Here is a 56,995-nt window from a genome sequence, read left to right as displayed (position 1 = left end):
TTGGCGGCAGCAAAGCGCGGCGAAAGCGACTTGGCGCCGATCCATCTGCTCGACGAGGCGAGCGGGACATACAACACACACTATCTCACTGATGGGCTGGAACTGGTGCCCGGCTGGCGGCGCATGCAGGGCATCGTCTTTCGCCGCGGCGATGCGCGCTTCGAGGGAAAGTCTATCGAAGATGCGGTTGCGGCGGCGCTGGCCGATCCCGCCTGCCTGATGGTCAACCGCAATCAGGGCGCCGGCACGCGCATCCTGATCGACCGGCTGCTGGCCGGCGCGCGGCCGGACGGCTACTGGAACCAGCCGCGTTCGCACAATGCGGTGGCGGCGGCCGTGGCGCAAAAGCGCGCCGACTGGGGCGTCACCATCGCGCCGGTGGCGCATGCCGCAGGGCTGGGTTTCATTCCACTTGCCGAGGAGCACTACGATTTCGCGTTGGTCTCGGTGCGCAAGGACAGGCCGGCCGTGCAGGCATTTTTGAGGGCGCTGCAATCCGCCGAGAGCCGCGCCGCACTGGAAAAGGCGGGTTTCCGACCGGCCTAACCAGCGATCTTGGCCAGGCCTTCGGCTTCCGACAGATCCTCGACCGTATTGGCGTTGAAGAACGGATCGACCGGCACGGCGGGCCATTCCACCGTGGCCAGCGGATAACGGGCCGTCCAGCGGTCGATCTTGCGCATGTCCTCATCGACCAGCGCATGTCTGAGATCGCTACGCAGCGCCACTTTCCACAACCCGATAACCGGATGCGTGCGCCCGCCGGATGCCGCAACGGCAAGCGCGGCATTTTCGCGCATACGCGCCTCATGCAGCCGGGCGACGAGATCGCGCGGCAGGAACGGGCAATCGCCGGCGACGCTGACCACCCATTTGATCTCGGGCCGGTTCTCGGCCGCCCAGTCGAGCGCCGCCAGCACGCCGGCCAGCGGGCCGGGATTGTCGGCCACAGTGTCGGCCACCACGGGCAGATCGAAGGCGGCAAAGCGGCCCGGATCGCCATTGGCGTTCAGGACCAGGGCATCGCATTGCGGGGAAAACCGTTCCACCACATGATCGAGAATGGTGCGCCCGCCGATTTGCCGCATCGGCTTGTCGCCACCGCCCATGCGGCGCGCCAGTCCGCCGGCCAGGATCACGCCAAGTGTCGGCTCAGTCGTCATGGCCGGCTCCCTTGCGCGCATGCCGCGACGGTTCGTCCTCCACGGCGGAAATATCCTGATCGAAGACGATCCGCTGTTCGCCCGAAAGCGCGGTGAAGCGCTTGCCGCGCGCCCGGCCGACCAGCGTCAGCCCCACCTGTCTTGCCAGCGACACGCCCCAGGCGGTGAAGCCGGAGCGCGAAACCAGGATCGGGATGCCCATGCGCACGGTCTTGATGGTCATTTCCGAGGTCAGCCGGCCGGTCGTATAGAGGATCTTGTCGGCGGCATCGACGCCGTGGCGGTACATCCAGCCGGCGATCTTGTCCACGGCGTTGTGGCGGCCGACATCTTCCATATAGCAGACCACCTCGCCCTGCCGGCACAAGACACAACCGTGGATCGCGCCGGCTTCGAGATAGAGCGAAGGAACGGTGTTGATGGTGCGCGTCATCCGGTAGAGCCAGGAGGTGCGCAGTTCGGCCTGCGGCAGTTCGATGCCCTCCAGCGCCTCCATCAGGTCGCCGAAAGCGGTGCCCTGCGCGCAGCCCGAAGTCAGCGTGCGCTTCTTCAGCTTGTGCTCGTAATTGGTGTTGCGCTCGGTGCGCACCACCGCGACCTGAAGGTCGTCGTCATAATCGACGCCGGTCACCACGTCGTCAGGCTTGAGCATGTTCTGGTTGAGCAGATAGCCCAGCGCCAGATATTCCGGATAGTCGTTGATCGTCATCATGGTGACGATCTCCTGCGCGTTGAGATAGAGCGTCAGTGCGCGCTCGACCGGCACCGTGGTCTCGACGGGCGCGCCCGTCTGGTCGATGCCCATCACGCGCTCGGTCAGCCGTGCATCCCCCGGATCGGGCATGACGATCGGAGGGCCGGATGGTTCGTGGGGTTGGTCCATGGCGGTTTCGTCCATATGTAGGTTGCTGAAGCGGCACCCGGGAGTCGTTTTCAAAAGGGTGGCACGAAACGGCTCGCGCGTCAGCATCATGTAGTGATAGGTCGGCCAAATGTCGCGGTCGCGAACGATCGGGTGAAACGGTAGGAGAGCATGGCGCAACTGTCTGACGACTGCTTTGCCTTTGGCGGCCCGCTGCTGCCGGTCGATGAAGCCTTGGCGATGCTGGCCGAGCGCATCGGCCCGGTGGATGGCTGTGATTGCGTGCCGCTGGCCGAAGCCGATGGGCGCGTGCTGGCGCGCGATCTGGTCGCGCCCCTGCCGCTGCCGCCCTTCACCAATTCGGCGGTGGACGGCTACGCGCTGGACGGCGCCGACATTCCAACCGCCGGAAGCCTTGCCTTTGCGGTCGCGGGCCGCATCCAGGCGGGCGCGCCGGCAGATGTGGCGGCATCCTCCGGCGAGGCCGTGCGCGTGTTCACCGGCGCGCCGATGCCGGCCGGCATGGACACAGTGTATATGCAGGAGGATGTGCAGGTGGATGCCGATGGCCGCGTCATCCTGCCGCCGGGCCTCAAGCGCGGCGCCAATGTCCGCCCGGCGGGCGAGGATGTTCGCGCCGGCGAGGCGGCGCTCAAGGCCGGGCATCTGATGCGGCCACAGGATGTGGCGCTGGCGGCGGCGTTCGGCCTCACCCATGTCGAGGTGCGCCGCCGCATCCGCGTCGCGGTCCTGTCGACCGGCAACGAGATCGTTGCGCCCGGCGCGGCGCGCGGGCCGGCGCAACTGTTCGATTCCAACCGCTTCATGCTAGCCGCCATGCTGACACGCCTCGGCTGCGCGGTCGAGAATCTCGGCATCCTCGGCGACGATCAAAGCGCGATTGCCGCGACGCTCACCAAGGCCGCCGAAAACAACGACCTGATCCTTGCCTCGGGCGGCGTTTCGACCGGCGAGGCCGATCACGTCAAGGCGGCGGTGGAAAGCGTCGGAAAGCTGGTGTTCTGGCGCCTCGGCATCAAGCCCGGTCGCCCGGTCGCCATGGGCGTGATCGACGGTGCGCCGTTCATCGGCCTGCCGGGCAACCCGGTGGCCAGCTTCGTCACCTTCACCCATATTGCGCGCCCGGCAATCATGGCGCTGTCCGGCACGTCGTTTGCGGCCCCCGTCGCCGTGCCGCTGCGCGCTGCTTTCACCTACAAGAAGAAAGCCGGCCGCCGCGAATATGTGCGCACCCATCTGCGCCGCGCCGAGGATGGCGTGCTGGAAGCGGTCAAGTTTCCGCGAGAAGGCGCCGGCCTTCTGTCTTCGCTGGTGGATACGGACGGGCTGGTCGAGCTTCACGAAACCGAGACCGAAGTCGGCCCCGGTCAGGAGGTAGCGTTTTTGCCCTATTCGAGCCTGCTTTGAGTTCTTGATAGCAGGCTGTTCGGGGTTGTCAGGCTGTTCGGGCTTGCCTTCCCAAAAGAAGGAGATAGGTTCCGCCTATGGCAACGACAAAACTTGACCTGGTGGGATTGAAATGTCCCCTGCCGGCGCTGAAGACGCGCAAGGCACTGGGTGGAATCCAGCCTGGCGATCGGCTCGAAGTCCACTGCACCGATCCTCTGGCGGCAATCGACATTCCCAATCTCATTGGCGAAACCGGAGATCGCATTGAGAACACCGCTCGCGACGGCGACCGGATAATCTTCCTGATCGAAAGGCGGGCCGCCGCAATGGCAAACGGCGCCCCGGCAGGATGATGGACAGTTTTTAAACACACTGGATAAGGTGGCTGCATATATACGCAAAATTTGCAGATTTGCTGAAAGACCTATATCCATAGGAATAAGTTTTGCCTTATAGTCAAATTCCGACCACTTCTCGAAGCGTGTCGTAAAGGCAATGTCGAAAGGGTGGAAAGCATGACATTTCATGACAGACGTCAACGGGATCGCGGACCGAAGGGGCGCGCGCTGGATGATCGCGCGCTTGCCGAGGTCCAGGGCCTGCTGACCAACAGAGAGCGCCGGCGCGATCTCCTGATCGAGTTCCTGCATCTGATCCAGGACAAATATGGCTGCCTGTCCGCCGCGCATATGCGCGCGCTGGCGCATGAGATGAAGCTGGCCCAGGCCGAAATCTACGAAGTGGCGACCTTTTACGACCATTTCGATGTGATAAAGGAAGGCGAGACGCCGCCGCCGCCGCTGACGATCCGGGTTTGCGATTCGGTAAGCTGCATGCTGGCCGGAGCAGAGGCGCTGGTGACCGCATTGCAGAAGGGCACCGACCCGTCTGCCGTGCGTGTCGTGCGCGCACCCTGCATGGGCCGCTGCGCCGGGGCGCCGGCTGCCCGCATCGGCGACCGCGAGGTCGATCACGCCACAGTGGAAGGCCTGCTGAGCATGGCCGAGACCGGCGACACCAAGGTGGTGGTGCCGAAATATACCGACCTTGCCGCCTATCGCGCAGAGGGCGGCTACCAATTGCTCGAAAAGGTGCGCAAGGGCGAAGTGACCGCCGACGCGCTGATGGAAACCATGCAGAACGCCGGCCTGCGCGGCCTTGGCGGCGCTGGCTTCCCCGCCGGCAAGAAATGGCAGTTCGTGCGCTCCTATGCCGGGCCGCGGCTGATGTCGATCAATGGCGACGAGGGTGAGCCGGGCACGTTCAAGGACCGCGTCTATCTGGAGCGCGACCCGCACCGCACGCTGGAAGGCGCGCTGATCGCCGCGCACGCCGTCGAGGCCGAGCGCATCTATTTCTACATGCGCGACGAATATCCGGCAGTGCTGCAAATCCTGCGCACCGAGATCACCGCGCTTGAGATGGCCGGTATTGCCGAGCCGGGCTTTATCGAGCTTCGCCGTGGCGCGGGCGCCTATATCTGCGGCGAGGAAAGCGCGATGCTGGAGAGCATCGAAGGCAAGCGCGGCCTGCCGCGCAATCGCCCGCCCTACATCGCCGAGGTCGGCCTTTGGGGCCGCCCGACGCTCAACCACAATGTCGAAACGCTGTGGTGGATTCGCGACATCGTCGAAAAGGGCGCGGAATGGTTCGCCGCTCTCGGCAAGCCTGGCCATCCGGGCATCCGCTCGTGGTCGGTTTCGGGCCGCGTGAAGAACCCCGGCGTAAAGATGGCGCCGGCCGGCGTCACCGTGCGCGAACTGATCGAGGACCATTGCGGCGGCATGGCCGACGGCCACACCTTCAAGGCTTATCTGCCGGGCGGCGCTTCAGGCGGCATATTGCCGGCCTCGATGGGCGACATTCCGCTCGATTTCGGCGGTGAACTCGCCAAGCACGGCGCATTCGTCGGCTCGCATGCCATTGTCGTCTTTTCCGATCAGGACAGCGCCAAGGCGGCGACGGTCAATCTGTTGAAATTCTTCAAGCATGAAAGCTGCGGCCAGTGCACGCCGTGCCGCGAGGGCACCGGCAAGATGGTGGCCCTGCTGCAAAAGGACGGCACACTTGACGAGACCGCCCTGCGCGACCTCGAATCGGTGATGCGCGATGCGTCCATATGCGGTCTGGGGCAGGCCGCGCCGAACCCGGTCAACCACTTGTTGACGCACTTCCGTGAGGAGCTCTGAGATGGCGGGCACAATCCAATTCACCCTTGACGGCAAACCGGTCACGGCTGCCGAAGGCGAAACAATCTGGGACGTAGCCAATCGCGAAGGCAACGAAATCCCGCATCTTTGCCACGTCAACATGCCGGGCTACCGCACCGACGGCAATTGCCGCGCCTGCATGGTGGACATCGAAGGCGAGCGTGTTCTGGCCGCCTCCTGCATCCGCAAGCCCACTGAAGGCATGGTGGTCAAGACCGACACCGAGCGCGCCGAAAAGTCGCGCGAAATGGTGTTCGAACTGCTGGCCAGCAACATGCGCCCCGCCAATGACGGCCCCGACAACCAGTCGGCATTCTGGCAATGGGCCTCGTCGATGGGCATTTCGGGCAGCTCCCGCTATCCCTCCAAGTTCGAGACCGCCGACGCGGCCGAGTTCGACATTTCCAACCCGGCGATCGCCGTCAATCTCGACGCCTGTATTGCCTGCGGCGCCTGCGTGCGCGCCTGCCGCGAGGTTCAGGTCAATGACGTGATCGGCATGGCCGATCGCGGCGGCCACACCATCCCCGTCTTCGACATGCACGACCCGATGGGGCTTTCCACCTGCGTCACCTGCGGCGAATGCGTGCAGGCCTGCCCGACCGGCGCGCTCTATGAAAAGACGCTGATGGACCCGGCGGCCAAGACCCGCGCCATCCAGGAGTTCGACCGGGTGGTGGATTCGGTGTGCCCCTTCTGCGGCGTCGGCTGCCAGACCAAGGTCGCCGTCAAGGACAACAAGATCGTCCAGGTCGACGGTCGCAACGGCCCGGCCAATGAGAACCGCCTGTGCGTCAAGGGCCGCTTCGGCTTCGACTACGCCATGTCGCCCGAACGCCTGACCAAGCCGCTGATCCGCCGCGACGACGCGCCCAAGGCCGGCGATATCGACCTGCGCAATGTCGACCCGCTGACCGTGTTCCGCGAGGCGACATGGGAGGAGGCGCTGGAACGCGCCACCAGCGGGTTGAAAAAGATCCTCAAGGAAGATGGCGGCCAGGCGCTCGCCGGTTTCGGCTCGGCCAAGGGCTCGAACGAGGAAGCCTATCTGTTCCAGAAGTTCGTCCGCCAGGGCTTCGGCACCAACAATATCGACCATTGCACGCGGCTGTGCCATGCCTCGTCGGTCGCGGCTCTCATGGAAGGCGTCGGCTCGGGTGCCGTCTCCGCGCCGTTCATGGATGCCATGAAGGCGGAGTGCGTCATCATCATCGGCTCGCGCCCCACCACCAATCATCCGGTAGCGGCCACCTATTTCAAGCAGGCGGTCAAGAAGGGCCTGAAACTGGTCATCATGGACCCGCGCAAGCAGGACCTGATGCGCCACGCCACCCATTCGCTGCAGTTCAAGCCGGGCAGCGACGTCGCCATGCTGAATGCGCTTCTGCATGTGATCGTGGAAGAAAAGCTCTATGACGAGCAATATATCCAGGCCAATGTCAGCGGCTTCGAGGCGCTGAAGAAGAAGGTCAAGGACTTCTCGCCCGAGGCCATGGCGCCGGTCTGCGGCATCGATGCCTCGGTGCTGCGCGAGGTGGCACGTCTCTATGCCAAATCCGAGCGCTCTATGATCTTCTGGGGCATGGGCCTTTCCCAGCACACGCACGGCACCGACAATTCGCGTTGCCTGATCGCGCTGGCGCTGATCACCGGCCATGTCGGCCGTCCGGGCACCGGCCTGCATCCGCTGCGCGGCCAGAACAACGTGCAGGGCGCGTCCGACGCCGGCCTCATCCCGATGTACTATCCCGACTACAAATCGGTGGAGAACGTCGATATCCGTAGCCAGTACGAGAACTTCTGGGGCCAGACGCTCGACCCCAAGAAGGGGCTCACCGTGGTCGAGATCATCGATGCCATCCACGCGGACGAGATCAAGGGCATGTACATCATGGGCGAGAATCCGGCCATGTCGGATCCCGACCAGATTCACGCCCGCGCCGCCCTTGCCAAGCTCGATCATCTGGTGGTGCAGGACATTTTCATGACCGAAACCGCATGGCATGCCGACGTGATCCTGCCGGCCTCGGCACATGCCGAAAAGCTCGGCACCTACACCAACACCAACCGGCAGGTGCAGATCGGCCGCCCGGCGCTCGATCTGCCGGGCGAAGCGCGTCAGGATCTCGACCTCATCATCGAACTTGCGCGCCGCATGGGCCTCGACTGGAACTACAAGCATGTTTCGGAAGTCTATACCGAGATGGCCGAGGTCATGCCCTCGCTCAACCACATCTCGTGGGAGCGCATCGAGCGCGAGGAATCGGTCATCTATCCGGCCGACGGCCCGGACGTTCCAGGCAACGAGATCGTCTTCACCTCCGGCTTCCCGACCTCCGATGGCCGCGGCCGCATCGTGCCGGCCGACCTCACACCGCCCGCCGAAGTGCCGGACGAGCAATATCCGCTGGTGCTGACCACAGGGCGCATGCTCGAACATTGGCACACCGGCGCCATGACGCGCCGGGCCGGCGTGCTCAACGCCATCGAGCCGCAGGGCATCGCCGCCATGAACCCCTACGAGATCGAGCGGCAGGGCCTGCATATCGGAGACATGATCGAGGTCGAGACGCGACGCGGCACGGTCGAGGCGATCCTGCGCGCCGACCGCGAGGTGGCCGACGGCATGGTGTTCATGCCGTTCTGCTTCAACGAAAGCCCGGCCAACCGGTTGACCAATCCGATGCTCGACCCCTACGGCAAGATCCCGGAGTTCAAATACTGCGCCGCCAGGGTCCAGCCGCTGACCAAGCATGTCGAGGCCGCGGAATAACGCGGCCACAGTGGATGGATTTGAACCGGCCGGGGTAACTCCCGGCCGGTTTTTTATGGCGGTTCGTCGAGGGGTGAAAGCCAGATCCGGCCACGAAAAAGCCCCGCTCGATGAACGGGGCTTTCAACAATAGGATTCTGTCCGGGCGATGCTAGCCGGATTGGCGCGACCGCCTACTGAACGGCGCTGACGTGCCCCGCATCCAGCCCGTATTCCAGCGCCGCGTCGGCAATCATGTGCCACAGGCTGTCGGAGAAACTGGTGAAGACGAGAAGATTGTAAACCGCCTCGCCCGCTTCATCGGCGGAACGCCAGACCGAGGCGTTGGTGTGGTCGATCGCTGTCGAGGCCGCAGCACCAACCGGGAACACCGTGTCGTGCAGGTCGAGCGCGCAGAACTTCGCCATTGCATCGCGCGCACGCGGCCCGCTGATGTGCAGGGCGCAGCGGCCGTCCGACTGGTCGGAGAGCGAGGCGATGCCGGCGAACGTGTCCGCCAGTTTCGCATAGAATTCATCGCCGGAATGCGGCGCGAAAGCGAGGAACTGATCGGCGCCCGACCAGATCAGCGTCGCGGTCTTGGCCGTCACGGCTTTCGGCGAGGTCGGCGGCTCGACGCCGAACAGCTTCTTCGCAGCCTTGGCGGTGGCCGCCGCCTGACCGCGCCGCGCCATCACCTGTACCAGCGCGATGTCGCGCACTTCCCTAAGCGTCACGCCCGCCGCGCCAGTGCCGGCACCGTGGCGGCCGACGACAAGCGCCTTGCGCAGCGGCGATTGGGTTTCCCAGGTAAAATCAGGCACGCTGGCGCCCTCCTTCGGGGTCGTAAAAGACCGGGCTGCAGATTTCGGCTTCATAGTCCTCGTTGCGAAGCGGGTCACAAATGCGCACGATCTCGCCGATCCGCTCACGGCCACGCTCGACCAGCGCCAGCGCGATCCAGTGATCGAGCACCGGCGAGAAGCACACCGAGGTAAGATAACCCTGATCCGTCTCCGGGCCGGGAATGGCGCCTTTCGGAACGACATGCGCGCCGGAGCGCAGCCGCCTTGCCTTGTCCACCGGCTTGATGCCGACAACGACCTGCCGGTCGGGCGCCATCAACGCCTCGCGACCGGCCATGATGCGGCCGATAAAATCCTTCTTCTTCGACGCCATGCCGCCGAGACCAAGGTCGCTGGCGGTGGTCATGCCGTTAAGTTCGGGACCGGCGACATGGCCCTTTTCGATGCGCATGACGCCGAGCGCCTCGGTGCCGTAGGGCACGACGCCGAACGGCTCGCCGGCCTTCATGATGTTGCGCGCCATCGCCTCGCCATAACGCGCCGGCACCGCGATCTCGAACGCCATTTCGCCGGAGAAGGAGATGCGGAACAGCCGCGCCTTCATGCCGCCCCTGAGCATGACTTCGCGCACGCCCATAAAGGGGAAGCCCTCATTGGAAACGTCTTCCGAAGGATCGACCAGATTGATCAAGAGATCGCGCGTGCGCGGCCCGGCAATCGAGAACTGCGCCCACTGGTCGGTGGCGCTGGAAAGCTGCACGTCGAGTTCCGGCCACAGCACCTGCCGGCAGAATTCGAGATGCTGTGTCACCGGACCGGCCTTGGCCGTCGTGGTCGTCGTCAGATAATGGTCTTCGGCCAGGCGCGACGTCGTGCCGTCGTCCATGACGATGCCGTCCTCGCGCAGCATCAAGCCGTAACGCGCCTTGCCCACCGCCAGTTTCGAGAAGCCGTTGATGTAGACGCGATCGAGGAAGGTGCCGGCATCGGCGCCGCGCACATCGACCTTGCCGAGCGTGGACACGTCGCAGAAGCCGACGCCATTGCGCACCGCCAGCACTTCGCGCTTGACCGATTGCAGCCAGTCCGTCTCGCCGGCCAGCGGGAACCACTGGGCACGCTTCCAAAGACCGGTATCGACAAACACCGCGCCGCGCTCTGCGGCCCAGTGATGCGACGGCGTCAGCCGCCAGGCGTGGAAGTTCTGGTCGCGATGATGACCGGCCAGCGCACCGATGGCCACCGGCGCGTAAGGCGGGCGGTAGATCGTCGTGCCGGTTTCGGCAATCGAGCGTCCGCGCGCATCGGCCATGATCGCCAGACCGGTGACATTGGAGTTCTTGCCCTGGTCGGTCGCCATGCCGAGCGTGGTGTAACGCTTGAGATGCTCGACGCTCTCAAAGCCTTCGCGCTGCGCCAGCGTGACGTCGGAAGCGGTGACGTCGTGCTGGAAATCCACGAACGCCTTGCCCTTGGCCTTGACCTGCCACAGCGGCTGTATCGCGAAAGCCTCGTCGGCCGCCTTGGCGGCATTGCCCGACTTGCCCTTGGCCCCGGTTTCGGCGGCGGCCATGGCGCCGGCGGCATGGCCGGTGCGCAGGCACGCGTCAAGAGACAGGTCGCCATTCGCCGCACCCGCCATGATCATGCCGGGTGGGCTCACGCCCGGAACGAAAGCCGCAATGTCCTCACGCCATGTCGGCCGGCCGCGATGGAAGCTGGACAGAGCGACATTGGGATTCCAGCCGCCCGAAGCGGCAAGGCAATCCGTGTCGATGTTCTGCGTGCTGCTGCCGGTGGCAACGGTGATTGAACGTACGCCATCGACCCCGCCCTTCACATCGACGACCTGACCGGGGAGAACGCGCAGGCCGCTCCGGTCGGCAAGGGCGCGATAGGCGGCCGGCACCTTGCCGCGCGGATCGATGACAGCAGCGATCTCGCCGCCGGCCCGCACCACAGCCTCCACCGTGCGCCAGCCATCGTCATTATTGGTGAATACGGCGATGCGCTTGCCCGGCATCGCCGCGAAGCGATTGATATAGGTGCGCACGGCCGCCGCCATCATCACGCCTGGCCGGTCATTGCCCGGAAAGACGATCGGCCGCTCGATGGCGCCGGCGCCGACGACGCTGCGTCTGGTGGCAATGCGCCACAGGCGCTGGCGAACCTGATGCTCGGCCGGCTGCGGCACATGGTCGTTGACGCGCTCCAGCGCGCCGAAATCGCCGCCGTCATAAACGCCGAACACGGCGGTGCGCGCCATGATGCGGACATTCGGCAGCGAGGCCAGCTCGTCGGTGACACGGCGCAGCCAGTCGAGCGCCGGCATGCCGTCGATTTCGCCGCCATCGCTGAGCAGGCGGCCGCCGATATGACTATCTTCCTCGCAAAGGATAACACGCGCACCGGCACGGCCCGCCGCGAGTGCCGCCGAAAGTCCGGTTGCGCCGCTACCGACAACCAGCACGTCGCAATGCGCCCATGCCTTGTCGTAATGGTCGGGGTCCGGCAGATGCGCGGTTTCACCAAGGCCCGCGGCGCGGCGGATCGCCGGCTCGTAAAGCTTTTCCCAGAACTTCGCCGGCCACATGAACGTCTTGTAGTAGAAGCCGGCGACGAAGATCGGCGACAGCAGCGAATTGACCGCCATGAAGTCGCGGCGCAGCGAAGGCCAGCGATTCTGGCTGCTGGCGACCAGCCCGTCATAAAGCTCCTGCGTGGTGGCGCGGGTATTGGCCTCCTTGCGCGCGCCGGTGCGCATTTCGACAAGCGCGCTGGGCTCTTCCGAGCCCGCCGTCATGATGCCGCGCGGGCGGTGATACTTGAACGAGCGGGCGACCAGCTTGACGCCATTGGCGACCAGCGCCGACGCCAGCGTATCGCCGGCAAAACCGGACATGGACTTGCCGTCGAAGGAAAATTGCAGCGGCGCCTGACGGTCGATCAGGCCGCCATTGGCCAGCCGGTGCGACTGGTTCGCAGCCGAGGACCGGTCGGGCGAAGCACGGCCGTCGGCGGTCGCCGTCCGCCCGAGCGGCTGGGTTTCGGTGTAGCCAGACATCGTCATTCTCCCGCCTGCCCCGCCAATGCCGCGCCGGCACCCGGCGCCGCCGTCACCGATTTGAACTCATGCGTCACCGTATTGCGCTCGGCGATCAGCCATGAGCGGCAGCCGCCGCCATGATACCAGTATTCGCGCATGTCGCCGGCGACATTGGCGCGCAGATAGACATAATCGAAGACGGCGTCTTCAATCTCAGCCGGGCTGTTCGGACTGTCGACCGCGAAATTCGGCCGCTTGGGCGACGCGTCACCCAGATAGCTGAATTCGCTCGAGTCGCGTTCGCCGCAGAAGGGACATGCAATACGCATTCCACCAGTCTCGCTTTCAGTGCAGGTTTGGCTGGGCGCCCTGGCCCTTTTCGTCGATCATCGCGCCACGGCGGAACCGGTCGAGCCGGAAGCGCGCCGCTTCCGCATGTGGCTCGTCGCGCGCCAGCAAGTGAGCGAAGACAAGGCCGGAAGCCGGCGTCGCCTTGAAGCCGCCATAGCACCAGCCGGCATTGAGGTAGAGGCCATCGATCGGCGTCTTGTCGATGATCGGCGAACCGTCCATCGACATGTCCATGATGCCGCCCCATTGGCGCAGCATGCGCACGCGCCCGATCATCGGCATGATGGCCATGCCGCCTTCGCAGACATCTTCCATCACCGGCATGTTGCCGCGCTGGGCATAGGAATTGTAGCCGTCGAGGTCGCCGCCGAAAACCAGGCCGCCCTTGTCCGACTGACTGACATAGAAATGCCCCGCGCCGAAGGTGACGACGCCGGGGATCAGCGGCTTGATCGCCTCGGAGACGAAGGCTTGCAGCACATGGCTCTCGATCGGCAGGCGCATATCGACCATGGAGGCGACGCGCGAGGAGTTGCCGGCGACCGCCATGCCGACCTTGCCGGCGCCAATGGTGCCGCGCGAGGTTTCCACGCCGGTGACGCGGCCGCTGTTATCGCGAACGAAACCGGTGACTTCGCAATTCTGGATGACATCAACGCCGTATTTGTCGGCGGCGCGCGCATAGCCCCACACCACCGCATCGTGCCGGGCCGTGCCGCCGCGGCGCTGGATGAGGCCGCCCATGATCGGGAAGCGGGCATTGTCGTAGTTGAGGAAGGGCAATTCGCGCCTGAGTTGCGCCTGATCCAGCAGTTCGGCATCGATGCCGTTGAGGCGCATGGTGTTGCCGCGCCGCGCAAACGCGTCGCGCTGGGCGTCGGAATGATAGAGGTTCAGCACGCCGCGCTGGCTGACCATGGTGTTGTAGTTGAGGTCCTGCTCCATGCGCTCCCAAAGCTGCATGGACAATTCATAGAAGCCGGTATTGCCGGGCAAACCGTAATTGGAACGGATGATGGTCGTGTTGCGTCCGGCATTGCCGGAGCCGATCCAGCCCTTCTCCAGCACCGCGACATTACGGATGCCGTATTTGTGGGCCAGGAAATAGGCGGTGGCGAGGCCATGCCCGCCGCCGCCGATGATGACGACGTCATAGTGTTTTTTAGGAGCCGGATCGCGCCAGGCACGGGTCCAACCCTGATGATTGGACAGTGCTGCCTTGAGAAGTGAAAAGATCGAATAGTTCATCGCAGTGTTCCGGCCTGATGTTTCCGGGTTTGGGGCGATCCGGCTTTCACGTCAGATGTCGAGTGCGTTATCGCGTTCCCACTCCGTGAAGTGAGACACGTAGGAATTCCATTCCTTCATCTTCATCTTCACGAACGCATCGACGAGTTCGAGGCCGAGTTGCTGCTTGAACTCCTTGCTGCCATCGAGAAGGCGAAGCGCATCGAGCAGGTTGAGCGGCAGGCGCGGCGCGTCCTTGATGGTGTGGCCGTCCTCATACATGTTGATGTCGCTGCGCTTGCCCGGATCGAGCTTGTCGCGCAGGCCGGCGAGACCGGCGGCGAGAATAACCGCCTGCATCAGATACGGATTGGCCGCACCGTCGGGCAACCGCAGTTCGAAGCGGCCGGGGCCGGGCACGCGCACCATATGGCTGCGGTTGTTGCCGGTCCAGGTCACCGCGTTCGGTGCCCAGGTCGCGCCGGAAGCCGTGCGCGGCGCGTTGATGCGCTTGTAGGAGTTCACCGTCGGGCAGATGATGGCCGTCATCGCCGGGGCATATTTCATGATGCCGCCGAGGAAGTGCATGCCGCGCTCGGACAGCCCGTCCTTGGCGGTGTCGTCGGCGAACACGTTCTTCGTGCCGGAAAGATCCCATGCCGAAATATGCGCATGGCAGCCATTGCCGGTCAGGCCGGGGAAAGGCTTGGGCATGAAGGTCGCGCGCACGCCGTGCCGTTCGGCGATCGTCTTGATCATGAACTTGAAGAACGAGTAGCGGTCGGCCGTGATCAGAACGTCGTCATAGATCCAGTTCATCTCGAACTGGCCGTTGGCGTCCTCGTGGTCGTTCTGATAGGGCTCCCAGCCCAGATCCTGCATGGCGTCGCTGGCCTCGGCGATGATGTCGAAGCGGCGCATCAGCGCCTGCTGGTCGTAGCAGGGCTTGGCCATACGGTCGTGCTCGTCGGCGATCAGCTTGCCGTCCGGCGTGGTCAGGAAAAATTCCGGCTCGACGCCGGTCTTGACGCGGATGCCGGCAGCGGCGGCTTCGGCGACCAGGCGCTTCAGCGTGTTGCGCGGCGCCTGATCCACACCCTTGCCGTCCATCGCACAGTCCGAAGCCAGCCAGGCGACCTCGGGCTTCCACGGCAGCTGGATGACAGAGGCCGGATCAGGAATGGCCAGCATGTCGGAATTGGCTGGCGTCATATCCATGCCGCCGGCGAAGCCGGCAAAGCCGGCTCCGTTCTTCTGCATGTCCGCAATCGCGCGTGTCGGCGCCAGCTTGGCGCGCTGATAGCCGAGCACGTCGGTATAGGTGATCATGAAGAACTTGATGTTACGCGCGTTGGCGTAGGCTTCAAGATCGATCTGCGCGGTTGCGTCCTGTTTCATCTGAAATGCACTTCCCATGAACTGCTCCTCCCGATCGGTGTTTAAAAGGTGCCCTGCCCCGGTACCCAGCTCGTCCCCGCCAGCGGAACCCCGGCCATAGCCGCAGCCTCGATGGTGAGGGCGCAAAGATCTTCCGGCTCAAGGTTGTGCATGTGGTTATGCCCACAGGCACGGGCGATCGTCTGCGCCTCCAGCGTCATCACCTTGAGGTAATTCGCCAGGCGGCGGCCAGCGGCGACCGGATCGACACGCTTCATCAGTTCCGCGTCCTGCGTGGTGATGCCGGCCGGATCCTTGCCCTCGTGCCAGTCGTCATAAGCGCCGGCATGCGTGCCGAGCTTCTGATACTCCGATTCCCAGTGCGGGTCATTGTCGCCGAGCGCAATCAGCGCGGCCGTGCCGACCGACACCACATCGGCGCCCAGAGCCATGGCCTTGGCCACATCCGCGCCGGTGCGGATACCGCCGGAGACGATGAGCTGGACCTTGCGATGCATGCCCAGATCCTGAAGCGCCTTGACGGCGGGCCGGATACAGGCCAGCGTCGGTTGGCCGACATGCTCGATGAACACTTCCTGCGTGGCGGCGGTGCCGCCCTGCATGCCGTCGAGCACAACGACGTCGGCGCCAGCCTTAACGGCAAGGGCGGTATCGTAATAGGGGCGCGCGCCGGCGACCTTCACATAGATCGGCTTTTCCCAATTGGTGATTTCGCGCAGTTCGAGAATCTTGATCTCGAGATCGTCGGGGCCGGTCCAGTCCGGATGACGGCAAGCCGAACGCTGGTCGATGCCCTTCGGCAGCGTGCGCATCTCGGCAACGCGATCGGAAATCTTCTGGCCGAGCAGCATGCCGCCGCCGCCGGGCTTGGCACCCTGGCCGACAACGACTTCGATGGCGTCGGCGCGGCGCAGGTCACGCGGGTTCATGCCGTAACGCGAAGGCAGGTACTGATAGACCAGCGTCTGCGAATGGCCGCGCTCTTCCTCGGTCATGCCGCCGTCACCGGTGGTGGTCGAGGTGCCGGCGATGGTGGCGCCGCGGCCGAGAGCTTCCTTGGCCGGACCGGACAGCGAGCCGAAGCTCATGCCCGCCACGGTGATCGGGATCTTCAGCTCGATCGGCTTCTTGGCAAAGCGCGTGCCGAGCGTGACCTTGGTCTCGCATTTCTCGCGGTAGCCTTCGAGCGGATAACGCGAGATCGAGGCGCCAAGGAACAGAAGGTCGTCGAAATTGGGGACCTTGCGCTTGGCGCCCGCACCGCGAATGTCATAGATGCCGGTCGCGGCCGCGCGCCGGATTTCCGACATATGATATTCGTCGAACGTCGCCGATCTGCGTGGGGTAGTCGGAGGATTGTGATAGGACATGTCAGACCTCAGTACGCATCGGCGTTGTCGATGTTGAAGTTGTAGAGGGTGCGCGCCGAACCGTAGCGCTTGAACTCCTCCGGCTTGACGTCAGTGATGCCGGCACGGGCAAGCAGATCCTTCAGGATCTCGATATGCTCGGGGCGCATTTCCTTTTCGATGCAGTCGGCGCCAAGGCTCTTGGCCTCGCCGCGAAGGAACAGGCGGGCCTCATAGATGGAATCGCCGAAGGCGTCGCCGGCGTCACCGAGCACGACGAGATTTCCTGACTGCGCCATGAAGGCCGACATATGACCGACATTGCCGCCCACAACGATGTCGATGCCTTTCATCGAGATGCCGCAGCGCGACGAGGCGTTGCCATCGATGACGAGCATACCGCCGCGTCCGGTCGCGCCGGCATACTGGCTGGCGTCGCCCTTCACGAAGATGGCGCCCGACATCATGTTCTCGCCGACGCCGGGGCCGGCCGAACCGTGGATCGTGATCGTGCTGTTCTGGTTCATGCCGCCGCAGTAATAGCCGACGCTGCCCTGCACATCGATGGAGATGGCATGCTCGGCGCCGACGGCTACGGCATGGCTGCCCTTGGGGTTCAGGACTTCCCAGTTGGTCTCTGTGGCGCCGTCGGTAATGTCGTGAAGCGCCTGGTTGAACTCACGCAAGGTGATCTTGGAAAGATCGAACACCTTGGGTGCGTAATTCACCTTGGTGACTGGGGCGGTTGCCAGGTTTGACGCGTGCATGCTCTCAGTGCTCCCAGAAATAGACGGTTGAGGGTTCCGGCTCCCACACTCGGGCAGTCTCGATGCCCGGCAGGTTGGCCAGCGCGCGGTATTCCGAACCGAATGCGACATACTGATCGGTTTCGGCCATGACGGCCGGCTTGCAGGCAATCGGATCGCGAACGACGCCGAAGCCATCCTTGGTGCCGACGACGAAGGTGAAGAAGCCGTCGAGATCGTTGAGGCTCGATTCGAGCGCCTGGCCGAGATTTTCGCCATGGGCGATCTTCGACGAAAGATAGGCCGCCGCCACCTCGGTGTCGTTCTCGGTCTCGAACTTCATGCCGTCGCGCTTCATTTCGCGACGCAGATTGTTGTGGTTCGACAGCGAGCCATTGTGCACCAGGCACTGGTCCGGACCGGTCGAGAACGGATGCGCGCCCAATGTGGTGACGGCGGATTCGGTCGCCATGCGGGTATGGCCGATGCCATGGCTGCCGCTCATCTTGGCGATGTCGAAACGCTTGACCACATCTTCGGGCAGCCCGACTTCCTTGTAGATCTCGATGGCCTCGCCCGAGCCCATCACGCGCACGTCGGGGCGCAATTCGGCTATCGCGGCGCGCGCCTCTTCCAGCTTCTCCGCCGGAACGTCGAGAACCGCATGTGTCGATTTGACGATGGCCGAAACCTTGGTGCCGAGCTTGGCGCCGAGGTCGGTGTCGAGGCCCTTGAAATCCACATCGGGATTGGGCGACTGGACGGTGATCTTGCCATGCCCCTTGGCGTCGCCGCCATAGATGGCGATGCCGGCGCTGTCAGGGCCGCGATCCGTCATCGTTATCAGCATTTCGGACAAAAGCGCACCGAGCTGCGGCTCCAATGCCTTGTCCTTTATAAAGAGTCCCACGATTCCACACATCGCCGTTACCTCAGCCTGTTTGATGCTCGCAAAAAGCTAGCAGGTTCCCGAATTAAATTCAACTGCTATGAATTTTTTTTTCCCTGGAGAGAAGATGCGATTGCACGGGCGACGCGACCTTGAATTCGGCATATGAGCCCGCCTTCTGCGCCGATGGAGATGCGCCGACCAGATGCACCGGAATCGGCGCGCTCCGGCGGACGCGATGAGGTTCCTGGCTCCACATCATTGAGCCGACGACCGGGTTGCGCCGTGGATCGGCACCCATGACGATCGCCGCGCAATTCAGCCGTCCGGCCTCGCGAAGAATGCTCTTGGCCGGATGACGGGTGACGACGATATGGCCATCCGCGATGACATCGAGCGCTTCCAGCCGCTCGATAGCCTGGGCGACATTATCCTCCTGCTCGGCCATCTCGCGCCGGCTTGGCTTCAGTCCGGGATTGGGCAGGCCGAAGCTTGTGCCCCAAAGGCGCGCGACACTCAGCACGCGGACTCTGCCATCATGGCCGCGCGCGATGCGCGCGGCCAACTGGATGACGTCCTCGCTGATACGCCGGCCTTCCGAGGCGACCAGCACCTGCCGCGGACCGCCATGGTCCGCAACCGGCGACGATCGCCTGAAGAAATTGCGCATCACCATCCTCCTATTCACCCGCAACCGCGATTTCGTTGCCGGCAAGCCCGCTCTTGCGGTCTTCCCATTTTCGATACCAGTAGAGCGGGAGATACATGAAGATCGTTATCACGCCGAGGAAGTAATATACCGCCTGTCCGCCGATATACGAATATATCAGGCCACCCGCCAGCCACACGAAGAAATAGAGCGCGGCAAGAGCAAGCGCGATATATTTGAAGAATTCCGGCAGGCGGAACGGGCGATGCACGTTAGGCCGGTCGTTGCGCAGCAGATAATAGGCGATCAGCACCGGCACGAACGAACCGAGATAGCCGACATTCGAGAAGGAATAGATCTCGATGGCGCCGCCCATGAAGGCGATGGCCAGGCTCGCCACCACATTGGTCATCATGGCGCGGTCCGGCACATGATGCTTGTTGAGATGCTGATAGAAGCGGGGGAACTGCCCGTCCAGCGACATCTGGTAAAGCGAGCGCGAGCAGCCCATCAGCGAATTGAGCGCCGAAAGCACCAGCGCAACGATGAGCATGATCGCCATCAGCCACTCCATCACCGTTCCGGCGACGCCGGGAAAAATGTTGCTGGCGAAGGTGACGAACATCGTCTTCGGATCGACAAGGGCCGGGTCGGAAATCGCTTGTGCACCAAGGATCACCACAAAGGAAATCGGTAGCATGGTGTAAACGAACACGCCATAGCCGCCTTCCAGCGTCATCGCGATCTTGGCGTCGCGGCCAGGATGCTTGCACTCGCCGATGTAGCAGGCCGCCGCTTCATAGGCGATCACCGTCCACAGAAGCGGGAACGCATAGGCGATATACATGACCCACGCCGGATAGCCGCCGATCGGATCGCTGAAGGCGGAGCCGTCGAGATGCGGGAAGCCGGCCAGCTCGCTCCAGTTCGCGGCATCCATGTTGAAGATGAAGCCGATCGACAGGAAAGTCAGCGGGATCATCGACAGCACAGCCAGGATGGTGGCCATCGAAGTGCCGAAACGGATTCCCAGATAGGCTGGAATCGACAGAATGATAAGGCCGACGGCGGTGATCGCCAGCGTCCAGTAGGGAATGAAGGTGCTGACGGGGGTGATGCCCTGCGTGGCGTCGAGCCCGAACAGATGGGTGATGTAAAACGACGCCAGGATCATGTTGAGCGGCGCCACCGGCATCCAGCCCACCCAGTACATCCAGGCCGTCACCCCGTTGACGTGCGGCGCCAGCCGCGGCCAGCGGTTCTTGTAGGCCGGATAGGCATAGGACGGCGAACCGCCGGTGCGGCCCGGCATCATCGCCGACAGTTCGGCAAGCAGCAGGCACAGCACGACGCCGGTCAGCGTGAAGAAGGTGATGAAGGGAATGTAGGACGCGCCGAACACCGTCAGGAATGCCGGTGCTGCGCCCGTGACCAGGATGGTTCCGGCGAGGCCGATGACGAAGGCCCCCCACCAGTTCGTCCCGGTCTGAAGATTGCCCTGTTCGTAGTCCAGGACGTCATGCGATTCAAAATCGGTCTGGCTCATGCTATGCTCCTCCCATTGTCCATGTCCGGGGGCTGCCCAAGGCACCCACGCGCTGCGGTGGGTATTGCAAGATCGGGATCAGGTATTCGTCGGTTCATCGAATCTCCTCCATTCGAATTGAAGCACCTGTTGCGTATGCAATGGCAAAACGTAGCCTATGCCCCGGCACGGGGCCGGAAGCCTGAAAACTCTCCTTTTTTTCGTCTGCGGGGTCCCGTTAAAGCCTGACCGGAATGCGGAGGCGAACCGCCCACGATTACACTGTCAGACAAATTACTTTCCAATCAGGAAAGCATCGCATCGAAGGCTTGTCAACCGACAAGCGCTGCGCCGGCTCAGGATAAAAGTGCATAAAGCCGGCGCCTCTCTGGCTTAAAATCCTGCGAAAACATAGAGCCACAACAGCCCGCCGGGCAATTCACAACCGGGCGTAAGGCAATGCGAAGAGCACGCGCTTTTCGGGAACCCGGCCTCAGCCGCGGCCGCGCGGATAGCAGATGATCGACAGGTAGCTGATCGGCAGTGTCGTCAGTTCCTCCGGTCCGTGCGGTGCGTCGGCATCGAAGAACAGGCTGTCGCCGGGTGTCATCCGGTAGAGATTGTGGCCATGGCGGTAAACCACCTCGCCCTGCAACATATAGAGGAACTCCAGCCCGTCATGCTGGAAGGTGGGAAACACGTCCGAATCTCCCGACAGGGTGATCAGATAGGGTTCCACGACAACGCCGCTGGAATCGGCCCCGATATGCCCCAGAAGATTGTATTGATGGCCGGCGCGCGTGCCGCGCCGCTCGACATCCACGCCTTCACCCGCCTTGACGAAAACCGCGTTACGCTCTTCTTCGAAACGGCGGAAGAAGGACGTCACCGGCGTGCCGAGCGCGCGCGACAACGCCTGCAGTGTCGTCAGCGACGGCGACGTGATGCCGTTCTCGATCTTGGACAGCATGCCGAGTGAAATATCGGTGGCCGCCGCAAGATCGGCAACGGTGATGCCCAACTTCTTGCGAAAGGCGCGCACCTCGTGGCCGATAGCAACCTCCAGAACCTTTTCGCGTGTGTCGCGGGTCGCATGAGGGTTTTGCGTTAGCGGCAGATTGTGCGGCGCCCCGGCCTTGGTCTCCGCCGCCTTGGCTACGCCTGCCTTGCCGACCGCTTTCGCCACGATCGGCGCCGCCTTGCCATTACTGCGCGCCTTGCCGCCCTGTCCCGTTGCCGTGGCCTTGCTCATCCTGCCTCGCTCGCCTTTTGAGTCTGTTCACTCACAGTAAAACAATTTTGCACTTCGGTACAACAGAACTGTGAAGCGCAGCACAGATTCCGCTGATTTTCTTGCCACCGGGAGGGCTCGCAACGTTTCCGTAACTGCGGAACGGGCGATCGGTCTGATTGCGGCGCGATCATCCGGCCGGGCGGAGCCGTCATGATTTTGTCAAAATTCCCGATGGACACGATTTAACTCTTATGCAAATATCTTGCATAGAAAGCAACTTCCTGGCGCTCGTGCAGAGCTATCCACCATGCGGCCGAGCGCCTCGATCCTGAAGGACGGGCAGATGAAGATATTGCTTCCAAACCTTTTTGAAGGCCATGCGCCGATCACGCTGCAAAACGCTTTTCACGAAGCGTTGGACGCGTTGGACTCATGGCAGGCAGGCGCAGAAGAGCCGCTTGTAACGGTGGACGGCTGCACCGTGCCGATCAGCCACGTCTTCGCCCGCATGAGCGGCTGCACCGACCTGATGCCGCGCCGCACACGCACCCTGCTCGAGACCATCGCGTCGGGAACCCCGGCGCAGGCGCTGAATGGCTCTCTGTTCAGCGACGGCGTCATGCTCGTCATGCCGCTATGCGTGGAGTGTCTGGCGCTGGCCTCGAGATCGGTCGCCCGCCCGCCTTTTGAAGCGGCGGATCTATCCTGTGCAGGCATGGGCGGCTGAACAGACCGACCATGCGAATCTCCCTGAGCGCCGGCGGATAGCTCCCCTTCCCATGAATCCCCGGCGCCTTTGAAGGCCTGGCTACAATGCCGGGCCTTCTTTTTGTTCCGGCTGGTTCGGCCGAACTCAGCGCCCCGCCGTTCCGCGAATCGTCGCGACAAAGTTGCCTATGAGTAAAAATTCTTGCACTTGGATATTGCTTTGCCTTGCCATTTCGGTTCATTATGCGCGCCGACAAAGCCTGCTCACGGCAAGGCACGGTCCCGGCGCACCCTGGGAGGGGCGCACAGGCGAGCTATAATGGAGGAATTCAATCAATGACAGCTTCTTGGCGTTTTTCCACCCTCGCTGACCGCCATCGCGCGCTCGGCTCCAACCTCGAAGACTGGAGCGGCATGGGCACCGCGTGGAGCTACGACAAGGATGCGGACGAAGAATATGTCGCGATCCGCACCAAGGCCGGCATTATGGATGTTTCGGGCCTGAAGAAAGTTCATGTCACCGGCGCTCACGCCTCGCATGTCATCGACCTGGCCACCACTCGTAACGTCGAAAAAATCTATCCCGGCAAGTCGGTCTATGCTTGCATGCTCAACGACGCCGGCAAGTTCACCGACGACTGCGTCATCTATCGCATGGGTCCCAATTCCTGGATGGTGGTGCATGGCTCCGGATCGGGCCATGAGGAACTGACGCGTGCCTCCATCGGTCGCGACGTTTCCGTGCGCTTCGACGACAATCTGCACGATCTGTCGCTGCAAGGCCCGGTCGCGGTGGACTACCTGGCGAAACATGTGCCGGGTATCCGCGACCTCAACTATTTCCATCACATGCAGACGCGCCTGTTCGGCTTCCCGGTCATGATCTCGCGCACCGGCTATACCGGTGAGCGCGGCTATGAAATCTTCTGCCGCGGCCAGGACGCCCCGGCGATCTGGGACACGATCGTCGACGAAGGCAAGGAGATGGGCATCATTCCCACCCGCTTCACGACGCTCGACATGCTGCGCGTGGAAAGCTACCTGCTGTTCTATCCTTACGACAATTCGCAGAAATACCCGTTCGAGAACGAAGGCCCCGGCGACACGCTGTGGGAGCTTGGCCTCGACTTCACCGTCAGCCCCGGCAAGACCGGCTTCCGCGGCGCGGAAGAGCATTATCGGCTGAAGGGCAAGGAACGCTTCAAGATCTTCGGCATCGAACTGGACAGCGACAAGCCCGCCGACGAGGGCGCGCCGGTCTATCGCGACGGCAAGAAGGTCGGCGTCGTGACCTGCGCGATGTATTCCCCGCTGGTCAAGCGTTCGCTCGGCATTGCCCGTCTCGACGTCGATTGCGCCGTCGCCGGCACGCCGCTCGAGGTTCGCAACGAAAGCGGCACTGTCAAGGCGAAGGCACAGCCCCTGCCCTTCGACGATCCCAAGAAGCTGAAGCGGACCGCAAAGGGCTAGAACGTTGGACGGTGTACCGGTCATGACAATCAAGAGTCGCCCGGTCTACGGAACTCTGACGCCGCAGGCCGGAACAAGCCATCTGCTCATCGCGGACGCCGAAGGGGCGGCCGCGATCCTCGACCTGGCGAAAAAGGCCCCTGCCGGCTTCTTCGCCAGCGCGGAGATCATGTATTTTCCCGGTTCCGAGGATCGGCATCATGTCGATGCGCTGAAGGCGCTGGCGCCGCAGAAATTCTATGAAGGGCCGTCATTCGCGGCGGCCCTGCCACGGCTGCGGCAGATCCTCGAGGAGGCGCATATGGGGCTGCGCCTCTATGTGGCGGGCACCGAAGTCCTGATCAGCCAGGTCGAACTGGCGGCAAACGCCGTTGGCGTCGACCACCGGGCCATCCAGGCCGAGCATCGCGGCTCGCTGGCGCGGCGCGTGCAATGCGTGCATTGCAAGGGCATCACCGAAAACGTGACCACACAGCCTTACACATGCTCGCATTGCGGCCTGCTTCTTCTGGTACGTGACCATTACTCGCGCCGCATCGGCGCGTTTCAGGGTGTATGCATCAACGCGGAGGACCCCACCGAAATCCCCGAGAAAGAGGAGATTTTCCGTTGAAGAGTGGGTCGAACAGAATCGAAGCCGTCGTAACCGACGTCGTTACCGTCAACGACCTGGTGAAAAGGTTCCACTTCCAGCGCGTCGACGGCGGCCTGCTGCCGACCTTTTCCGGCGGCGCGCATACCGTCGTCGAGATGCGCGACGGCGACCGCACGCGGCTCAACCCCTATTCGCTGATGAGTTCGCCGCTCGACACGCATGATTATACGATCAGCGTGCGGCGCGACGATGTCGGGCGCGGCGGTTCGCTTTTCATGCACAACCAGGTCAAGCCCGGCCACCGCATGATCATCTCCAACCCGGTCAACCTGTTTTCGCTCGACCTGCGCGCCAGAAAGCACCTGATGATCGCCGGCGGCATCGGCATCACGCCGTTTCTGGCCCAGACATCGCAGCTTGCCGGGCGTGGCGGCAATTTCGAACTGCACTACAGCGTGCGCAACGAGGCGCTGGCAAGCTATGCCGACGTCCTGAAGCAGCGGCACGGCAAGCGCGTCAACATCTACCGCGACGACCATGAAGAACGGCTGGACCTGCCAACTCTCCTTGCCGGCCAGCCGCTTGGGACCCATCTTTATGTATGCGGGCCTTCCGGCATGATCGATTGGGTCCGCAAGACGGCGGCGGATGCCGGCTGGCCGGTCGAGAACGTGCATTACGAGCACTTCGCGGCACCGCAGCCGGGCAAGCCCTTCGAGGTGACGCTGGCGGTCAGCGGCATCGGCATCCATGTCGGCGAGAACGAAAGCCTTTTGGAGGCCATCGAAACCGCCGGCCTGAACCCGCCCTATCTGTGCCGTGGCGGCGTCTGCGGCCAATGTGAGACGAACGTGATTTCGCATGACGGCAAGTTCCTGCACAACGACCATTGGCTGAGCGACGAGGACAAGGCCGCGGGCTGCAAGATCATGCCATGCGTATCGCGTTTCGAAGGCAAGTCGCTCGTTCTTGAACGCTGACCCGCAACGGCGGGTCGGCAGGCGCGGAGGAAAAAATGGGAATCAACTTCAAGCAGGAAACATTTCGCGACGATTATACCTTCAGGAACAGCCCTGAACAGATTCGCCGCTTTCCCTTCCCGTTCCACGAGGACGGCTACATGTATTCGGTCAATATCGAACCGCATGTGCCGACCCGCAAGAACTCGGTGTTCGAACATCTGTTCGATGTCGATGAGCATTACGTTTCCGAGATGCGCGACCGCGCCATCGTGCTGGCGGAAGATCCGCTTCGCTGCCAGTCTCTGCCGCATATGACTTTGGCCGGCTGGGATACACTCGAACTGTTGATGACCGAAAAGGCCGCGAGCTATCCGGACCTGTTCACGCTGACGCGCGACGGCGACAAATGGCACTGGATCAACCGGCCGCTCGGCATCGACGATCATTTCACCTTCGGCGACACCGCCACCCTGCCCTACAGCCCGCTCGAATACATCACGCGCCAGAGCCAGGGCGATTTCGCCGTCTGCGACCAGCGCGAAAACAATTTGTGGATGGATGCCGGCATGGTGACCACCCAGGCCGACTGGTCCCTCGATTTCGACATCGGCATGAACTTCTTCGAATGGCACGCCCCGGTTCCACTGGCCCATGAAATGGGCGTATTCACCCGCGCGCTGAAGTTCCTGACCTCGATCCAGCAGGGGCAGCCCGCACGCCGCCTCAACTGGACCATGACCATCAATCCGCGGCTCGACACCAGCCCGGAGAACTTCCACAAATGGGGCACCGACCGCGCCACGGTAACGCCCGAGAATGTCGGGCAGAAGGTGCATTTGCGCGTCGAGGTGCAGATGTTCTTCCGCCTGCCCCGCTCCAATGCCATCCTGTTCCCGATCCGCTGCTATCTCATCAGCATGGACGAACTGACGACGTCACCGAAATGGGCGCGTCGCTTCCACCGCGTGCTGCGCGACCTGCCGAACGAACTGGCCGAATATAAGGGCCTCGTCCGCTATCGGCCGACTGTGGTGGAATGGCTGTCGAAGCGCGACGACGGCGCGCCGACATCGCCGGGTTTCGGGCCGGACTGAGACGCCGGCCTGAAAGGCGCCAAGCGTTCCTCAGAAGGGTTCGTTGCGCCAGGACAAAGAGGAGCAGCAGCCCCGTGCTATGCTGCTCACCGGGTCAGCGGCCGTTTCGGCCTGATCAAAGGGTTGACCCGGACGCAGTGCAGAAAGGAGTTGCATCTCCATGGATGTAGCGACAGCGACCGGCGATCACGCCAGGAAGATTACAGCCAAATCATACAGGCTCTACAAGGAACTCGGCGAGGAAGAGGGCATCCGCAAACTGGTCGAGACGTTTTACGACATTATCGAACAGGACCCTGACGCCGCCGAGTTGCATCTCTTGCATATGCGCGGCCAGGGCGTGGCACATTCCCGCCGGGAACAGTTCAACTATCTCTCCGGCTTCTTCGGCGGCCCGAGCCGTTATGTCCTGCAACATGGTCATTCACGCCTCACCGAAATCCACGAGCACATCCATATCGGCCCGAAGATGCGCGACCTGTGGCTTTCATGCATGGAAAAGGCCATGGCCCAGGTCGGTATCGAAGGTGCATTGAAGGACGAAGTGATGCTGCACTTCGAGCGCGCCGCCGAAACGTCCAGGAACCAGGACACGGACGAATAGATATCGCCGGCAACAGAGCGACAGAATGACGGGGCGATTGAGCGATTTGTTCAACCGCCCTTTTTCATTGCCTGCCGTGCGTCCTTCGAGGCTCGCCCCCTTCGATCCTTCCACAAGCTCAGGACTCAGGAACTCGCACCTCAAGGATGAGGGCGGGAGCCACCTTCAGACAGACCGAGGGCGAGATAGCACCACCTCCCTCATGCTGAGGAGCCCGCAACCTGTCCTCCGACGCCAATGGGCGCAGGCGCAAGCCCGTAGCCTGAAGGCAGGAAACTGCCGGCTCGAACGACGCACGACAGTGATGCAGCGTGGCGTCGAAGTCCGCGATCACACCACGCGGTCGGGCACTTCCTTACCGTCAAAAAACGCCGTGAGATTATCGACCGCCTTCATGCCCATGGCCACGCGCGTCTCTTCCGTGGCGCTGCCCAGATGCGGCAGCAGCACGACGTTTTCCAGCCGTGTCAGCCCCTCGGGCACCACCGGCTCGCCGTCGAACACGTCGAGGCCGGCGCCAGCCAGCTTGCCGCTCTCCAGCGCCGCCACCAGCGCCGCCTGGTCGACGACGTCGCCGCGCGCCGTATTGATGAGGAAAGCGCCGGGCTTCATCGCCGCCAGCCTTTCGGCATTGATGAGATGGCGGTTAGCCGCGCCGCCGGGACAATGCAGCGAGACGAAATCGGCCTCGGCCAGCACATCCTCGATGGTCGGCAATTGCCTCGCGCCCATGGCGCGGGTTTCTTCATCGTCCACCTTGGAGCGATTGTAGAACACGACATCCATGTCGAAGCCGAAATGCGCGCGCTTGGCCGTCGCCTTGCCGATGCGGCCCATGCCGATAATGCCGATGGTCTTGCCGGTGACCTTGGCGCCGATCATGTGGGTCGGGCACCAGCCCGCCCATTCGCCGGCGCGCAACTGCCGCTCGCCTTCGCCGGCGCGACGCGCAACGGCAAGCAGCAGGCTGAGTGCGATGTCGGCGGTGCAGTCGGTCAGCACGCCCGGCGTATTGGTGACGACGATCCCCTGCGCGCGCGCGGCATCGATATCGATGTGACTGAAGCCGACCCCGTAATTGGCGATGATGCGCGTGCGTGAATCGGATTCGGGAAACAGCGAAGCCGGCAGGCTATCGCTTACAGTGGGCAGGATCGCGTCGAACGCCTGAAAGGCGGCCTTGAGCTCGATCGGCTTGAGCGGCGCGTCGCCGCGATTGAAGGTGGTGTCGAAACGCTCGGCCAGAATGTGCTCGACAGCATCCGGCCAACGCCGGGTTACGATGATACGCGGTTTCATGAGCCTTCGCCGATCAATCCCGTTTGTCATGATGAAGAAGCGGCCCCGTGACCGGAGCCGCTTCCGGACAGCCTGTTCAGGCCGCCTTTTTCTTCTGTTCCAGCACAGCCGCCACGGTCGGGCCGAATTCCGCCGGCGTCGGCACGATGGTGACGCCCGCTTCGCGCAGGATCTCGACCTTTTCCTGGGCCGATTCGCCGAAGGCGGAAATGATGGCGCCGGCATGACCCATGCGTTTGCCCTTGGGCGCCGAAAGACCGGCAACGTAAGCGATCAGGGGCTTGCGCATATTGTGCTTGGCCCATTCGCCGGCCTCGGCCTCCTGCGGCCCGCCGATCTCGCCGATCATGACGACGGCGTCGGTGTCCTCGTCCTCCTCGAACAGCTTGAGCATGTCGAGGAAGGACGAGCCGTTGATCGGATCGCCGCCGATACCGACGCTGGTCGAAACGCCGATGCCGAGCGCCTTCATCTGCGCGGCCGCCTCATAGCCCAGCGTACCGGAACGGCCGACGATGCCGACGCGGCCCGGCAGGTAGATGGAGCCCGGCATGATGCCCATGGACGCCTGGCCGGGGGTGATGACGCCGGCGCAGTTCGGGCCGATGAGGCGCATGCGGTCCTCATAGCGGAAGCGCCGCATGTAACGCTTGACGCGCATCATGTCCTGCGAGGGAATGCCGTCGGTGATGCACACGCAAAGCTTCAGGCCCGCATCCGCCGCTTCCATGATCGAATCCGCGGCAAAGGGCGGCGGCACGAACACGATTGAGGCTTCGGCGCCGGTCTCGCGCACGGCGCCCTTGACCGTATTGAAGACGGGCATGCCGTGATGGATCATGCCGCCCTTGCCGGGGGTCACTCCGCCGACGACCTTGGTGCCATAGCGCTTCATATCCTGCGCATGGAAGGTGCCGATCTTGCCGGTGAGACCTTGAACGATGACGCGCGTGCGCCGGTCGAGAAGAATGCTCATTGTGGTCCTCCCTTAGTGCTTTTTCGACTTCGAGAATGCGCGCATGGACTCGACCGCCTTTTCGGCAGCCTCGGCCAGTGTGTCGGTGACAATCACCTTCTCGCCCGATTCCGCCAGAATGCGCCGGCCTTCCTCCACATTGGTGCCGGCCAGCCGAACCACCAGCGGCACGGAAACGCCGACCTCGCGGATCGCCTTGACAACACCTTCGGCAACCCAGTCGCAGCGATTGATGCCGGCGAAGATGTTGACCAGGATCGTCTCGACATTCTGGTCGGCCAGCACCGCGCGGAACGCCTTGGACACACGCTCGGGCGAAGCGCCGCCACCGATGTCGAGGAAGTTCGCCGGTTCGCCGCCGGCGATCTTGATCATGTCCATCGTCGCCATGGCCAGACCGGCGCCGTTGATGATGCAGCCGATATTGCCGTCGAGGCCGACATAGGACAGGCCGCGATCGCTGGCGAAGGTCTCGCGCGGGTCTTCCTGGCTCTTGTCGCGCAGCTCGGAAATCTCGGCCCGGCGGAACAGCGCGTTCTCGTCGAACGACATCTTGCCGTCGAGCGCCAGCAACTGCCCGTCCTTGGTCACCACCAGCGGATTGATTTCCAGCATCGAGGCGTCGAAATCGCGGAACACCCGGTAGCAGCCCATCAGCGTATCGACGGCCTTGCCGATCAAATGGTTTTCAAGTCCGAGTCCGAAAGCGATCTCGCGCGCCTGGAATTGCTGCATGCCGGCACCCGGATCGACGACGGCGCGGATGATGGAATCGGGCTGCTTTTCGGCGATCTCCTCGATCTCCATGCCGCCTGACGCCGACGCCACGATCATCACGCGCTCGGATTTACGGTCGAGCACGATGCCCAGGTAAAGCTCCTGGGCGATATCGACCGTCTCTTCGATATAAAGACGGGAAACCAGCTTGCCCTTGGGGCCGGTCTGCTTGGTGACCAGCTTGCGGCCGAGCATGCTTTCCGCCGCTTCCGACACTTCGCTGTCGGATTTGCACACGCGGATGCCGCCGGCCTTGCCGCGGGCGCCGGAATGGATCTGCGCCTTGACAACCCACTGGTCGCCGCCAATCTCGCTGGCGCGATAGGTCGCCTGTTCCGGGCTGTAGGCGAGCCCGCCGCGCGGAATGTTCACCGAATAGCGCGAAAGCAGTTCCTTGGCCTGGTATTCGTGGATATCCATGTCGAACTCCTCCGTTCGGGTTTAGTTGGGCAGCGAGGCGCGGGCCTGCGCCGAGCTTTCGATCGCCTCGTGCATGACCAGCACGTTGCGGGCCATGCGCTCGGAGGCGGCATCGATCATCTTGCCGTCGAGGGCGGCCGCGCCCTTGCCCTGCTCCTCGGCCTCCTTGAGCACCTCGATGATGCGGCGGGCGCGGGTGACTTCCTTTTCCGGCGGCGAGAACACGGTGTTGGCCAGATCCACCTGCGAGGGATGGATCGCCCACTTGCCCTCGATGCCCAGAGCGGCGGCGCGCTTGGCGGCGGCGATGAAGCCTTCCGGATCGGAGAAATCACCGAACGGTCCGTCGATGGCGCGCAGGCCATAGGCCCGGCAGGCCACCGTCATGCGCGAGATGGCGGCATGCCACTGGTCGCCAGGATAGTCGGGGTTGAGGCCACCGATATTGACGGTGCGCGCCTTGACGCTCGCCGCATAGTCGGCAACGCCGAAATGCAGGGCCTCCAGCCGGCCGCCATAGGCCGCGATGGCCTCGACATTGGCCATGCCGAGCGCCGTCTCGATCAGCGCCTCGAGCCCGACACGGGTCTTGAAACCCTTGCCCATCTCGATCTGGTTGACGATCGCCTCGACCGTATAGAGGTCGGCCGGCACGCCGACCTTCGGCACCAGGATGGTGTCGAACTTGTCGCCGGCCTGCTCCATCACATCGACCACGTCGCGATACATGTAATGGGTGTCGAGGCCGTTGATGCGCACCGAAATGGTCTTGCCGCGGCCGCGCCAGTCGATCTCGTTGAGCGCCTCGATGATGTTCTTGCGCGCCTTGTCCTTGTCCGGTGGCGCCACCGCATCCTCGATGTCGAGGAAGACGTAATCGGCGTGACCGTCGGCGGCCTTGCGGATCATCTCGGCATTGGAGCCCGGTACGGCCAGCTCGCTGCGCTGCAGACGAAGCTTGCGCAAATGGTGAATGGTGTGGCTCATCTCGCTCTCCTCAGGCTGCCTTGGCGATCGCCGGCTGGCGGGATTCGCGGTAATATTCCAGCGCAGCACCCACGCCCGAACCGGGCTTGACCTTCACGCCGCAATCCAGAAGCGTCATTTCGGCCGCCGACAGCGCGCCGCACATCATCACTTCATTGACCCAACCGAGATGGCCGATACGGAACACCTTGCCGGCCACCTTGGACAGACCGCCACCGAGCGAAGTCTGGTAGTTCTCAAAAGCGGTGCGCACGATATTGGCACTGTCGATGCCTTCCGGCACCACGACGGCGCTGACCGTGTCGGAATACCATTTGGGTTCCTTGGCGCAGAGCTTGAGGTCCCAGGCCGCCACCGCCCGGCGCACGCCCTCCGCCAGTCTGGCGTGGCGCTGGAACACATTGTCCAGCCCCTCTTCCAGCAGCAGATCGATCGAGGCGCGAAGGCCCCGCAGCAACTGCACCGCCGGCGTATAGGGGAAGAAGCCGGTGTCGTTGGCCTTGATCATGTCCTCGAAGGAGAAATAGCAGCGGTTCGAGCGGTTGTTCCTGGTCGTGTCCTTGGCAACGTCTAGCGCCTTCTGGCTGACCGACAGGAAGCCGAGGCCGGGCGGCAGCATGAAGCCCTTCTGGGAGCCGGAAACGGCCAGGTCCACGCCCCATTCGGTCTGGCGGAAATCGATCGAACCGACCGACGAGACGCCATCGACATAAAGCAGCGCCGGATGCTTGGCGGCATCGAGCGCGGCGCGCACGCCGGCGACATCGCTGGTGACGCCCGTCGCCGTCTCGTTCTGGGTGACGAACACCGCCTTGATGCGATGTTCCTTGTCCTTGGCCAGACGGTCGGCGAAAATCTCGACCGGAACGCCCGTGCCCCATTCGACATCGACGACATCGACGTCAAGGCCGAGACGCTCGGCCATGTCCACCCATAGATGCGAGAATTGGCCGAAGCGCGCCATCAGCACGCGGTCGCCGGGGTTGAGGGTGTTGGTGATGGCGGATTCCCAAGCGCCGGTTCCCGAGGACGGGAAGATGAAGGTGCGGCCGCTTTCGTTGCGGAAAATCTTGTTGATGTCCTCGAACAGACCCCGCGTGAAGGTTGGATAGGTCGGCGCGCGCATGTCCTCCATGGGCATGTTCATTGCCTGACGCACCGTCTCGGGCACATTGGTGGGGCCCGGAACGAAGAGCTGAGTGAAACCGGCCATGACGATCCTCCTTTGATGATGGCGGATCTGGATTCCGCCGGAATGTCGCATGAAGGTTGCGACGCGGCCGGCCCTGCCACAACACCTGCCAAGATAGGAAAGTGGCCCTTTGCAGACTGGCGCCAAACTACTCTTTCGGAGGCAGCCGCCTCCCATCGGATAGGCTTTTTCCTACCCGGTCGCGCCTATCGGCGTCGTTGGCGGCGACAGCGTCGTTGCCCTCGCGCCCGCATCAGAGGGGCGTCGGTAATGTAAGCTACATCTTACGAAGTCCGGCGCGGGCCTCGATCGTCAGCCTGAAAAGCGGTTGCCGCTTTTCGGATGGTTTTGATGTGCCATCAAAATGCGGAAACGCCACGCGTTCAATCGGAGGCACGACGTTCCGGCGTCGAACTGCGACCCTTCTCGCTGGCGTAAAGCGCCACGGCCATCGCGCGGTTGCGAACATCCAGCTTGTCGTAGAGATTTTTCAAATGATATTTGACCGTGTTTTCCGAAATACCGGTGCGCGCGGCAATCTGCATGTTGGTCCAGCCGTCTGCCAGCACCGACAACAATTCCCGCTCGCGCGTCGTCAACCGCGACAGCGGCGTGTCGTTGATCTTCGACACGTCGACAAAGGGAATCGAGATGCGGCCATTGGCGACCGCCGTCAACGCATCGAAAAGGATGGCCGGGTCCTCGAATTGGTAGCAATAGCCCTGCGCGCCAAGGCGTACGCAGCGTTTGAGAATGCCGACGTCATGATCGTTGGAAAAGATGACGACGCGGGCGTGGATGGCCTGGCGCTGCATTTCGGCCAGCACCTCGCCGCTGTCGACGTCCGACAGGCGCCAGCCGAGAACGGCGACGTCGAAGGCGGGATCCTGCTTCACCGCCGCTTCCAGAAAATCCTTGCCGCTCTGCAAGCTGGCGACCAGCTTGAAACGGGCATCGCGCGAGATCATGTCGACGAGACCGGCAACCACCAATGGGTTGCGCTCGGCCACGAGCACCCTGAACACCTTGCCAGAGGTCATTTGTGCCGCCGCCATTCTGGCGAGCGCCTTAGTCTTGAAAACGGGGCCATTTCCCTACTCCGGGCCATGGTGCCACTCCCGAACCGGATCAGGTTACACTGTAATATTCCACACAAGGAAGCCCTCGACGGTATTTTCTTACCTGAGATCGCGCCATAATCACGACGGTCGAAAAGGCCGGCAGCTTCGCCGACCTTGCGCCGCCCGGCCCGCCGGAATGCGCCCTCCCGTGACGCTTGCAATCGGGTTGGATGGTGCCATCCCTCGCCCTTTTCGCTGTGCATGCTTCGACCCTTCGAAGTCCGCCCCCTCGGGCTCTCACCTTATATTGGCAAGTTGTATTGTGCGTCGTTCGAGACGCCGGCATGGCCGGCTTCTGAGCATGAGTAAGGGGGTGCGACTCCAGTTTGAGTAGTGCGTCGTTCGAGACGGCAGCTCACGCTGCCTCCTCACGATGAGGGGGGGCTGCCGATGCCTCAAAGCGAAGAAACCGGCACCACGCCGCCCTCATCCTGAGATGCGAGCTCCTGAGCTTGTCGAAGGGGCGAGCCTCGAAGGATGGGGGCGGCTCCAGTCCGTGTGGATGGAAATTTATCGCCTGCCGTAATCGATAAGAATAATTCCGTTGCCAATCAGGCGCTTGCCCCGTTAACGGCGATTTCTTTCTCGCCGCTTTATCCACACCCATCATCCCTCCCGCATAATCCCCCTCAGCAGCTTGCCAGCGGGAACGGGTGTGCACACTCGAGCATCCAGGCAAGTGTGGCGCCGGGTGTGTTATCCGTAACAGTGAACGGAACCGCCCGGCCCGAACCGGACCTGCGTTGCTCGCGCTCGCAAATGGGCGATGGGCCGGGAAAGGCAAGGGTAGAAACGCCGGCGGGCGCGGACAACCGTGNATGGGCGATGGGCCGGGAAAGGCAAGGGTAGAAACGCCGGCGGGCGCGGACAACCGTGCCATATAATTAAACTTAGGAGGTACGGCCCCGCGCCCGCTTCCCGACCTTTCAAGCTTGAAAGGTCCGTTCTTTGAAATGGCCAGACGGCATTTGCCGGGCGTGGCAACGGTGAAGTGCGGCCGGCCGAACCCGAGCGGATCAGGCGAAATACTGTCCGCCATTGGCCGTGATGGTCGAGCCGGTGATGAAGCCGGCTTCCTCGGATGCAAGGAAGACGACGCAGCGGGCGATTTCCTGCGGCTCGCCCAGCCGGCCGACCGGAATCTGCGCGACGATGGCCTCCCGCACCTTTTCGGGCACGGCCATCACCATGTCGGTGGCGATGTAGCCGGGGCAGATGACATTGACGGTGATGCCGGCGCGCGCGCCCTCTTGCGCAAGCGCCTTCGTGAAACCGATATCGCCGGCCTTGGAGGCGGAATAATTGGCCTGGCCCATCTGCCCCTTCTGGCCGTTGATCGACGAGATGGTGACGACACGGCCGAATTTTCGCTCGCGCATGCCGCCCCACAGCGGATGCGTCATGTTGAAGACGCCGTTGAGATTAGTGCCGATGACCTCGTTCCACTGCTCGCGCGTCATCTTGTGAAACATCGCGTCGCGGGTGATGCCGGCATTGTTGACCAGCACGCCGACCGGGCCGAGATCGGCCTCCACCTTGGCGATACCTGCCGCGCAGGCGTCATAATCGGCGACCGACCACTTATAGACCGGGATGCCGGTTTCAGCTTTGAATTTCGCCGCCGCCTCGTCGTTGCCGGCATAATTGGCGGCCACCTTGTAACCCGCGTCCCTGAGGCCGACGGAAATGGCGGCGCCGATGCCGCGCGACCCACCGGTGACGATTGCGACTTTGCTCATGGTGATCCTCCCCTTGTTATCGACAGGTCGGCAACAGGCATTCGGCAGTCGGGATTATCCGTTCCTTTTCGCCGACTGCCTGCTGCCGATTGCCGGTCAGTCCATCCCTTCCACGCACATGGCGACGCCCATGCCGCCACCGATGCACAGCGTCGCCAGGCCCTTATTCGCGCCGCGGCGCTTCATCTCGTGGACCAGCGTGTTGAAGATGCGGGCGCCCGACGCGCCGATCGGATGACCGATGGCGATCGCGCCGCCATTGACATTGACGATGTCCGGGTTCCAGCCCATGTCCTTGTTGACGGCACAGGCTTGCGCGGCGAAGGCTTCATTGGCCTCGACCAGATCGAGATCGCCGACCGCCCAGCCGGCCTTTTCCAGCGCCTTGCGCGAGGCCGGGATCGGGCCGGTGCCCATGATCGCCGGATCGACGCCCGCCGTTGCCCAGGATGCGATGCGTGCCAGCGGGGTGATGCCGCGCCGCGCCGCTTCCGCCTCGCTCATCAAAAGCACGGCCGCCGCGCCGTCATTGATGCCGGAGGCGTTGCCGGCCGTCACCGTGCCGTCCTTGTCGAAGGCTGGCCGCAGTTTGGTCATCGCATCGATCGTCGCACCATGGCGGATATATTCGTCCTGATCGACCACCGTGTCGCCCTTGCGGCCCTTGACGGTGAAGGCGACGATCTCGTCCTGAAACCTTCCGGCCTTCTGTGCCGCCTCGGCCTTGTTCTGCGAAGCCAGCGCGAACTTGTCCTGATCCTCACGGGTGATCTGGAACTTGCTGGCGACATTCTCGGCAGTGGTGCCCATATGATAGCCGTTGAACGCGTCCCACAGGCCGTCCTTGATCATCGTGTCGATCAACTTGACGTCGCCCATCTTGACGCCGCCGCGCAGATGCTGGGCATGCGGCGAGAGCGACATGGATTCCTGGCCCCCCGCCACCACGATGGCCGCGTCGCCGGCGGCGATCTGCTGCATGCCGAGCGCAATGGCGCGCAGGCCGGAGCCGCAGACCTGGTTGAGCCCCCAGGCGGTCGTTTCCTTGGGCAAGCCGGCAAGGATCGATGCCTGGCGGGCTGGATTCTGGCCCTGGGCCGCAGTCAGCACCTGGCCGAGGATCACCTCGTTGACATTGCCGGCCTCGACGCCGGCGCGCTCGAGCAGCGCCTTGATGACGGTCGCGCCAAGCTCATGCGCGGGTATGTTGGCAAAGGCGCCGTTGAACGAGCCGACCGCGGTGCGCGCGGCGCTGGCGATGACGATATTGGAAGCAGGCATCTTGTTCTCCGAACCTCGAACTGGCGCGCTTTGGCAGCGCCGCTGCCCACTTTTGTTGCCCTTTCGCGAAGGCAAGTCAAACCGGAAATCCGTATTAGGGAAGAGTTGCGGGCGGTCGGAAATTCATGCTGCGCAGCATTTTGCAGCGCCGAAAAGGAGCATCGGCTCCCGCACTGCACAAAAGTGCTTGGAATTGGCGCGGCTTTGCGCCTATCCTTCGTTAGACGCGCAATCGTTATCGGCTGCTTACGGAGGCGCCGAATCCGGGGAGGATACTGATGGCCGCCAAAAATGAAGCGGTGACAATCAAGAAATACGCCAATCGCCGGCTCTACAACACCGGCACCAGCACTTATGTAACGCTCGAAGATCTTGCCGAAATGGTGAAGAAGGGTGAGGATTTCACGGTCCAGGATGCCAAGACCGGCGAGGACATCACTCATCCGGTGCTCACCCAGATCATCTTCGAACTGGAGAACAAGGATGGGCAGAACATGCTGCCGATCCCGTTCCTGCGCCAGTTGATCGCCTTTTATGGCGACCAGATGCAGATGATCGTGCCGAGTTTTCTCGAACAGTCGATGGTGGCCTTCGCCAAGGAGCAGGAGCGGTTCCGCGAACAGATGAAAGGCAGTTTCGGCAAGACGCCGCTCGATATGTTGAAGATGGCTCCGCCAATGAACGCGCTGGAGGAACAGACGCGGCGTAATATCGAGATGTTCCAGAACGCCATGCGCATGTTCACGTCATTTCCGCAGGGCGGGCAACAGGCTCCAGCCGGCGAGCCGGCGAAAAAGCAGGCGGAAGACGAGAAGCCCGACGGGCTGAAGGATTTGAAGGAACAGATCGCAGCCATGCAGCGCAAGCTCGACAGCCTGTCATAGCCGATTGGCAGGGGTGCGCGTGCATCGCAGCCCCAAGGCCGAGGCCGCCGTGGCATTTGCGTGACTGGCCGCACTTGCCTAAACAGGGTAATCGCCAGCGCCGAATGGCGCCATCTCGCAAATGATCGAACGGTTCCCGCCATGACAGATGCCGACCTGATCCCCGTCTTCGACGGCCATAACGACACGCTGCTCAAGCTCTATATGGCCAAGGAGACGGACAAGGAGAAGCTGTTCGTCGAAGGCGCGCCGGCCAATTGGCATATCGACCTTCCGCGCGCCAGAAAAGGCGGCTTCGCCGGCGGCATGTTTGCGATCTTTCCGCCGCCGGATCCGAAATCGCAGCGCAGCAGTGTGCCATCGGCACCCGGCAGCGACGAGCCGTCGGCACCCGAACTGGCCCGCGCCGATGCGCTTGATTCCACGCTGGCCATGGCCTCCATCCTGCTGCGCCTGGAGCGCGCCGGCGCGCTGGCCATATGCCGCAGCGCGGCCGATATTCGTGCCGCCATGGCCAAGGGCGTCATTGCCGCCGTCTTCCACATCGAAGGCGTGGAGGCGATCGACCCTGATCTGGCCATGCTCGACGTGCTTCATGCCGCCGGTCTGCGCTCGCTCGGGCCGGTGTGGAGTCGCCCCAATGCGTTTGCCTATGGTGTTCCGTTTCGCTTCCCCTCCTCACCCGATATCGGGCCGGGGCTGACGGATGCCGGCAAGGCACTGGTTAAGGCCTGCAACCGGCTGAAAATCCAGATCGACTTGTCGCATATGAATGAAAAAGGCTTTCGCGATGTCGCGAAGCTCTCGGACGCGCCGCTGGTCGCTACGCATTCCAATGTGCATTCCATATGCCCGCATTCGCGCAATCTGACCGAATGGCAGCTTGGCGCGATCCGCGATTCGCGCGGGCTGGTCGGTCTCAATTATGCCACCGGTTTCCTCCGCCAAGACGGCACGATGAATGCCGACACCGGCCTCGACGTCATGGTACGCCATGTTGATGCGCTGCTGGAGGCGCTTGGCGAGGACGGCGTCGGACTCGGCTCGGATTTCGACGGCGCGATGATCCCGGCGGCGATAGGCGATGTCACCGGCCTTCCCCGGCTGCTCGACGCACTCGCCGCCCGCGGTTACGGCCGCGAACTGATCGAAAAGATCGCCTGGAAGAATTGGCTGAACCTGTTGGAGCGGACGATCGGATAAAACCGGACCCTATCCGGAACGGGGGCTCGCCCCCATTCCGGATTAACCAATCCCGTGAGCCACGTTGGCGTCAGCCGTTGACCGCCAAAACCATCGGCGGGGCGCGCTCCGCGACTTTCCTGATTTTTTCGGGCCGCAACATTGATGCGATACCGGCTGCGATCAATCCGAGCAGCGCCGAAAGGCCAAGTATCTGTAGCGAGCGCGGTGGCAGCAATGTGCCCAGGACCTGGGGCGATGAAGCCGGAGCATACATCTGATTGATGAAGCCGGTGAACCGCTGCTGCGCCAGGCCAAGCAATTCCGTATATTGATCGACGATCGTCTTGAACTGCTCCGTTGCGGCTTCACGGAATGCCGTGCTGGTGTTGGCCGGAAGTGGATTCTTCAACATGGCCAACTCCTTTTCCAGTTCCGCGATTTCGACCAGCTTTCCTTGTCTCTTGTTCAGCACTTCGGTCAGGTAATCGGCCAGCGTGGCGCGTTCGACGAGCCCGGCGATTTCATTGATGCCGCTTTCGTTGAGTTGCACGCTGCTTGTGCCGGTCGTGCTGAAGGACGCTCCGCTCGACGAGGCGTCGCTCAGGTTCTGCTTGAGGCCGCGAAAATTCTGCAGGTCGTTGATCGTGGCGTTGAAGCCGGCCAATTGCCGTTGTTGATTTGAAATCTCCAGCGTCGTCTGACGAACATAGGCCCCGGAAATCGGGTCTTCCTGGTCGATGGTTTGGAACAGCGGATCGAAATACTGGGTCGCGAAACGATCCAGGCCTTGCATGAGATCGGCGGCGGTATTCCCCTTGATGGTCGCCACGGAATTGAGCCGATCGTCCTCGGAAATGATCGTCAGCCCACGACGGAGATTCCGCATCGCGTGGCTGGCGAACAGCAGACTGGATGCGTCGTCCAGTTTCGCGAGGTTCTTGGGAATGGCGACATTCTGGAGCCTTGTATCCACAATGACCTTGAAAAGCTGCGGGTAGATTGTTGTCCAGGCTTCGGGAAGCGCCGCTGCCATGGCCTTGCCGGACGCCTTGTCGACGCCGACCGAGAGATAGTCGAAATCGATTTTCAGGCCGGAGCGGACGGTCTTGGACAGCTCGGCCGCGTAGCGCGCGTTGATTGCGTCGATCTCGGTTGTGGTCAGACTCTTGTTGGCCAGCCGTTTCCGGTACTTATCGTTCAGACCGGCCTCAAGGACGGACCCGTATCGGACCTGAAAAGCCTGCCGAAGTGCGGCCTGATCTTCGATCGCGAATTTCTTTGCAACCGCGCCGATCACCTGAGGGATCAGCAGATCGTTTGGTGAAAATGCAGCACCGCTCGGATATTTGCCGTCCTGGATGCCTTTCAGATTGATATAGTACTCAATCGGGCTGTGAAGGCGGATGCTCCAAACCGCCAATCCAGTGGCAGCGGTAAGCACGAATAGAATTGGCAAGAGTAAAAACAATCCACGGTTGTGCCAAAACTTGAATAATATATCGGAGATAGAAATCTCCTCAACAGAATCTCTCTGTTCCATTTTATTCCCCAAGCATATACCCCATGCTTGAGATGATACAGTAAAGCAAATAAGTCAAGTATATTGGCGCTTACTATTGTCATGAAACAATAGCGCCAAGCTCTTTGCTGCGAGATTGTCGTCCATGTCTGCGGTACAGATGCAAACCATGCGCCGGAATAGACTTGGGTGTGATGGTGTCCACGGCAGGATTCGAACCTGCGACCCCAGGATTCATACCACTTCGGCTTCCGCCGCCGCCGTCAGGCGTTCGTGGTCTGGACTGTCCCTTCGCCATGGGCCTGAAGGCCTTTAGGCGCCGCCCGTCCAGTCTCTACACCTTCGCCGGCTTTCACCGGCGCTTGGCTCGGGATTGGCTGGCCGCGCAGCGGCTTGAGCGTTCCCCGACTTTGAGCGGATTCACCGCGCCGTTTCCGAGCGCGATGCCCAATTCTTCATAGGAATCCTGTGCTCTATCCAACTGAGCTACGTGGACATTGGCGCGTCTGTAGCAAGTCTCGCCGATGACGTCATCAGGAAAGTGAAAGCTTTGCTTTCCAACAGGCCGCCCTCTTCCGCGTCCGCTCAGGCGGCAAGCGCCGCCTCTGCCAGCTTGACCCAGTAACTGACGCCATGCGGGATCGCTTCGTCATTGAAGTCGTAAGCCGGATTGTGGAGACCGGCACTGTCGCCATTGCCGACGAATATGAATGCGCCGGGCCGAGCCTCCAGCATGTAGGAAAAATCCTCGCCACCCATCATCGGCGGTACGGCGCGATGGACCTGCGCTTCACCCGCGACAGCGGCGGCGGCGTCGCCGGCAAGGATGGTTTCCTGCGCATGGTTGAAGGTCACGGGATAGTTGGCGTCGTAGTCGAGATCGATCGTCGCACCGAAGCTGGCGGCAATACCGGCGCAAATAGCACGCATGCGCGTCTCGGCGGTCTTGGCCATGTCCTTTTTCAGCGTGCGCACCGTGCCGGCGATCTCAGCCTGTTCGGGAATGACATTATAGGCATCGCCGGCATGGAATTTCGTCACCGACACGACGACGGCCTCTACAGGGTCGGCGCTGCGCGAGGCAATCGTCTGCAATGCCCCGACCAGTTGGCTGGTAATGACGATGGGGTCGATCGTGCCGTGCGGCATCGCCGCATGGCCGCCGCGTCCCTTCACCGTGATGGTGAACTCGGCCGTGGCCGCCATGATTGCACCGGGGCGAATGGCGAACTGGCCCAAAGGCAGGCCCGGCATGTTGTGCATCCCGAACACCTTGTCGATGCCGAAACGCTCCATCATTCCGTCCTTGACCATTTCATTGCCGCCGCCGCCACCCTCTTCGGCCGGCTGGAAGATGAGCGCGACGGTGCCCGCGAAATTGCGCGTCTCCGCCAGATATTTCGCCGCACCGAGCAGCATGGCCGTGTGCCCGTCATGGCCACAGGCATGCATCTTGCCTTGCGTCGTGGAAGCATATGGCTTGCCGGTAATCTCGGTGATCGGCAGTGCGTCCATATCGGCGCGCAGGCCGACCGTCGCGCCTTCGCCCTGGAGGCCGCGGATGATGCCGACAACACCGGTCTTGCCCAGCCCGGTCACCACCTCGTCGCATCCGAATGCCTTCAATTTGTCGGTGACAAAAGCTGCGGTCTTGAAGACGTCGAAATTGAGTTCCGGGTTTTCATGCAAATGACGTCGCCATGTGGCGATTTCGTTCTGCATTTCGGCGGCGCGGTTCAGGATCGGCATGGAGCAGGCTCACTTCGGTTTCGTACAGACACAACAGGTCCCATCGCAATCGTGATCGGTGCCGCTTTGCCATGTTGAGGTCACATAGGCTAGATAGCACCCGCCGAGTGCGGACCGGGCGTTGGGACCGGTCCAGCAACTGGTGTCCCGGCCGACATTAGGGAGCCGGTGGTGGCGACCGCAAGAGACGATTTCGGATTTCACAATGAAGCACAGGCGTTTCCTGAAATTGGTTCTTTCCGGCACGACAGTGCTTTCGCTGCTTTGCGGCCCCGCCCTGGCCAATCCTTCCATCCTGTTCGACCTCGACAATGGCGCGGTGCTTGAACATCAGGATGCCTTCCAGCGCTGGTATCCGGCCTCGTTGTCCAAGCTGATGACGGCCTATGTCGCCTTCCGGGCCGTCGCCGCCGGTGAGGTGCGGCTTGATTCGCCGATCAAGATGACCAGGCATGCCGCCAAGGAGCCGCCGTCCAAGATGGGCTTCAAGGCGGGAACGGTGATGCGGCTGGATGCTGCGTTGGAGATGATGCTGGTCAAATCCGCCAATGATCTGGCCATGGCGATCGGTGAGAATATCGGCGGCTCGCAGGCGGCATTTTCCAGGCGCATGAACGCCGAGGCGGCGCGCCTGGGCATGAGCGGCACGCATTTCGTCAATCCGAACGGCCTGTTCTCGCCCGAGCAATATACGACCGCCCGTGATCTGGCCATTCTGGTGACTGCGATCCGCAAGGATTTCCCGCAATACGAGTCCATGTTCGAGATCGAGGGGCTTCAGCTCGGCAAGCGCAAGATTTCCAACTATAATCTGCTGATCGGCCGTTATGCCGGGGCCGATGGCATGAAGACCGGCTTCGTATGCGAATCCGGCTTCAACATGATCGGTTCGGCAACGCGCAATGGCCGCACGCTAGTTGCCATAGTGCTGGGCGAACAATCCGCCATCAGCCGCGCCGAGGCTGCCGCCGACCTGCTCGATCAAGGCTTCGCCTTGCCGGCAGGCCCGCGCCTGATCTCACTGGCAACGTTGAAACCTTCAGGCGATGTGCTGGCGACGCATAATATGCGCGAGGAAATCTGCTCCAAAAAGCCGGCTTCGGAACAGTCGGAAGCGGCAGCCGAGCCGAAGAAGGACGCGCCGAAATCCCTCTATCAGATCAAGCTCGATCACCCGCATCTGGTTGCCGTCAGCCTCGGCGGCGCGACAGGACCGGTGCCGCCGGCGATGCGCAACCGCGTGGAATATGCCGACGTGCCGCTGCCAACGTGGCGGCCCGACCAACCCTTGCCGTCCGGGAGCAAGGCCGTTGCTGCGGGCGACCTCTGACGGACAGAACGGGCAGAAATGAATCCATGAGCGCCTTTCCCATTCCCGTATCGGTGCTGACCGGCTTTCTTGGCGCCGGCAAGACCACCTTGCTCAACCGGCTGTTGAAGGACCCCGCGCTTGTCGATACCGCGGTTATCATCAACGAATATGGTGAAGTCGCCATAGATCATCTTCTGGTCGAGCAGGCTTCCGACGGTATCATCCAGCTTTCCGACGGTTGCCTGTGCTGCACGGTACGCGGCGAACTGGTGGATACGTTGGCCGATCTGGTGGATCGCCTGCAAACCGGCCGGATCGACAAGCTGGCGCGTATCGTCATCGAGACCACCGGCCTTGCCGATCCGGCGCCGGTGCTGCAATCGCTGATGGCACACCCGGCGCTCGTGCATGCTTTCCGGCTGGATGGGGTGATCGCGCTGGTCGATGCCGTCAACGGCGATGCCGCGCTCGACAACCATGTCGAGGCGGTGAAGCAGGCGGCGATGGCCGACCGCCTCGTCATCACCAAGACCGATCTTGCCGACAAGGCTGTGATCGAAAGGTTGAGCGAAAGGCTGCACGCCATCAATCCGGGCGTGCGCATCATCGTCGGCGAGGCTGGCGCTTCCGATCTGCTGGACTGCGGGCTTTATAATCCCGCCGCCAAGACGGCCGATGTGCGGCGCTGGCTGGGCGAGGCCTCGCATGACGATGGCCATGAGGGACATGACCACGAACATCATGATCGCGGCCATTCACATGACCATGCGCATCGGCACGATTCCCGTGTGCGCTCGCATTCGCTGATTCATGACGGTGCGGTGCCGTTCTCGGCCATCGAGATGTTTCTCGATTTGCTGCGCTCGGCGCATGGCGACAAGCTCCTGCGCATGAAGGGCATTGTCGAACTCGCCGAGGACCCGTCACGGCCGTTGGTGATCCATGGCGTGCAAAAAATCCTGCATCCGCCGGCACGGCTGCCTGCCTGGCCGGACGAAAGGCGCGGAACCCGGCTGGTGCTGATCACGCTGGATATGCCGGGGGATTATGTGCAGCGGCTGTTTGCGGCTTTCACCAACCGGCCGGCGCCCGATACACCGGATCGCGCCGCGCTGCACGACAACCCGCTGGCTATCCCCGGAGTTGGCTCCGTCCGCTGATCAATGAAGCGGCTCAGCCGCCGAACATGCCCAGCAGCTTGTTTTTCAGACGGCTTACCGGACCGTCCGATTGCGCGGTTTGTACGGCAGGTTCGACCTGCACCGGGGCGCTGGCGGCTTGTTCGCTGGCCACCTCGGCCGCGGCCTTCGCCTCGGCGATGCGCTGCTTTTCAGCTTCCTTGGCCGCCTTGGCTGCGGCAATGGCGGCAGCCTTTTCTTTCGCCGCCTTTTCCTTGGCAGCCTTTGCCGCGTCGATTGCCGCCATCTTGCGGCCGGCTGGCGAATCGATACGGCCCATGCGGCTCGTTTCGGTGATGCTGCCATCTGTGTTCAGCGATGGCGGGGTGATCGGAACACGTTCTCCGCGCGCGCGCCGGCGCGTCCAGTCGGAGACAAGATTGGCTTCCTTGATGCCGTTGATGGACGGTTTGGGCGCCGGCGTGCTGGCCTTGATGGCGGCATTGAAAGCAGCGTCGTAGCGGCTCTCATAGGAGGCATAGGCCGTTCTCAGCGAATCGGGCTGTGTGGAAGCGGGGCAGGCACCGGTCGGATTGAAGCTCTCGCCGGGTGCCGCGATCTGGTTGAAGACATAGCGTCTCTCGCATACGTCCACCTTCGGCGGCACCTTGGTGATTTCGAAATTGTCGTAACCGACCTTCAGCATCTTCCAGAATGCGAAGTTCGGGTCGTCATGGTAGCGTGCCATATTGGCCGCCGTCATGCGGAACGGATAGGCTTGGATCTGGAACTCGGTCTGGCCGCCCTGGAAGGCGTCGCGGCCGAACGCATAAATCTCCTCGATCTGCTCGTCGGTCATCGAGTAGCAGCCGGAAGACGAGCAGGCGCCATGCACCATCAGATTGGAGCCGGTGCGGCCATTGGCCCGGTCATAGGTGTTGGGGTAGCCGATATTGAAGGCGAGGTGGTAGTTCGAGCGCGGGTTCATCTGCGAGGGCTTGACCTCGTAGAAGCCCTCCGGCGCCTGGCGGTCGCCTTCGGTGTATTTCGGCCCGAGTTGGCCCGACCATTTGCAGATCGGATAGGTCGCGATGATGTCGTAACGCCCGTTGGTCTTCTGCTTCCAGATCTCCAGCACGCCCTCTTCCTTGAAGATGCGGGCGACAATCGGCGAACCCTTCTTCATGCCCTTCGCCTTCATCTTGGCGAGGATCTTGGCCGGCAACTGCTTGTGTGCGTATTGCGGCGAGAAGTCGGTGACGGATGTATCGGTGCAACCGACAAGGCCGAGCGCGGCAATCACGAGTCCGGTGCGGGCAAATCTTGCAAGCATGATTACGCTGTTCATCATTCCCCGCCGCCAACGGCGATTTGCACGCGGCGGCTTTGCTTAAGTACCGGAGTTTCTAGTCCGTTAACCTTGAAAATTCCTTACCGCGACGCACCAATCCCCTTGCGCGGCATCATCAATTGAGCCGAAAGGAGAGGCATTTTTGTGGCAGAATCGTGCCCGGCGTCACAATTCCCGGCTTCTGACGCGGCACCTTGATGCAGCAGCGGAAAAATCCCGGAACCGGATTCTATTTTCGGTCCGATGCTTCGGCGTCAGATATTGCGTCCCATGGCGAGATATTTCTCACGCCGCTGCTCACGGTAATCGACATTGGATGCAGCCAGTTCCTTGAAAGCCTTGTCGATCGTCTCGCCGGTGGCCAGGATCACGGCTTCCGGCGAGCGATGGGCGCCGCCGAGCGGCTCGGCCACGATACCGTCGATAATCCTGAACTCCAGAAGATCCTGAGCCGTGATCTTCATATTGGTGGCGGCGTCCTTCGAGCGGGTCGGGTCGCGCCACAGGATCGAGGCTGCCCCTTCCGGCGAGATCACCGAATAGATGGCGTGTTCCAGCATATAGACACGGTTGGCGGCAGCGATTGCGATGGCGCCGCCGGAACCGCCTTCGCCGATAATCATCGCCACGGACGGCACTTTCAATCCAAGGCTCGCCGAAGTGGAACGGGCGATGGCCTCCGCCTGGCCGCGCTCCTCGGCCTCGACGCCCGGAAAGGCGCCGGCGGTATCGACCAACATGACCAGCGGGATGGCGAAGCGGTCGGCCAGTTCCATGATGCGCACCGCCTTGCGGTAGCCCTCCGGCCGCACCGAGCCGAAATTGTGCTTGAGCCGGCTGGCCGTGTCGGAACCCTTTTCCTGGCCGAGCACCGCCACCGGTTCGCCGTTGAAGCGGGCGAATCCGCCGACAAGCGCCTGATCCTCGCCGAAGGCGCGGTCGCCGGCCAGAGGCGTGAAATCGGTGAACAGGCCTTTGATATAGTCGAGACAGTGCGGGCGGTCGGGATGGCGCGCGACCTGCACCTTCTGCCAAGGGGTGAGCGCCCTGTAGACATCGCGCAGTGCATCGCGCGAACGTTTCTCCAGCCGCGCGATCTCGTCGGCGACATCGACGGCCTCGCCACTTTCGGCGAGCTTCTTCAACTCGATGATCTTGCCTTCGAGGTCGGCGACCGGTTTTTCAAAATCGAGATAATTATACATGCGTGAGCGGACCAAAACCCCAAAAAGGATGGCGGCAGAAACCTGAAGACAGCGTTACCGGGTACGCCGGCAGCCGTCATTGAGCCCTCACATAACGATCCGACGCCTAGTCGGCAAGCGGGTGGTGGTCATTGACCAGCCGCACCAGCCTCTCCTCCAGCACATGGGTATAAATTTGCGTGGTCGAAATATCGGCATGGCCGAGAAGCTGCTGGACGGCGCGCAGATCGGCTCCATTCTGCAAAAGATGGCTGGCAAAGGCATGGCGCAGCACATGCGGCGAGATTTTCGCCGCGGTAATCCCGCTACGCGCGGCAAGCGCCTTCAGTTCGCGCGCGAAAACCTGACGCGGCAAATGACCGGTTCCGGAAGCGGCCGGAAACAGGAACGGGCTTTCGGCCAGAGCAGGCACCCTCTGGCGGGCATCCAGCCACGCGCGCATCGCGGCACGCGCCTTGCCCGAAAGCGGCACCATGCGCTCCTTGCCGCCCTTGCCGCGCACCATGAAGAAGCGGTCGTCACGCAGAGCCACGCTCACCGGCAGGCCGACCAGTTCGGAAACGCGCAGGCCGGTTGCATAAAGCACCTCGACCAGCGCGTGCAGCCGCAATGCGGCTTGCCCGTCACCACCCGACAATGCCGGATCGGCGGCCTCCGTCGCGGCGCGGTCGAGCAGCCGGCCGGTTTCGGCCTCGCTCATGGATTTGGGCAGCGGCCGGCCTTTTTTGGGGCTGTCCAGCGTCCCCGTCGGGTCGTCGCCGCGCAGGCCCTCGGCGTAGAGGAACTTGAAGAACTGCCGGATGGCGGAGAGTTTTCGCGCCTGGGTGGTGGCGGCAAAACCTTTTGCAGCGATACCCTCCAGATACGCAGTGATGTCGGCGCCGCCGGCGGAAGCCAGGCCGCCCTCGATCTCGCTGGACGCGTCTTCCAGATCGCGCCGATAGCTGGCCAGCGTATTTTCAGCTGCACCGCGTTCGACGCTCATCATTTCGAGGAAGGCCTCTATGCGGGCGGCGGCCTTCATTTCTGCGGGACGAGATTTTCCAGCGGCACGCGCACGCTGAGTTCGGCCTGCCGGGGCGAAACGAACGTCACCAGCGCCAGCATGGTGCCGTAGGCGAGGCCGGCCAGCACGGCCAGCGTCACGACAAGACGAAACAATGTCGGCATGAAATGGTCGGTGCCCCGCTGACCAGATAACGAACGCTGATGCGTGTCGTTATGAGACGCCATTTGGGCCATTTCAAGAGCATTGCCACCCCTGGACACTCGGCCGGCGCTTGACGCCATCCGGCTTTTCATGTCGATACGCCGGACAATGGGTGCGCAGTTGAACATCATGCCGCAGGAAAGCAGGGCGAGACTGCTGAGCCGTCTCGGCGGCCGTTCCATTGTCTTCGTCGGCCTGATGGGCGCCGGCAAGACGGCGATCGGCCGCAAGGTGGCGTCCGCGCTTGCGCTGCCTTTCATCGATAGCGACCATGAGATCGAAAGTGTGTCGCGCATGACCATTCCTGAACTGTTCGAGCACTATGGCGAGGCCGAGTTTCGGGCACTGGAACAGAGGGTCATCTTGCGCGTGCTGGAAGGCGGACCGCAGGTGCTGTCGACCGGCGGCGGCGCCTTCATGAATGCTGATACCCGCGCCGCCATTGCCGCGCACGGCGTTTCGGTCTGGCTGAAGGCCGATCTCGATCTTTTGATGGAGCGGGTGTCGAAGAAGCAGAACCGCCCGCTTCTGAAAAACGACAATCCGCGCGGTGTGTTGGAACGGCTGATGATGGAGCGCTACCCGGTCTATGCGAATGCCGCCATCACCGTTTTGACTCGCGACGAGCGCAAGGAAGTGATCGCCGCCGAGGTCGTCGCCTCCCTCGGTGCGCATCTCGATAGCTCGGCGGATGCCGAAGGGGTACAATCATGAGCGAGCCGGTTGTCGTCGAGGTCGGGCTCGGGACGCGCGCCTACGAAATCCTGATCGGGCCGGGTCTGCTCGAACGTGCCGGCGCCGAGATCGTGAAACGCCTGCCGGGCGCGCGCGCGGCCATCGTCACCGATGAAAATGTCGCGGCTGCGCAACTGCAAAGGTTGAAGGATGGCCTTGCCGAAGCCGGCATCGAGCCGGCGGTGATCGTGCTGCCTCCGGGTGAAAAGACGAAGAATTTCGAGGCGCTGCAAGAGGTGGTGGACGGTGTTCTGGCTGCCCGGCTGGAGCGCGGCGATGCGGTGATCGCGCTGGGCGGCGGCGTCATCGGCGATCTTGCCGGATTTGCCGCTGGCATTGCCCGGCGCGGCATGAATTTCGTGCAGGCGCCGACCTCGCTGCTGGCGCAGGTGGATTCGTCAGTTGGCGGCAAGACCGGCATCAATTCGCCGCGCGGCAAGAATCTGGTCGGCGTGTTCCACCAGCCGAAGCTGGTGCTGGCCGATACCGTCGCCCTCGACACGCTACCGCTGCGTGAGTTTCGCGCCGGCTATGCGGAAATGGCAAAATACGGGCTGATCGACCGGCCGGACTTCTTCGCCTGGCTGGAAAAGAACTGGCAGGAGGTGTTTTCCGGCGGCCCGGCCCGCATCGAAGCCATAGCGCAATCCTGCCGCGCCAAGGCCGATGTCGTGGCGCGCGACGAGTTCGAGCAGGGTGATCGCGCTCTGCTCAATCTCGGCCATACCTTCGGCCACGCGCTCGAAGCAGCCGTCGGCTATGATGGTGCGCGCCTCGTCCATGGCGAGGGCGTGGCCATCGGCATGGCGTTGGCGCACCGGTTCTCGACGCGTATGAACCTTGCCAGTTCCGACGATGCGGCGCGCGTCGAGGCGCATCTCAAGGCGGTCGGCCTGCCATGGCGCATGGCCGACATTCCAAGCGACCTGCCGGATGCAGAAGGGCTGCTTTCCTTTATCGCGCAGGACAAGAAGGTGAAGCGCGGCGCGCTCACCTTCATTCTTACGCATGGTATCGGGAAATGCTTCATTGCAAAGGACGTTCCGGCGTCGGAAGTGCTGTCCTTCCTCAAGGAAAACCTCCCCGCATGAACGCCGCCGGTTGGGTATTGGCCGGTATCTTCGCCGTTCTGGGTGGAACGGCCATTGTTTTGCGCGACCGGTTGGCGAAGGCTCTGGGCTATGTTCCGCTTCATCTCCAGAACCCGGCGGAAGAAGCGCGTAACGGCCGCGCCCCATCAGCCGAAGGAGACCTGACGAGCGGCCATCGCCGCCGCCTCGATGCGCTGTTCGCCTTGACCGAGTTCAACGAACTCGAAGTTTCCGACGTCATGGTCCATCGCACCAATATGCGTTCGGTTAACGCCGAAGACCCGCCCGAAGCGGTGGTGCGCGAGATTTTGCAAAGCCCGCACACTCGCATGCCGCTGTGGCGCGGCTCGCTCGACAATATTGTCGGCGTCCTGCACGCCAAGGACCTTCTGCGCGCACTCAACGAGGTGGAGAACGATTTTTCCCGCATCGACGTCATGAAGGTCGCGTCAAAGCCGTGGTTCGTGCCCGACACCACGACGTTGCAAGAACAGTTGAACGCATTTTTGCGTCGGAAGGCGCATTTCGCCATCGTCGTCGACGAGTATGGCGAGGTCGAAGGGCTGGTCACGCTGGAGGACATCATCGAGGAGATTGTCGGCGAGATTGCCGACGAGCATGACATCGACATGCAGGGCGTCAAGCGGGAAGCCGACGGCTCGGTCGTGGTGGACGGCACGGTGCCGATCCGCGATCTCAATCGCGCCCTCGACTGGCATTTGCCGGACGACGAGGCAACGACGATTGCCGGGCTGGTGATCCATGAAGCGCAACTGATCCCCGAGGAGAAACAGGCCTTCACCTTCCACGGCCAGCGCTTCGTGGTGATGAAGCGCGACAAGAACCGCATCGCACGATTGAGAATCAGGCCAGCGGCGGACAGTCAGATCGACATAAAATGACCATGGGAATTCTGGCCGCTGCAACAGCGGTGATTTACCACCGAACGGTTTCGCCGGGCGCGGCGGGTTCGACCGCCAATGCGTGCACACTGGCCTTCAATTCGTCTGCAAGCACTGTATTGACGGCACGATGCCGCTCGACGCGACTCATCCCGGAAAAAGCCGGGGCAACAATACGCACGCGAAAATGTGTTTCGCCCGCGCCATCGAACTCGGCGACATGGCCATCCTCGACATGATGATGCCCGGCATGGAGATGGCTTTCGTTGATGACGTCGAGCCGCTGCGGCGAAAAGGCCGCCTCAAGCTTCTTTTCCATCTGTGCCTGTATAGACATCGGCTCATTTCTCCACCACATAAGGCCCGCCGCCCAAAAAGCAGCTTGCGCCCTTTTCAAGACCGATTCAGCGGTTAGGGGCGATCGTCGCAAAATGTCAATTCTTGTTTCGCAGTGCGATCAGCCCATAAATGGGGTGAGATGAAAACCTATCCAAAATATTTCGAGAAGATTCGCATCCGTCCCGACCCGAAAGCGGAGGCCAAGGCCGCCGCCCCGGCGTGCCAATGGGACGGATGCAAGCAGCCCGGCACGCATCGCGCACCGGTCGGCCGGTTGAAGGAGGGCGAGTATTTCCGCTTTTGCTTCGATCATGTGCGCGAATACAACAAGGGTTTCAATTATTTTTCCGGTGTGCCCGATGGGGAGATCGCACGGTTCCAGAAAGAGGCGCTGACCGGTCATCGGCCGACATGGAAGATGGGTGCCACCGCAGGCAGCAAGTCTTCGCCCGATTTTGCTCAGGCGCGGTCCGGCCGCGCCGGCTACCACAACCGTTTGCGTGATCCCTTCAACCTGTTCAACGAGCCGCGCGACCGCGGTGCGCCGCGCGAACGCAAGGCCAAGCCGCTTGAGGCCAAGGCGCTGGAAACGCTTGGCCTTGACGCAAAGGCGACTGGAAAGGACATAAAGGCGCGCTATAAGGAACTGGTGAAGCGCCACCATCCCGATGCGAATGGCGGCGACAGGGGTTCGGAAGACCGATTCCGCGACGTGTTGCAGGCCTATCGCGTACTCAAGCAGGCAGGCCTCTGCTGAGCGATCTTGAAGATGGGGGCCTTTTTTCCAACTTTCATCCGGTTGGAAAAGGCTCTAAGACCGCCCCGGATATTAAGAATTGCCGGCGAAGCGCATCGGTTCGCCCGTGGAGACGTTATGAACAAGGTCGAACGTGACATTGCCAATTTGCCCGACACGACAGCGTCGGTGAAGGAGAAATTCGGCTTCGACTCCAAGATGGTCGTACCAGCCTATTCGGCGGCGAGCGAGCATGTGCCGGACATCGACCCCGACTACCTGTTCGACCAGGCGACCACCATGGCGATCCTGGCGGGCTTTGCCTACAATCGCCGCGTCATGGTGTCGGGCTATCACGGCACCGGCAAATCCACCCATATCGAGCAAGTGGCGGCGCGCCTCAACTGGCCCTGCGTGCGCGTCAATCTCGACAGCCATGTCTCGCGCATCGACCTCGTCGGCAAGGACGCCATCGTGCTGCAGGACGGCAAGCAGGTGACCGAGTTCCGCGACGGCATCCTGCCATGGGCCTACCAGCACAATATTGCGCTGTGCTTCGATGAATACGATGCTGGTCGCCCCGACGTCATGTTCGTTATCCAGCGCGTGCTGGAAAGCTCGGGCCGCCTGACCCTGCTCGATCAGAGCCGCGTCATCCGCCCGCATCCCGCTTTCCGCCTGTTCGCCACCGCCAACACGGTCGGCCTCGGCGATACCACCGGTCTCTATCACGGCACGCAGCAGATCAATCAGGCGCAGATGGACCGCTGGTCGATCGTCACCACGCTGAACTATCTGCCGCACGACAATGAGGTGAACATTGTTCTGGCCAAGGCCAAGCATTATCGCAACGACAAGGGCCGCGAGATCGTTAACAAGATGGTGCGCGTCGCCGACATGACGCGTTCGGCTTTCGTCAACGGCGATCTTTCGACGGTGATGAGCCCGCGCACGGTCATCACCTGGGCCGAGAACGCCGAGATTTTTGGCGATGTCGGCATGGCCTTCAGGCTGACCTTCCTCAACAAGTGCGACGAGCTGGAGCGGACGCTGGTCGCCGAATTCTACCAGCGCGCCTTCGGTGAGGAATTGACGGAAAGCGTCGCCAACGTGGTTCTGGCCTGACCGGGAGAAAAGCATGAAATACGAAGGCGGCTGCCATTGCGGCAAGGTGCATTTCAATGTCGAGATCGACCTTTCCAATCCCATCACCTGCAATTGCTCTTATTGCAGCAAGCGCGGCAGCATTCTCGCCTTTACACCGGCAGAGAACTTTGCGCTTGAGAGCGGCGAGGCGGATCTCGCGGAATACCGCTTCAACACCAACACCATCCAGCATCTGTTCTGTTCCAATTGCGGCATGGAATCCTTTGCCCGTGGCAGCATGCCCGACAGCAAGGCGATGGTGGCGGTGAATGTACGCTGCCTCGACGGCGTCGATCCCGGCGCGCTCAATCCGCAACCCTATGACGGCCGTTCGCGCTGACAGAAAAGACCATGGCCGGACCCGGCGACAACACACGCAACAAGCCGAAAACGGGTTCTGAAGCGGACAGCTTCAGGCGCGCGGTTTCGGTGTGCATGCGCGCCATCTCCGGCGACAAGGAACTGGAAGTCAGCTTCGCCAAGGATCGGCCGGCGCTGGCCGGCAGCCGCGCACGCCTGCCCGAACTGCCGAAGAAACCGTCGAAGTCCGATATTGCTGTGACGCGTGGGCTGGGCGATTCCATGGCGCTCAAACGCGCCTGCCACGACCAGAGCATCCATATGAAGCTGGCGCCTGACGGCAAGCAGGCGCGCGCCGTATATGACGCCGTGGAGCAGGCCCGTGTCGAGGCGATCGGATCGATGGCGATGGCCGGCGTTGCCGACAATATCGGCCAGATGCTGGAGGATAAATATGCCAGGGCCAATCTGGCGGATGTGAAGGATCAGGCCGACGCGCCGCTCGAGGAAGCGCTGGCGCTGATGGTGCGCGAGAGGCTGACCGGCCGACCGGTGCCGAAAAGCGGCGAGCGCATGGTGGCGCTATGGCGCGACTGGGTGGAGAAGAAGGCCGACGCCGACCTCGCCCATCTTGCCGACAACCTCACCGACCAGAACGCCTTTGCCCGTGTCGTGCGCGAGATGCTGGCCTCGATGGACATGGCCGAGGAACTGGCCGAAGATCAGGAAGGCGAGGACAGCGAGGAGCAGGAGGAAAACCAGCCGCAGGGCGAGGAACAGAGCGAGCAGGGCGAAGACGATTCGGGCGAGCAGGATTCGCAACCTGAAGACGCCGACGCATCGACCGACGACGAGCAGAGCGCTGAAAGCGAAGCCGCCGACGCCAATGCCGAGGACAGTTCCGAAGAGGACGATCCGGACGCCGAAACGCCGGGCGAGGCCAAGCGCAAGGACAGTCCTTTCGACAACCTCACCAAGGACATCGACTACAAGGTCTTCACCACCGGTTTCGACGAAACGATCGGTGCCGAGGAGCTTTGCGACGAGGAGGAACTCGACCGCCTGCGCGCCTTCCTCGACAAGCAGTTGGCCAATCTGCAAGGGGTGGTCGGGCGGCTCGCCAACCGATTGCAACGCCGCCTGATGGCACAGCAGAACCGCTCCTGGGATTTCGACCTCGAAGAGGGCTATCTCGATCCGGCGCGGCTGGTGCGCGTCGTCATCGACCCGATGCAGCCGCTCTCCTTCAAGCAGGAGCGCGACACAAAATTCCGCGACACGGTGGTCACGCTGGTGCTCGACAATTCCGGTTCGATGCGCGGTCGGCCGATCACCGTTGCCGCGACCTGTGCCGACATATTGGCGCGCACGCTGGAGCGTTGCGGCGTTTCGGTCGAGATCCTCGGCTTCACCACGCGCGCCTGGAAAGGCGGACAGGCACGCGAAAAATGGCTGAAGGACGGCAAGCCGGTAAATCCCGGTCGCCTCAACGATCTGCGCCATATCATCTATAAATCGGCCGACCATCCATGGCGGCGGGCGCGCCGCAATCTCGGCCTGATGATGCGCGAGGGCTTGCTCAAGGAAAACATCGACGGCGAAGCGCTTTTGTGGGCGCACCAGCGCCTGATGGCGCGGCCCGAGCAACGCAAGATCCTGATGATGATCTCGGATGGCGCGCCGGTGGACGATTCGACTCTTTCGGTCAATCCCGGCAATTATCTCGAGCGGCATCTGCGCGCCGTCATCGACCTGATCGAGACGCGCTCGCCGGTGGAACTCTTGGCCATCGGCATTGGCCACGACGTCACGCGCTATTACCGCCGCGCCGTCACCATTGTCGATGCCGAAGAACTGGCCGGCGCGATGACCGAGCAACTGGCCTCGCTGTTCGAAGAGGAAACCGGGCACGGGCGGCATGGCAATGCCGGCCTTCGGCGCGCGGGATGACGATAGCTTTGCTTTCGGCGAAGTTGCGGCAAATAAGGCTTTTCAATTCGGCACCTGTCCGTTTTCGATTTGCGGCCGCTGCCCTGATGAGTCTTTTCATCTCCACCGCAGCCATCGCCGCTGAGGCACCGCCGCTCGAGCCGACGGACGTCTCGGTGCGCGCGATCACCGAATTCCATATTGGCCGTGATGAAAAAACTTTCGGGCCGTTGGAGTTCGTCGGCGGGTTGGAAATGGTGTCCGGCCCCCGTCATTTCGGCGGCTTCTCGTCATTCCGCTTTCTCAAGCCGGGCAGTGATTTCGTCGGTGTTGCCGATACCGGCTTCTGGTTCTTCGGCAAAATTGTCCACGATGCAGAGGGGCGGCCATCCGGTGTCAAAAATTTCCGTATGGAGGCGATGCTCAACGCCGAAGGTCAGGTCAATGCGCAAAAATGGGAAGTCGATGCCGAGAGCATTGCCGTCAAGGACGGCATCGCCACGGTCGGTTTCGAGCGTAACCATCGGATCGCTCAGTTCAAGCTGGAGCCGGGCAAGATCGGTTTGCCGTTCAGGCAACTCGATTTTCTCGTTCCGGCCTATGAACTGCGCCAGAATCGCGGTTTCGAGACCGTTACCTGGTCAGATCCGGAGGGGCCGCTGAAGGGCGCGCTCGTCGCGGTGACGGAAAAGAGCCTCGACAGGCAAGGCAATGTCTTCGCGGCGGTGCTCGACGGGCCGAAGAAGGGCATCTTCAAGGTTCGCCGCCATCCGCCATTCGATATCACCGATGGCGCATTCCTGCCGAATGGCGACCTTTTGCTTCTGGAGCGCGCCTTTTCCATGGCCGACGGCGTGCGCATGCGGTTGCGGCGTATCGATGGCGATGCGATCGGCAGGGGAATGCTTGCCGACGGACCGGTGCTGTTGCAGGCCGATATGGCCTACCAGATCGACAATATGGAAGGGCTCGACGTCTGGCGGCGGACCGACGGCGCGACCATTGTGTCGCTTATCTCGGACGACAATCGTTCGCTTTTCCAGCGCAATCTCTATCTGGAGTTCGTGCTGCACGAGAGGTGATGGTGCGAGCGGGCTGTCCGCAACCCGTCCGCCGAAGCCCGTAGGGCGTAGGTGGAAGCGGAGCCTCGAACCACCGGGCGGCTCCGGTTGTGCGGTATCCGCCTAGACTCTAGAGGCTCACGCTTCAGGTTCTCGCCGGGGTTTTGCAATTTGCGCTGTGCGTGCTTCGAGACGCCGGCATGGCCGGCTCCTCAGCATGAGGAAGGTGGGTGCGGCTCCAGTTTGAGTAGTGCGTCGTTCGAGACGGCAGCTTACGCTGCCTCCTCACGATGAGGGAGGTTTGTGTGACGTCGCCGCCTCAAAGCAATGACATGGGCGCTACATCAGCCCTCATCCTGAGGTGCGAGCTCCTGAGCTTGT

Annotated in this window: 51 protein-coding genes (1 of these 51 cut by a window edge); 23 read left to right on the top strand and 28 right to left on the bottom strand. The window is 62.5% G+C overall.

Annotated features, from left to right (window positions below):
• Positions 1 to 546: the 3' end of a molybdopterin biosynthesis protein gene (locus tag BFN67_RS13930; protein WP_080920171.1), read on the top strand. The gene continues 1,410 nt to the left of window position 1, outside the view; 546 of the gene's 1,956 nt are visible here — the last part of the coding sequence; the start codon falls outside the window, past its left edge; its stop codon occupies positions 544 to 546.
• On the opposite strand, the gene mobA is transcribed toward BFN67_RS13930, so the two are convergent.
• Both mobA and fdhD read right to left on the bottom strand, forming a co-directional pair.
• Entirely contained in the window at positions 543 to 1,163 is a 621-nt protein-coding gene (gene mobA, locus BFN67_RS13925; RefSeq protein ID WP_080920170.1) for a molybdenum cofactor guanylyltransferase MobA, read from the bottom strand. The genes BFN67_RS13930 and mobA overlap by 4 nt on opposite strands.
• A complete protein-coding gene (fdhD, locus tag BFN67_RS13920) occupies positions 1,153 to 2,046 on the bottom strand; it encodes a formate dehydrogenase accessory sulfurtransferase FdhD (RefSeq protein WP_139789175.1) in 894 nt (297 codons plus the stop codon). The genes mobA and fdhD overlap by 11 nt, the downstream gene beginning before the upstream one ends.
• Positions 2,047 to 2,196: 150 nt before the next feature.
• Between fdhD and BFN67_RS13915 the strand changes: the two genes are divergently transcribed.
• The 4 genes from BFN67_RS13915 to fdhF all read left to right on the top strand — a co-directional run bounded on the left by BFN67_RS13915 (position 2,197) and on the right by fdhF (position 8,418).
• On the top strand, positions 2,197 to 3,453 hold the full coding sequence (locus BFN67_RS13915) for a molybdopterin molybdotransferase MoeA (protein ID WP_080920169.1): 1,257 nt from the start codon (positions 2,197 to 2,199) through the stop codon (positions 3,451 to 3,453).
• A 77-nt stretch (positions 3,454 to 3,530) separates the two neighbouring features.
• Positions 3,531 to 3,788 carry a sulfurtransferase TusA family protein gene (locus tag BFN67_RS13910; protein WP_080920168.1) on the top strand — a complete coding sequence of 86 codons (258 nt, stop codon included), beginning with the start codon at positions 3,531 to 3,533 and terminating at the stop codon, positions 3,786 to 3,788.
• A 162-nt stretch (positions 3,789 to 3,950) separates the two neighbouring features.
• Positions 3,951 to 5,624 (top strand): NAD(P)H-dependent oxidoreductase subunit E, encoded by a 1,674-nt coding sequence (locus BFN67_RS13905; RefSeq protein WP_080920167.1) that lies wholly within the window; start codon positions 3,951 to 3,953, stop codon positions 5,622 to 5,624.
• 1 nt (position 5,625) lies between these two features.
• Positions 5,626 to 8,418, top strand: coding sequence for a formate dehydrogenase subunit alpha (gene fdhF / locus BFN67_RS13900; RefSeq protein ID WP_080920166.1), 2,793 nt, complete (start codon positions 5,626 to 5,628; stop codon positions 8,416 to 8,418).
• 173 nt (positions 8,419 to 8,591) lie between these two features.
• Here the strand turns inward: fdhF and BFN67_RS13895 are convergent, their stop codons facing one another.
• The 11 genes from BFN67_RS13895 to BFN67_RS13845 form a co-directional block, all read right to left on the bottom strand.
• Positions 8,592 to 9,221: a sarcosine oxidase subunit gamma gene (locus BFN67_RS13895; protein WP_080920165.1), complete on the bottom strand. Its 630-nt coding sequence runs from the start codon at positions 9,219 to 9,221 to the stop codon at positions 8,592 to 8,594.
• Entirely contained in the window at positions 9,214 to 12,273 is a 3,060-nt protein-coding gene (locus BFN67_RS13890; protein WP_080920164.1) for a sarcosine oxidase subunit alpha family protein, read from the bottom strand. Before BFN67_RS13890 ends, BFN67_RS13895 begins: the two co-directional genes overlap by 8 nt.
• Positions 12,270 to 12,578, bottom strand: coding sequence for a sarcosine oxidase subunit delta (locus BFN67_RS13885; protein ID WP_080920163.1), 309 nt, complete (start codon positions 12,576 to 12,578; stop codon positions 12,270 to 12,272). Before BFN67_RS13885 ends, BFN67_RS13890 begins: the two co-directional genes overlap by 4 nt.
• Positions 12,579 to 12,594: 16 nt before the next feature.
• Positions 12,595 to 13,848, bottom strand: coding sequence for a sarcosine oxidase subunit beta family protein (locus BFN67_RS13880; RefSeq protein ID WP_080920162.1), 1,254 nt, complete (start codon positions 13,846 to 13,848; stop codon positions 12,595 to 12,597).
• Between the two features lie 51 nt (positions 13,849 to 13,899).
• Positions 13,900 to 15,243, bottom strand: a complete 1,344-nt coding sequence (glnT, locus tag BFN67_RS13875) for a type III glutamate--ammonia ligase (protein WP_139789173.1) — start codon at positions 15,241 to 15,243, stop codon at positions 13,900 to 13,902.
• Positions 15,244 to 15,266: 23 nt separating this feature from the next.
• The gene (locus BFN67_RS13870) at positions 15,267 to 16,595 is read right to left on the bottom strand and encodes an FMN-binding glutamate synthase family protein (protein ID WP_080920160.1); all 1,329 of its coding nucleotides are present in this window, start codon (positions 16,593 to 16,595) and stop codon (positions 15,267 to 15,269) included.
• An 8-nt stretch (positions 16,596 to 16,603) separates the two neighbouring features.
• Positions 16,604 to 17,341 carry a GltB/FmdC/FwdC-like GXGXG domain-containing protein gene (locus tag BFN67_RS13865; protein WP_080920159.1) on the bottom strand — a complete coding sequence of 246 codons (738 nt, stop codon included), beginning with the start codon at positions 17,339 to 17,341 and terminating at the stop codon, positions 16,604 to 16,606.
• Between the two features lie 4 nt (positions 17,342 to 17,345).
• Positions 17,346 to 18,242 carry a class II glutamine amidotransferase gene (locus tag BFN67_RS13860; protein ID WP_080920158.1) on the bottom strand — a complete coding sequence of 299 codons (897 nt, stop codon included), beginning with the start codon at positions 18,240 to 18,242 and terminating at the stop codon, positions 17,346 to 17,348.
• A 58-nt stretch (positions 18,243 to 18,300) separates the two neighbouring features.
• Entirely contained in the window at positions 18,301 to 18,879 is a 579-nt protein-coding gene (locus BFN67_RS13855; protein WP_158083516.1) for a universal stress protein, read from the bottom strand.
• A 10-nt stretch (positions 18,880 to 18,889) separates the two neighbouring features.
• A complete protein-coding gene (locus BFN67_RS13850) occupies positions 18,890 to 20,404 on the bottom strand; it encodes an APC family permease (protein WP_080920156.1) in 1,515 nt (504 codons plus the stop codon).
• 472 nt (positions 20,405 to 20,876) lie between these two features.
• The gene (locus BFN67_RS13845; protein WP_080920155.1) at positions 20,877 to 21,635 is read right to left on the bottom strand and encodes a helix-turn-helix domain-containing protein; all 759 of its coding nucleotides are present in this window, start codon (positions 21,633 to 21,635) and stop codon (positions 20,877 to 20,879) included.
• Positions 21,636 to 21,924: 289 nt separating this feature from the next.
• On the opposite strand from BFN67_RS13845, the gene BFN67_RS13840 reads away from it, so the two are divergent.
• From BFN67_RS13840 to BFN67_RS13815, 6 genes are all read left to right on the top strand, one after another.
• On the top strand, positions 21,925 to 22,344 hold the full coding sequence (locus BFN67_RS13840) for a BRA0787 family protein (protein ID WP_080920154.1): 420 nt from the start codon (positions 21,925 to 21,927) through the stop codon (positions 22,342 to 22,344).
• A 317-nt stretch (positions 22,345 to 22,661) separates the two neighbouring features.
• A complete protein-coding gene (locus BFN67_RS13835; RefSeq protein ID WP_080920153.1) occupies positions 22,662 to 23,795 on the top strand; it encodes an aminomethyl transferase family protein in 1,134 nt (377 codons plus the stop codon).
• Positions 23,796 to 23,817: 22 nt separating this feature from the next.
• On the top strand, positions 23,818 to 24,408 hold the full coding sequence (locus tag BFN67_RS13830) for a dimethylamine monooxygenase subunit DmmA family protein (RefSeq protein ID WP_080920152.1): 591 nt from the start codon (positions 23,818 to 23,820) through the stop codon (positions 24,406 to 24,408).
• Complete coding sequence (locus tag BFN67_RS13825) at positions 24,405 to 25,370, top strand: PDR/VanB family oxidoreductase (protein WP_080920151.1); 966 nt, start codon at positions 24,405 to 24,407, stop codon at positions 25,368 to 25,370. Before BFN67_RS13830 ends, BFN67_RS13825 begins: the two co-directional genes overlap by 4 nt.
• Before the next feature lie 35 nt (positions 25,371 to 25,405).
• Entirely contained in the window at positions 25,406 to 26,446 is a 1,041-nt protein-coding gene (locus BFN67_RS13820) for a heme-dependent oxidative N-demethylase family protein (RefSeq protein ID WP_080920150.1), read from the top strand.
• A 160-nt stretch (positions 26,447 to 26,606) separates the two neighbouring features.
• Positions 26,607 to 27,050, top strand: coding sequence for a group II truncated hemoglobin (locus BFN67_RS13815; protein ID WP_080920149.1), 444 nt, complete (start codon positions 26,607 to 26,609; stop codon positions 27,048 to 27,050).
• A gap of 330 nt (positions 27,051 to 27,380) precedes the next feature.
• Here the strand turns inward: BFN67_RS13815 and BFN67_RS13810 are convergent, their stop codons facing one another.
• The 8 genes from BFN67_RS13810 to BFN67_RS13775 form a co-directional block, all read right to left on the bottom strand.
• Positions 27,381 to 28,349: a 2-hydroxyacid dehydrogenase gene (locus tag BFN67_RS13810; RefSeq protein ID WP_080920148.1), complete on the bottom strand. Its 969-nt coding sequence runs from the start codon at positions 28,347 to 28,349 to the stop codon at positions 27,381 to 27,383.
• Positions 28,350 to 28,425: 76 nt separating this feature from the next.
• A complete protein-coding gene (gene sucD, locus BFN67_RS13805) occupies positions 28,426 to 29,325 on the bottom strand; it encodes a succinate--CoA ligase subunit alpha (protein WP_080920147.1) in 900 nt (299 codons plus the stop codon).
• Positions 29,326 to 29,337: 12 nt separating this feature from the next.
• On the bottom strand, positions 29,338 to 30,522 hold the full coding sequence (locus tag BFN67_RS13800; protein WP_080920146.1) for a malate--CoA ligase subunit beta: 1,185 nt from the start codon (positions 30,520 to 30,522) through the stop codon (positions 29,338 to 29,340).
• Between the two features lie 21 nt (positions 30,523 to 30,543).
• The gene (locus BFN67_RS13795) at positions 30,544 to 31,509 is read right to left on the bottom strand and encodes an HpcH/HpaI aldolase/citrate lyase family protein (RefSeq protein WP_080920145.1); all 966 of its coding nucleotides are present in this window, start codon (positions 31,507 to 31,509) and stop codon (positions 30,544 to 30,546) included.
• 10 nt (positions 31,510 to 31,519) lie between these two features.
• The gene (locus BFN67_RS13790) at positions 31,520 to 32,722 is read right to left on the bottom strand and encodes an aminotransferase class V-fold PLP-dependent enzyme (protein ID WP_080920144.1); all 1,203 of its coding nucleotides are present in this window, start codon (positions 32,720 to 32,722) and stop codon (positions 31,520 to 31,522) included.
• Between the two features lie 362 nt (positions 32,723 to 33,084).
• Positions 33,085 to 33,741, bottom strand: coding sequence for a LuxR C-terminal-related transcriptional regulator (locus BFN67_RS13785; RefSeq protein ID WP_080920179.1), 657 nt, complete (start codon positions 33,739 to 33,741; stop codon positions 33,085 to 33,087).
• Between the two features lie 1,097 nt (positions 33,742 to 34,838).
• A complete protein-coding gene (phbB, locus tag BFN67_RS13780; RefSeq protein WP_080920143.1) occupies positions 34,839 to 35,561 on the bottom strand; it encodes a beta-ketoacyl-ACP reductase in 723 nt (240 codons plus the stop codon).
• Between the two features lie 96 nt (positions 35,562 to 35,657).
• Positions 35,658 to 36,842, bottom strand: coding sequence for an acetyl-CoA C-acetyltransferase (locus BFN67_RS13775; protein ID WP_080920142.1), 1,185 nt, complete (start codon positions 36,840 to 36,842; stop codon positions 35,658 to 35,660).
• A gap of 278 nt (positions 36,843 to 37,120) precedes the next feature.
• Here BFN67_RS13775 and phaR point away from each other — a divergent pair, with 278 nt between their 5' ends.
• Together phaR and BFN67_RS13765 are read left to right on the top strand one after the other, a co-directional pair.
• On the top strand, positions 37,121 to 37,726 hold the full coding sequence (gene phaR / locus BFN67_RS13770) for a polyhydroxyalkanoate synthesis repressor PhaR (protein WP_080920141.1): 606 nt from the start codon (positions 37,121 to 37,123) through the stop codon (positions 37,724 to 37,726).
• 141 nt (positions 37,727 to 37,867) lie between these two features.
• The gene (locus tag BFN67_RS13765; protein ID WP_080920140.1) at positions 37,868 to 38,929 is read left to right on the top strand and encodes a dipeptidase; all 1,062 of its coding nucleotides are present in this window, start codon (positions 37,868 to 37,870) and stop codon (positions 38,927 to 38,929) included.
• A 70-nt stretch (positions 38,930 to 38,999) separates the two neighbouring features.
• On the opposite strand, the gene BFN67_RS13760 is transcribed toward BFN67_RS13765, so the two are convergent.
• Complete coding sequence (locus tag BFN67_RS13760; protein WP_139789172.1) at positions 39,000 to 40,367, bottom strand: hypothetical protein; 1,368 nt, start codon at positions 40,365 to 40,367, stop codon at positions 39,000 to 39,002.
• A gap of 648 nt (positions 40,368 to 41,015) precedes the next feature.
• Positions 41,016 to 42,179, bottom strand: coding sequence for a M20 aminoacylase family protein (locus tag BFN67_RS13755; RefSeq protein ID WP_080920138.1), 1,164 nt, complete (start codon positions 42,177 to 42,179; stop codon positions 41,016 to 41,018).
• 205 nt (positions 42,180 to 42,384) lie between these two features.
• Between BFN67_RS13755 and BFN67_RS13750 the strand changes: the two genes are divergently transcribed.
• Entirely contained in the window at positions 42,385 to 43,509 is a 1,125-nt protein-coding gene (locus BFN67_RS13750; RefSeq protein ID WP_080920137.1) for a D-alanyl-D-alanine carboxypeptidase family protein, read from the top strand.
• Between the two features lie 26 nt (positions 43,510 to 43,535).
• Positions 43,536 to 44,651, top strand: coding sequence for a CobW family GTP-binding protein (locus tag BFN67_RS13745; RefSeq protein WP_080920136.1), 1,116 nt, complete (start codon positions 43,536 to 43,538; stop codon positions 44,649 to 44,651).
• Positions 44,652 to 44,664: 13 nt separating this feature from the next.
• Here BFN67_RS13745 and BFN67_RS13740 read toward each other — a convergent pair whose 3' ends face one another.
• From BFN67_RS13740 to BFN67_RS13725, 4 genes are all read right to left on the bottom strand, one after another.
• Positions 44,665 to 45,942, bottom strand: a complete 1,278-nt coding sequence (locus BFN67_RS13740; protein ID WP_080920178.1) for a L,D-transpeptidase family protein — start codon at positions 45,940 to 45,942, stop codon at positions 44,665 to 44,667.
• Positions 45,943 to 46,214: 272 nt separating this feature from the next.
• Positions 46,215 to 47,165, bottom strand: a complete 951-nt coding sequence (locus BFN67_RS13735) for an acetyl-CoA carboxylase carboxyltransferase subunit alpha (protein ID WP_080920135.1) — start codon at positions 47,163 to 47,165, stop codon at positions 46,215 to 46,217.
• A gap of 106 nt (positions 47,166 to 47,271) precedes the next feature.
• Positions 47,272 to 48,189: a site-specific tyrosine recombinase XerD gene (locus tag BFN67_RS13730; protein WP_080920134.1), complete on the bottom strand. Its 918-nt coding sequence runs from the start codon at positions 48,187 to 48,189 to the stop codon at positions 47,272 to 47,274.
• On the bottom strand, positions 48,186 to 48,335 hold the full coding sequence (locus BFN67_RS13725; RefSeq protein ID WP_080920133.1) for a histidine kinase: 150 nt from the start codon (positions 48,333 to 48,335) through the stop codon (positions 48,186 to 48,188). Before BFN67_RS13725 ends, BFN67_RS13730 begins: the two co-directional genes overlap by 4 nt.
• A gap of 148 nt (positions 48,336 to 48,483) precedes the next feature.
• On the opposite strand from BFN67_RS13725, the gene BFN67_RS13720 reads away from it, so the two are divergent.
• The 3 genes from BFN67_RS13720 to BFN67_RS13710 are packed head-to-tail and all read left to right on the top strand — an operon-like array spanning position 48,484 to position 51,103.
• Entirely contained in the window at positions 48,484 to 49,089 is a 606-nt protein-coding gene (locus BFN67_RS13720; protein WP_080920132.1) for a shikimate kinase, read from the top strand.
• Entirely contained in the window at positions 49,086 to 50,201 is a 1,116-nt protein-coding gene (gene aroB, locus BFN67_RS13715; RefSeq protein WP_080920131.1) for a 3-dehydroquinate synthase, read from the top strand. Before BFN67_RS13720 ends, aroB begins: the two co-directional genes overlap by 4 nt.
• Positions 50,198 to 51,103 (top strand): transporter associated domain-containing protein, encoded by a 906-nt coding sequence (locus tag BFN67_RS13710; RefSeq protein ID WP_080920130.1) that lies wholly within the window; start codon positions 50,198 to 50,200, stop codon positions 51,101 to 51,103. The genes aroB and BFN67_RS13710 overlap by 4 nt, the downstream gene beginning before the upstream one ends.
• Positions 51,104 to 51,137: 34 nt before the next feature.
• Here the strand turns inward: BFN67_RS13710 and BFN67_RS13705 are convergent, their stop codons facing one another.
• Entirely contained in the window at positions 51,138 to 51,440 is a 303-nt protein-coding gene (locus tag BFN67_RS13705; protein ID WP_080920129.1) for a BolA family protein, read from the bottom strand.
• A gap of 141 nt (positions 51,441 to 51,581) precedes the next feature.
• On the opposite strand from BFN67_RS13705, the gene BFN67_RS13700 reads away from it, so the two are divergent.
• From BFN67_RS13700 to BFN67_RS13680, 5 genes are all read left to right on the top strand, one after another.
• Positions 51,582 to 52,199, top strand: coding sequence for a J domain-containing protein (locus tag BFN67_RS13700; protein WP_080920128.1), 618 nt, complete (start codon positions 51,582 to 51,584; stop codon positions 52,197 to 52,199).
• A 117-nt stretch (positions 52,200 to 52,316) separates the two neighbouring features.
• Positions 52,317 to 53,303, top strand: coding sequence for a cobaltochelatase subunit CobS (cobS, locus tag BFN67_RS13695; protein WP_080920127.1), 987 nt, complete (start codon positions 52,317 to 52,319; stop codon positions 53,301 to 53,303).
• A gap of 13 nt (positions 53,304 to 53,316) precedes the next feature.
• Positions 53,317 to 53,664 (top strand): GFA family protein, encoded by a 348-nt coding sequence (locus tag BFN67_RS13690; RefSeq protein WP_080920126.1) that lies wholly within the window; start codon positions 53,317 to 53,319, stop codon positions 53,662 to 53,664.
• An 11-nt stretch (positions 53,665 to 53,675) separates the two neighbouring features.
• Positions 53,676 to 55,574: a cobaltochelatase subunit CobT gene (gene cobT, locus BFN67_RS13685; RefSeq protein WP_080920125.1), complete on the top strand. Its 1,899-nt coding sequence runs from the start codon at positions 53,676 to 53,678 to the stop codon at positions 55,572 to 55,574.
• 86 nt (positions 55,575 to 55,660) lie between these two features.
• Positions 55,661 to 56,635 carry an esterase-like activity of phytase family protein gene (locus BFN67_RS13680; protein WP_245295262.1) on the top strand — a complete coding sequence of 325 codons (975 nt, stop codon included), beginning with the start codon at positions 55,661 to 55,663 and terminating at the stop codon, positions 56,633 to 56,635.
• The last annotated feature ends 360 nt before the right edge of the window (positions 56,636 to 56,995 follow it).

Source organism: Manganibacter manganicus (assembly GCF_002075885.1).
Taxonomy (GTDB): Bacteria; Pseudomonadota; Alphaproteobacteria; order Rhizobiales; family Rhizobiaceae; genus Mesorhizobium; species Mesorhizobium manganicum.
The sequence above is the reverse complement of the archived record's forward strand: the minus strand, read 5'-3'. Positions and strand labels throughout refer to the sequence as shown.

Bases quoted from the DNA above. Each gene is read 5' to 3' on its own strand.
- BFN67_RS13720 (WP_080920132.1), top strand. From the start codon at position 48,484: ATGGGTGCGCAGTTGAACATCATGCCGCAGGAAAGCAGGGCGAGACTG.
- BFN67_RS13775 (WP_080920142.1), bottom strand. From the start codon at position 36,842: ATGCCTGCTTCCAATATCGTCATCGCCAGCGCCGCGCGCACCGCGGTC.
- BFN67_RS13860 (WP_080920158.1), bottom strand. From the start codon at position 18,242: ATGTGTGGAATCGTGGGACTCTTTATAAAGGACAAGGCATTGGAGCCG.
- BFN67_RS13820 (WP_080920150.1), top strand. From the start codon at position 25,406: ATGGGAATCAACTTCAAGCAGGAAACATTTCGCGACGATTATACCTTC.
- BFN67_RS13750 (WP_080920137.1), top strand. From the start codon at position 42,385: ATGAAGCACAGGCGTTTCCTGAAATTGGTTCTTTCCGGCACGACAGTG.
- cobT (WP_080920125.1), top strand. From the start codon at position 53,676: ATGGCCGGACCCGGCGACAACACACGCAACAAGCCGAAAACGGGTTCT.
- BFN67_RS13795 (WP_080920145.1), bottom strand. From the start codon at position 31,509: ATGAGCCACACCATTCACCATTTGCGCAAGCTTCGTCTGCAGCGCAGC.
- BFN67_RS13710 (WP_080920130.1), top strand. From the start codon at position 50,198: ATGAACGCCGCCGGTTGGGTATTGGCCGGTATCTTCGCCGTTCTGGGT.
- BFN67_RS13915 (WP_080920169.1), top strand. From the start codon at position 2,197: ATGGCGCAACTGTCTGACGACTGCTTTGCCTTTGGCGGCCCGCTGCTG.
- BFN67_RS13870 (WP_080920160.1), bottom strand. From the start codon at position 16,595: ATGTCCTATCACAATCCTCCGACTACCCCACGCAGATCGGCGACGTTC.
- sucD (WP_080920147.1), bottom strand. From the start codon at position 29,325: ATGAGCATTCTTCTCGACCGGCGCACGCGCGTCATCGTTCAAGGTCTC.
- BFN67_RS13735 (WP_080920135.1), bottom strand. From the start codon at position 47,165: ATGTATAATTATCTCGATTTTGAAAAACCGGTCGCCGACCTCGAAGGC.
- BFN67_RS13725 (WP_080920133.1), bottom strand. From the start codon at position 48,335: ATGCCGACATTGTTTCGTCTTGTCGTGACGCTGGCCGTGCTGGCCGGC.
- BFN67_RS13790 (WP_080920144.1), bottom strand. From the start codon at position 32,722: ATGGCCGGTTTCACTCAGCTCTTCGTTCCGGGCCCCACCAATGTGCCC.
- BFN67_RS13850 (WP_080920156.1), bottom strand. From the start codon at position 20,404: ATGAGCCAGACCGATTTTGAATCGCATGACGTCCTGGACTACGAACAG.
- BFN67_RS13835 (WP_080920153.1), top strand. From the start codon at position 22,662: ATGACAGCTTCTTGGCGTTTTTCCACCCTCGCTGACCGCCATCGCGCG.
- BFN67_RS13690 (WP_080920126.1), top strand. From the start codon at position 53,317: ATGAAATACGAAGGCGGCTGCCATTGCGGCAAGGTGCATTTCAATGTC.
- BFN67_RS13845 (WP_080920155.1), bottom strand. From the start codon at position 21,635: ATGAGCAAGGCCACGGCAACGGGACAGGGCGGCAAGGCGCGCAGTAAT.
- BFN67_RS13880 (WP_080920162.1), bottom strand. From the start codon at position 13,848: ATGAACTATTCGATCTTTTCACTTCTCAAGGCAGCACTGTCCAATCAT.
- BFN67_RS13765 (WP_080920140.1), top strand. From the start codon at position 37,868: ATGACAGATGCCGACCTGATCCCCGTCTTCGACGGCCATAACGACACG.
- fdhF (WP_080920166.1), top strand. From the start codon at position 5,626: ATGGCGGGCACAATCCAATTCACCCTTGACGGCAAACCGGTCACGGCT.
- BFN67_RS13890 (WP_080920164.1), bottom strand. From the start codon at position 12,273: ATGACGATGTCTGGCTACACCGAAACCCAGCCGCTCGGGCGGACGGCG.
- mobA (WP_080920170.1), bottom strand. From the start codon at position 1,163: ATGACGACTGAGCCGACACTTGGCGTGATCCTGGCCGGCGGACTGGCG.
- glnT (WP_139789173.1), bottom strand. From the start codon at position 15,243: ATGGGAAGTGCATTTCAGATGAAACAGGACGCAACCGCGCAGATCGAT.
- BFN67_RS13885 (WP_080920163.1), bottom strand. From the start codon at position 12,578: ATGCGTATTGCATGTCCCTTCTGCGGCGAACGCGACTCGAGCGAATTC.
- BFN67_RS13740 (WP_080920178.1), bottom strand. From the start codon at position 45,942: ATGCTTGCAAGATTTGCCCGCACCGGACTCGTGATTGCCGCGCTCGGC.
- BFN67_RS13700 (WP_080920128.1), top strand. From the start codon at position 51,582: ATGAAAACCTATCCAAAATATTTCGAGAAGATTCGCATCCGTCCCGAC.
- BFN67_RS13745 (WP_080920136.1), top strand. From the start codon at position 43,536: ATGAGCGCCTTTCCCATTCCCGTATCGGTGCTGACCGGCTTTCTTGGC.
- cobS (WP_080920127.1), top strand. From the start codon at position 52,317: ATGAACAAGGTCGAACGTGACATTGCCAATTTGCCCGACACGACAGCG.
- BFN67_RS13730 (WP_080920134.1), bottom strand. From the start codon at position 48,189: ATGAAGGCCGCCGCCCGCATAGAGGCCTTCCTCGAAATGATGAGCGTC.
- BFN67_RS13755 (WP_080920138.1), bottom strand. From the start codon at position 42,179: ATGCCGATCCTGAACCGCGCCGCCGAAATGCAGAACGAAATCGCCACA.
- BFN67_RS13810 (WP_080920148.1), bottom strand. From the start codon at position 28,349: ATGAAACCGCGTATCATCGTAACCCGGCGTTGGCCGGATGCTGTCGAG.
- aroB (WP_080920131.1), top strand. From the start codon at position 49,086: ATGAGCGAGCCGGTTGTCGTCGAGGTCGGGCTCGGGACGCGCGCCTAC.
- BFN67_RS13855 (WP_158083516.1), bottom strand. From the start codon at position 18,879: ATGCGCAATTTCTTCAGGCGATCGTCGCCGGTTGCGGACCATGGCGGT.
- phbB (WP_080920143.1), bottom strand. From the start codon at position 35,561: ATGAGCAAAGTCGCAATCGTCACCGGTGGGTCGCGCGGCATCGGCGCC.
- BFN67_RS13910 (WP_080920168.1), top strand. From the start codon at position 3,531: ATGGCAACGACAAAACTTGACCTGGTGGGATTGAAATGTCCCCTGCCG.
- BFN67_RS13785 (WP_080920179.1), bottom strand. From the start codon at position 33,741: ATGACCTCTGGCAAGGTGTTCAGGGTGCTCGTGGCCGAGCGCAACCCA.
- BFN67_RS13840 (WP_080920154.1), top strand. From the start codon at position 21,925: ATGCGGCCGAGCGCCTCGATCCTGAAGGACGGGCAGATGAAGATATTG.
- BFN67_RS13815 (WP_080920149.1), top strand. From the start codon at position 26,607: ATGGATGTAGCGACAGCGACCGGCGATCACGCCAGGAAGATTACAGCC.
- phaR (WP_080920141.1), top strand. From the start codon at position 37,121: ATGGCCGCCAAAAATGAAGCGGTGACAATCAAGAAATACGCCAATCGC.
- BFN67_RS13830 (WP_080920152.1), top strand. From the start codon at position 23,818: ATGACAATCAAGAGTCGCCCGGTCTACGGAACTCTGACGCCGCAGGCC.
- BFN67_RS13905 (WP_080920167.1), top strand. From the start codon at position 3,951: ATGACATTTCATGACAGACGTCAACGGGATCGCGGACCGAAGGGGCGC.
- BFN67_RS13800 (WP_080920146.1), bottom strand. From the start codon at position 30,522: ATGGATATCCACGAATACCAGGCCAAGGAACTGCTTTCGCGCTATTCG.
- BFN67_RS13705 (WP_080920129.1), bottom strand. From the start codon at position 51,440: ATGTCTATACAGGCACAGATGGAAAAGAAGCTTGAGGCGGCCTTTTCG.
- BFN67_RS13865 (WP_080920159.1), bottom strand. From the start codon at position 17,341: ATGCACGCGTCAAACCTGGCAACCGCCCCAGTCACCAAGGTGAATTAC.
- fdhD (WP_139789175.1), bottom strand. From the start codon at position 2,046: ATGGACCAACCCCACGAACCATCCGGCCCTCCGATCGTCATGCCCGAT.
- BFN67_RS13680 (WP_245295262.1), top strand. From the start codon at position 55,661: ATGAGTCTTTTCATCTCCACCGCAGCCATCGCCGCTGAGGCACCGCCG.